This window comes from Streptomyces xiaopingdaonensis, from assembly GCF_000262345.1.
GTDB classification, from domain to species: Bacteria; Actinomycetota; Actinomycetes; order Streptomycetales; family Streptomycetaceae; genus Streptomyces; species Streptomyces xiaopingdaonensis.
The window spans coordinates 1-43,136 of record NZ_AJTQ01000120.1 but is presented as its reverse complement, the minus strand read 5'-3'; the positions used below and the strand labels follow the sequence as shown (position 1 = coordinate 43,136).

Below are 43,136 nucleotides of genomic sequence, written 5' to 3'. Positions count from 1 at the left end.
GCCCCTCCTCGTCCAGCCGGTCCTCCAAGGCGCCGCGCGGCCCGAGCCGCTCCGGCGGGTACGCCTCGCCCGCGCGCGGGCCGGGAAGCCCGGCGCAGGACGGCAGGAGGGAGGCCAACTGCGCGGCGCCGGACGGCTCTTCGCCGAGGTGCGGGAGTTCGTGGACCGGCACCCGGCCCTCCGCGCATCCGGCAGCGATCCGCTCCAGTGCGTCGCGCTGCCGCCCGGCCAGCAACGCCAGCCACTCGCCCCCGCCGGACGCCGCCTGCGAACCGGCCCCGGGCACGAGGCGGTTGACGAGGACGCCGTCGAGCCGCAGCCCTTGGAGCCCGGCGCCGGCGCGCGCCAGCCGGAGCGTCTCGGCGGCGGCCTCGCCCGGCTCGACGACGAACCGCAGCACGGTGCCGCTCGACTCCACCACGCGCTGTACCGCCGCGAGCCCCCGCTCCCACTCGGCGGCGGCCTCGTAGAGCCAGGGCCCGGGCATCGGCACCCCGGCGAGCTGCGCGAGAACCGGGCGCAGCGCGCGCGCCGCCTGCCGTTCCGGGGGGAGCAGCCGCCGCAGGTAGCGGCGCAACTGGCCGGGCAGCGCGAGGAGTTGGAGGGCCCTCGGCGCCTCGGGAAGGTCCACGACGACGGTGTCCCAGCGGCACCCGCTTGCCGGGGACTCTCCGCACCCCTCGGCGTGCACCGCGCGCAGCGCGTACAGCAGCGAGAGGGCGCCGGCGCCCGGCAGTTCCGTGAGTTCGTCCTCGTCCATCGGGGAGGCGCCGAGCATCTCCAGCGCCTGCCTGCCCCGCTGCTGCCAGTCGACGGCGCGGGAGCGGAACTCGGCGGCGGAGTCGATCCGCGCGCGCCACAGCCCTGGCGCCGCGGCGACCCGGTGGCAGGCGGGCCCCGCGTCGTCCTCCGCTTCGGAGGCGGGCTCGGGCTCCTCCGCGACGGGCCCGAGGAGGCGGGCGAGGAGCGCCTCGGGCTCGGGGCTCAGCAGGAGGGTGCGCTCGCCCTGCGCCGCCGCCGCGCACGCCGTGGCCGCGGCGGCCGTGGTGCGCCCGGCCCCGCCGGTGCCGGAGACGAGCACGGTGTGGGGCGCGTCCTCGCCGTACGCCCGCACCCCTGGGTCAGCCTTCCGCGCGCGGCTCGTCGCCGGCCGGATCGCCGGACTCCACCCGCTTCTTCAGGCCGTCGAGCGCGCGGTCGATGATGACCTTCTCCGCCTTCCGCTTGATCATGCCGAGCATGGGGATCTTGACGTCGACCGTGAGTTGGTAGGTGACGTCGGTGGCCCCGCCGGCGACCGGCGCGAGGCGGTAGACGCCGTCGAGCGAGCGGAGCATCTGGGACTTCACGAGGGACCAGCGCACCTCGTGCGGCCCGACCCAGTCGTAGGCGAGGGTGTGTTCGTCCTTGATGGCGCCGGCGTCGAGCAGCAGCCGGACCTGGAGCGCGCGGCCGTTCTCGTCCTCCTCGACGACCTCGGCCTCCTTCACCTCGCCCGTCCACTCCGGGTAGCGCCGGAAGTCGGAGATCACCTCCATGACGGCCTCGGGAGCCGCGTCGATGGTGATGTTCGAGCTGGTGTGTTCCGCCATCGCGATGGCCCTCCGATTGCCCCGACAAACCGCTGCGTGCTGCGCTGGAAGGCTACCGCGCCCGCCGGATGCACCAGGCATGCACCCGGCGGGCCCGGGACGTGCGGCTCACCACTCCAGGACCCACGGCGTCCCCGAGGCGTTGAAGTGGCCGACGTTGACGCACTCCGTCTCGCCTATCCGCATCCTCGGTGCCAACGGCTGGTGGACGTGCCCGAAGAGGTGGTAGCGCGGGCGCACCGTACGGATCGCCTCCAGCAGCGCGGTGCTGCCGCGCTCGAAGCGGCGGGCGACGGTGTCGTAGCAGAGGTCGGGCACCTCAGGGGGGATGTGCGTGCACAGCACATCGACCTCGCCGAGCGCCGCCACCTTCGCCGCGTAGGTCTCGTCGTCGATCTCGTACGGCGTCCGCATCCTCGTGCGCAGACCGCCGCCGACGAAGCCGAACCGCAGGCCGCCGATCTCCACCGCCTCGCCGTCGAGGACGGTGGTGCCCTCGTGGGCGTACTCGGGCCAGAGCGCGGGCACGTCGACGTTGCCGTAGGTGGCGTACGTGGGGGTCGGGAGGGCGGCGAAGAGCTGCGCGTACTGCCTGCGGACGGCCTGCTCGGTGACGGCGGCGCGGTCGACGCTCGCCCAGAGTTTCGCCGCCAGCTCGTGCGCCTCCGCGAACCGGCGCTCGGTGCGCAGGGCGACGTAGCGGTCCGTCGCCTCCTCGCCGAAGAGGTCGGGGAAGATGCCCCGGGTGTGGTCGGCGTAGTCGAGGAAGAGGATGAGGTCACCGAGGCACAGCAGCGCTTCGGCCCCCTCGCCCGCGTGCGCGAGCGCCTCGCTGTTTCCGTGCACGTCGCTGACGACGTGGACCCGGTGGTCTCGCATCCGGTCAGGGTAGACGGCCGGCGGGCACCCGTGTAGACCGCGGCCGGCGGCCAACCGGCAGGCTGCCACCAGAGGTTACTTTCCGGTCAAAGGCCGCGTCGACTACCCTGTGCGGCACTGGTCCTGCGTGTGTGACCCAAGAGACATCTCCAGGCCACCCCCTATGCCGTCGGCCATACCGATGGGTAACGTCCCGCCTGACCATTCACCAAGATCACACCGTGGATCTTGGATCGAGCCGAAGGAGGCCGCCCCCGCCGGCCCCCTGTCCGGTGCCGACGAGGAGCAGCAGTCTTGCGTGAGTCCAGCCTTCCGGCCTTGTACGAGGTCCCCGCCGACGGCAACCTGACGGATCTCATCCGCCGCAACGCGGCGCAGCATCCGGAAGTCGCCGTCCTTGCGCGCAAGCGCGCGGGGCGCTGGGAGGATGTCACCGCGACCGCCTTCCTCGCCGAGGTGCGGTCGGCGGCGAAGGGCCTGATGGCGGCGGGCGTTCAGCCGGGCGACCGCATCGGCCTGATGTCCCGCACCCGGTACGAGTGGACGCTGCTGGACTTCGCCGTCTGGAGCGCGGGCGCCGTCACCGTGCCCGTCTACGAGACGAGTTCGCCCGAGCAGATCAGCTGGATACTCGGCGACTCGGGCGCCGTCGGCATCCTCGTCGAGACGGAGGCGCACGCGCGCTCCGTCGAGTCCGTCCGCGACCGCCTCCCCGAGCTCGCCCACGTCTGGCGGATCGACGCCGAGGACGAGCAGCAGGGCGCGCTCGCCCGACTCGCCGCCGCGGGCGCGGAGTTCACCGACGAGCAGGTCGACGAGCGCAGCTCACTGGCGAACGCGGACTCCCCCGCCACCCTCGTCTACACCTCGGGGACCACCGGGCGCCCCAAAGGGTGCGTGCTGAGCCACCGCAGCTTCTTCGCCGAGTGCGGCAACGTCGTCGAGCGCCTCAAACCGATGTTCCGCACCGGGGAGTCCTCGGTGCTGCTCTTCCTCCCCGTGGCGCACGTCTTCGGCCGGCTCGTCGAGGTGGCCTCCGTGATGGCGCCGATCAAGCTCGGCCACGTCTCCGACCTCAGGTCGCTCACCGACGAACTCGGCTCCTTCAAGCCGACGATGGTGCTCGGCGTCCCCCGCGTCTTCGAGAAGGTCTACAACGCGGCGCGCGCCCAGGCCGCCGAGAGCGGCAAAGGCAAGATCTTCGACCGCGCCGCGGCCGTCGCCGCCGAGTACAGCCGCGCGCTCGACGAGCCCGCGGGGCCCTCGCTCAAACTCCGGCTCCAGCACCGGCTCTTCGACAAGCTCGTCTACGCCAAGCTGCGCTCCGTCCTCGGCGGTCGCGCCACCCACGCCATCTCGGGCGGCGCCCCGCTCGGCGCGCACCTCGGCCACTTCTTCCGCGGCATCGGCTTCACGGTGCTCGAGGGGTACGGCCTCACCGAGTCCTGCGCCGCCACCGCCTTCAACCCCTACGACCGCCAGAAGATCGGCACCGTCGGGCAGCCGCTCCCCGGCTCGGTCGTACGGATCGACGACGACGGCGAGGTGCTGCTCCACGGCGAGCACCTCTTCACCGAGTACTGGAACAACCCGCAGGCGTCCAAGGAGGCGCTCTCCGACGGCTGGTTCCACACCGGCGACCTCGGCACCCTCGACGCCGACGGCTACCTGTCGATCACGGGCCGGAAGAAGGAGATCCTCGTGACGGCGAGCGGCAAGAACGTCGCGCCCGCGGTGATCGAGGACCGCATCCGCTCGCACGCGCTCGTCGCGGAGTGCATGGTCGTCGGGGACGGCCGCCCGTTCGTCGGCGCGCTCCTCACCGTCGACGAGGAGTTCCTCCCCCGGTGGAGCGCCGAGCACGGCAAGGAGGGGCTGAGCCAGGAGCAGCTCCTCGACGACCCGGACCTCCGCGCGGAACTCCAACGCGCCATCGACGACGGCAACGAGGCGGTCTCGCGCGCCGAGTCGGTCCGCAAGTTCCGTGTGCTGCACACCCAGTTCAGCGAGGAGTCCGGGCACATCACCCCCTCGCTCAAGCTCAAGCGGGGCGTCGTCGCCAAGGACTTCGCCGACGACATCGAGGCGCTCTACACCTGAGCCCCGTACACCGAGCGGGTCCGCGCCCGGCCCGCTCGGTGCGCCGTGTCAGAGCAGTTCTTCGAGGCGCTCGGCGAGCAGGTCCCACCGCCAGCGCTCCTCGACCCACGCGCGGCCACGCGCGCCCATGCGCCGCCGCAGCTCCGGGTCTTCGAGGAGCGTCACGAGCCGCCCTGCCGTCTCGTCCGCGTCGCCGCCGGGCACCACCCAGCCGGTCTCCCCGTCGAGGACGGCGTCGGGCGCGCCGCCCGAGTCCCCCGCCACGACGGGCAGTCCGGTGGCCGACGCCTCCAGGTAGACGATGCCGAGGCCCTCGACGTCGAGCCCGCCGCGCCGTGTGCGGCACGGCATCGCGAAGACGTCGCCCGCTCCGAAGTGCGCGGGCAGCTCCTCCCAGGGGACGGCGCCCGTGAACCGCACGGACTCGCGCACTCCGAGCTCCGTCGCGAGCTTCTCCAACTCCCCCCGGTACGGGCCCCCTCCGACGACGAGCAGCACCGCGTCCGGCACCTCGGCGAGAACCCGCGGCAGCGCCCGGATCAACGTGTCCTGCCCCTTGCGCGGGACCAGGCGCGACACGCAGACCACGACGGGCCTGTCGCTGAGCCCCAGCCCCTCCCGGACCACGTCGCCCCCGGAGCCCGGGTGGAAGGTCTTCTCGTCGACCCCGGGCGGCAGTTGGACCATCCTGGAGGCGGCGTCGGGGGTGAGCGCGCGGGCGATCCGCGAGCGGGTGTACTCGCCGAGGTAGGTGAGGGTGTCGGTCCGCTCGCCGATCCGCCGCAACAGGGTGCGCGCGCCCGGGAGCTGCGCCCAGCCCGCCTCGTGGCCGTGCGTCGTCGCCACCAGGCGCTCGGCGCCGGCCCTCCGCAGCCGCGGCGCCATCAGTCCGAGCGGCGCCGCGGCGCCGAACCACACGGAGCGGCACCGGTGTCGGCGGAGCAGCTCCGCCGCCGTGCGCGTCACCCGCGGGGTGGGAAGCAACATCGTCGAGCGGTCCCGTACGACGGTGAACGGCTGCTCGGCGTCGAAGGCGGCCGTCGCCTCGGCGCCCTCGCGTCCGCGCTTCCAGGTGGACGCGTAGACGACCACGTCCGACGGGTCCAGGCGCACGGCCATGCTGTGCAGGAACGCCTGGATGCCGCCCGGCCTGGGCGGGAAGTCGTTGGTGACGATCAGGGTCTTCTCCATCGCGGCAGACAGTACCGTGCGCCCCCTCCCGCCGTTCGGGGCATCCGGCCCTCGGTCTCCGGCCACCGCAGGGGGGTCGATGGGCTCGCGGCGGTGGATGCGCGTCATGATGGCCCAGCGCCGCGCCTCGGGCGGCGGGTACGGGCTACGACCAGCGCGATCGACGGGACGACCATGGCGGAGGACGAGACGGCAACGGCCCCCGGAAGAGGCGGAGTCGACCGCTCCGCCGGGTGGGAGCTGCTCGTCTGGACCGGCACGCGCACGCTCCTGCTCGCCTGCGTCCTCGGGCTCGTCGCCTTCCCCGGGCTCGACGTCACCACCGACGTCTCGGTGATCTACCGGGACTGGGCGCACACCCTGCGCAGCGGCGTCTTCCCGCCCGAGGACGTGACCTGGCAGTACCCGCCGGCCGCCGCGCTCCCGATCCTCGCGCCCGGCCTGCTCGGCTTCCTCGACTACGCGGCGGGCTTCTTCGTCCTCGCCTGTGCCGCCGACGCGGCCGTACTGGCGATGCTGCTGCGCGCGTCGCGAGGCGGCGGGAGACGGGCCGGGGTGTGGGTCTGGGTGCTGGGCGTTCCGCTCCTCGGGCCCACCGCGTACGCGCGGTACGACCTCATGGTCACCGCCGTCGCCGTCGCCGCGCTGCTCGCCGCCGTGCGCCGGCCGGCCGTCGCGGGGGCGCTCGCGGGGTTCGGGGCGATGCTCAAGGTGTGGCCGGTGCTCGTGCTGCTGGGCACGCCGCGCGGGGGGCGGACGCGGACGGCGTGGGGGACGGCCGTCGCCGTCGCGGTCGCGCTCGCCGCGGGGTTCGCGGTGGCGATGCCGGGGGCGTTCGCTTTCCTCACGGCACAGGGGGAGCGCGGCACCGAGGTGGAGTCGCTGGGGGCGCTCGTCTTCCATGTGGCGAGGTTCTTCGGCTGGGAGGGGCGCGTCGAACTCCACTACGGGTCCATGGAGTTCCTCGGCCCTTACGTGCCGCTCGTGAGCACGGCCGCGCTCGTGCTGAGCGCCGCCGCCTGCGGATGGCTGCTGCTGTGGCGGCTGCGCGCCGCCGCCTGGACGCCGGCGACGCACGCGGACGCCGCCTTCGCGGCCGTGCTCCTCTTCACCACGACGAGCCGTGTGCTGAGCCCGCAGTACATGATCTGGCTCCTCGGAGCCGCCGCCGTCTGCGCCGGCTTCCGGACGGGCCGGATGCTGCTGCCGGCGTGGCTCGTCGTCGCCGCGACGGCGGTGACGGTACTGGAGTTCCCCCTCGGGTTCGCGTACGTGGTGGAGAGCGAACCCGCGGGCGTCGTGCTGCTGGCGGTGCGCAACGGGCTGCTCGTCGTCGCCTCCGTCGTCGCGGCGCGGAGGCTGTGGCACAGCACCGTCACCGAACCGCGGCGCGTGGCCCTGACGGAGGCGGACGGGCCCGGCCCGGCGGAGCACGCCGCCGAAGCCCCGGCGGCCGACCGCCGCGCGGAGGCCCCCTCTCCGACGGAGCCGTGAACCGCGGGCCTACCCGAGGACGCGCGCCACGTACGCCCGCCACTCGGCGGTGAACTCCGCGCGGGAAAGCCCGAGTTGGTCCTCCAGTGCCTGCCCCGCGCCGTGCCGGGACGCGGCGTGGACGGCGAGGAGGCGCTCCGCGCCGTACCGCTCGGCGAGCAGGCGGCAGGCGAGCCAGGCGCCCTCGTACGCGTGCGCGAGCGTCTCTGCGCCGGCGTCGAAACGGAAGTCGGCGTCGGTGGGCAGGCGGTGCGGGGCACGGCCCTCGCCGACGGCGCGGGCGAGTTCGGGGGCGGCCGCGCGGGGCAGGGTGCCGGCTGCGCGGTGGGCCACCCAGTCGGCGAGGCCCTCGGAGAGCCACATCGGCGTACCCGGGTGCGTATCGTCGCGCGCGGCGACGTGCACGGTCTCGTGCGCCACGACGAACTCCCTGCCCTCTTCACTGAGTTGCCCGTACTCCTCGGGGTTGACGACGATGCGTTCCGGCGGGTCCTCCGCGCCTCGTGTCCCGCCCGTCGTCACGGCCGCCACGCCGCGCAGGAGTTCGGGCTCGGAGCCGAGGAGGCGGCCCATCCCGTCCAGCCCGCGCGGCACTTCCAGGACGACCCGGCGCTGCCACCCGCGCGGCCAGTACCTCTCCGCCTCCGCGACAGCGCGGTCCGCCGCCGCGGCCAGCTCCCGCAGCTCTGCCGCGGGCCGCCCGACGCCGAGCACGAGACTGCGCGCGCCGCGCTCCTGGATCACCTCGCCCTGCGTCCAGATCCCGCTGCCCGCGCTCCCCGCGAGTGCCCAACCGCCCGCTGTGCGGCGGAACTCCAGCCGCTCCGCCGTACGCGAGGCGCCGCCGTCCCAGCCGCGCAGCCGCTGGTGGAGCACGGCACGGGCGGTGTACCCGCCCCGGCCCGAGGGCGCGGCGTCGACGAGCCGCAGCCGCCAGTCGGCGAGCGGCAGCCGCGTCAGGTTGCGGAAGGCCAGCCGGGGCGTGTTCTTCGCCCCGGGTGCGAAGGTGGCGAGGTAGGCGCGCTCGTCACCGGCGAGGAGGGCGTCCGACTGGCGGTCGAGCACGTGCTGGAGCTGCCGGAGCGCCGCCGTCGGCGGGGAGTCGGCGGCAGCGAACCCGAGGAGTACCGCGAGGACAGCGACGCCGCAGACCAGCCTGCGCACCCGCGCGTCCGCACCTCCGTCCACCCGGCGATCGTACGGGCCACCGGACGCATCCCCCGCGCCGCCCTTCCGGGCGTGGACCCGCCACGCCCGGGCGGCCCCCGGACGACGCGCCGTTGCCGCTCACGGCCGCGTCACCGAGGAGACCGGCATCATGCCGACCGGGTCGAAGCGGACGGGAGCTCCCGGATGGGGCGCGTGGATCACTTGGTCGTTGCCGACGTACATGCCGACGTGGCTCGCGTCGGAGCGGTAGAGCACCAGGTCGCCCGGCTTCGCCTGGGAGAGCGGCACCTGGCGGCCGGCCGAGCGCTGCGCCTGCGAGGTGCGCGGGATCGAGACGCCCGCCTGCGAGTACGCCCACTGCATGAGCCCTGAGCAGTCGAAGGAGTTCGGCCCCGTGGCGCCCCACGAATACGGCGAGCCCAGCGCGGACTTGACCGCGGAGACGGCCGACGCGGCGTGCGCCGAGGACGCCTTGCCGCCGCCCGCCTCGCCGGCCTGCGCCCGGTCGCCCGCGCGGGAGCCGCGCTCTCGCTCGGCCCGCTCCTTCGGGGTGAGCTTCTCGAGCAGCCGCCGCGCCTCGGCGAGCTTGTGCTGCACCCCGGCCTTGCGCTTCTTCAGCTCGCGCTGCTCCGAGCGGAGACGGTCCAACTTGCCCGTGGCCTCGGTGCGCTGCTGGTCGAGGGCGCGCTGGGCGCGCTGGAGCTGCCCGAGCCCCGTCGCCTGGCGGCTGCCGATGCGGTCGAGGACGGCGGCGCGGTCGAGGTAGGTGTCCGGATCGCTGCTGAGCATGAGCATCAGGGCCGGGTCGACGCCGCCCGAGCGGTACTGGGCGCCTGCCACGGCGGCGAGCCCCCCGCGCATCCTGTTCACCTTCGCCTGGCCGCGTGCGACCCGGTCCTGGGCGTGCTCGACCTGCTCGCGGAGCGAACCGGCGCGCTCGGCCACCGCGTTGTACCTCTCGGTCGCCTTCTCGGCCTGGGCGTAGAGACCGTCGACCCGGGAGGAGACGGAGGCGCGGGAAGCTTCGTCGGCCGGCTCCGCGCCTGCGGGCGTCTGGGCGAGCACGGCCGTGGCGCCGGCCGCCGCGGAGAGCACGGTGGCACGGAAGGCCGGACTCTGCCAGGGCCGGCCGCTGCTGCGTCGGGGAGACCTGTGGGATGCCACTTCGGGACGTGTCCCTTTCTGCTCGGCGAACTGCGCCAGCAGAATGTAGCCGCGTAGTGACATTCGGTCCAAGAAGCGCGGCGGGTGCAGGGATCGGGACATCTCGCACCCAACTGCCGCCTCCCGCAGGTCACCAGGGCACCGCCCGCGCCGACACCCCTCCCCCGCTTTCACCCGGAAGAACGAAAAAGGGGCCGATCTCCTGCGACACCAGGGCCTGTTGAGCAAGCCGAGGCGCCGGAGGGACCGGCCCTTGCACCGTGCGGGGGCGCCGGATCAGACGCGGGTGCCGAACATGAACGGCATGTTGTTGATCGACTCGAAGCGGACGTTGGCGCCGGGCTTCGGGGCGTGGAGGATCTGTCCGTTGCCGGCGTAGAGGCCGACGTGGTGCAGGTCGTCGTAGAAGAAGACGAGGTCGCCCGGGGCGAGTTCGCCCTGCCCGAGCCGGCTGCCCGCGTTGGCCTGGGCCTGCGAGGTGCGCGGCAGGGAGACGCCGGCCTGCTGGTACGCCCAGGAGGTGAGCCCGGAGCAGTCGAAGGAGCTGGGCCCGGTCGCGCCCCACACGTACGGCGAGCCGATCTTGCCCTTGGCGGCGCTCAGCGCGGCGGCGGCGCGCGAGGAGGACGAGGAGTCGTTGCCGAGGTCGACGCGATCGCTGGAGGCGCGGTCGGCGCGCTCCTGCTTCTTCGCCATCCGCTCCCGCTCCTCGGCGGTGAGGGTGTTGAGGAGCGACTGCGCCTTGGAGAGCTTGCCCTGGATCTTCTGCTTCTTGTCGCCGAGCTCCTTGCGGGTCTCGGCGAGGTCCTTGAGCTTGTCGGACGCCTCGGAGCGCTGCTGCGCGAGCGAACGCTGCTTGCCCTGGACCTTCTTGAGCGCCTCGGCCTGCTTGCTGGTGAGCTGGTCCATCGTGGCGGCCCGGTCGAGGTAGTTGTCCGGGTCGGAGGAGAGGAAGAGCTGCACGGACGGGTCGACGCCGCCGGAGCGGTACTGCGCCGTGGCCATCGAACCGAGGCCGTCCCGCATCTCGTTGAGCTCCTCCTGGCCGCGTGCGACGCCGTCCTGGAGGTTCTCGACCTGCTTCTGAAGCTTCTTCTGCTTGTCCTTGGCGCCGTTGTACTTCTCGGTGGCGCCCTCGGCCTCTTCGTAGAGCTTGTCGACCTTCGCCTTGACGTCCTTCTTCGACGCCTGCGGGTCTGCTTGTGCGGCCTGGGAGGTGAGAGCGGCCACGGCTGCTGCCGCGGACACGGTGAAGACGCTCATACGTGCGCGGCTCGGCTGCTTGGGACGACGGTGGGACGCCACTGGGGCGAGCTCCTTCTTCCTCAGCCGCCTGCCGGTCGGTCAACTCCGGCTCCGCGGCGCCCCGCTGGGCGGACCAGTGCGGCGTGCGGAACTAGGCGGGCCTCCGCTGTCACCCCGGATAGGTGATCAACCGAGCGAAGGTTCGAGGCCAGACACTAGCCACGCCAAACTGATCGGATCAAATCCCCTGGGAAAAAACCTGTGGCACCGCGGAATTCTTTACTCACATCCCACGCGCAGCGATGACCGCGTCACGCTCCGCCGACGAACTCGCCCGCCATGGCCGTATTTTCACCCCATGTGCATCCGACGGGGCCCCAATCCGCACACGCGCGGCCCGGGTCGGTCACACCGCCTCAGCTCCGCTCCAGCCGGTTGAGCAACAGCGCCGAGGCGACGGGACGCGCACCCGCGGCCGCGCACCCGTCGGCGACCTCCCGGTCGGAGGAGACGACCACCACCGGCCGCCCCGGCGGCTCGGCACGCACCAGTCGACGGATCAACTCGTCCGCCGTCTCCCGCGGTTTGGAGAAGAGCACCCGCACCCCGCGCGGCGGCGCCAGCAGCACGGGCGCGAGCAGCTCCGCACCGTCGAAGACGCACGTGACCTCGGCGCCCGACTGCGCCGCCAGCCCCGCGAGTCCGCCGAGGAGCCGCAACCGCTGCTTCTCCAGCGGCAGCGAGGGGTACCCCGACTTGGTGACGTTGTAGCCGTCGACGACGAGGTGCGCCTGCGGCAGCTCCAACAGCTGGTCGAGGAGGGCGGGATCGGTCGCGGCGAGTGCCCTCGCCGACACCTCCTTCGGGGAGAGCCGCCCGGGCTCGATCGCGTCGACCGTCTCGGCCGGCCTCGACTCGGCCGGCGGCAGGGCGAGTTCGCGCCGCAGACCCCGAGCGGCGTCGAGCACCGTGTCGAGGAGCAGCCGCACCCGCATGTCCTCGACGCTGCGTCCCTCGCGGGCCGCCCGCCGCCCGGACTCCAGCGCCGACTCCGCCTCGGCGAGCCTGGCCCGCAGCCTGCGTGCCTCGCTCTCGGCCGCCGCCTGCTCGCCGGCCGCCGACTCGCGCGCCGCCTCCAGCTCCTCGCGGAGCTTCCGCACGGCCGCCTCGCCGCGCTTGACGTCGCTCTGCGCCGAGCGGAGCTTCCTGCGCACCGCTTCGGTCTCCTTGCGCGCCGCCTCGACCTCGGTGCGCTGCCGCTCGGTCGCGGCCCGCGCGGCGGTACGCGCCTGCTCCAACTCCTCGCGCAGCCGTACGAGTTCGCGCTGCGTCCGGTCCTCCTCGTGTTCGGCCTGCGCCCGCTGCGCCTCCTCGCCCGCCGCGGTGACGAGCTTCGACCAGCCCGCCGGGCGGAGCACGTACGCCAGCGCCGCGACGTCGACCGGGTCGGCGGCCGGCGGCGGGGTGCCCTGCTCGACGGAGTCGGCCAGCTCTCCGAACCGCTCGCTGAGCCGGGCAGCGATCCGGGAGCGGAAGGCCGCGTCGCTCTCCAGCGACGCGGCCATCGCGTTGGCACCGAACTTGGTCCGGCGCTGCGGAGTGAACCGGGCGTACGGGCGCAGTGCGGCCGGGAGTTCGGCCGGGCGCAGCCCGCCGAGGACCTCGCCCGTCAGCGCGACGACTCTGCGCCGCACCCGCTCGGCGAGCGGCCGGTCCAGCCCCTCGGCCGCCGGCTGCTCATCCCCGGCCGACGGCTCGGCGCCGTCGCCCGTCGTGTCCACCACCGCTCAACACCGCCGTCCGTCAGCCGCCCGCACCTGGCCGGTCCACCAGCTCCACCTCGTCGACGGTGTTGCACCAGCGACAGCGGACCGACTCGATGTTCTCACTGAGGACGTCCTGCTCCTCGACGTTCGCCGCACCGGCGAGGTCCAGGTGGACGTACTCCACCACCTTGCTGGAGCGCGTGACGTCGAACCTCGTCAGATTGCCGCACAGGGTGCAGCGCCAGCGGGTTTCCGTCGTGGGCGTGGGAACCGCCATCGTCTCCCTCATTCCTCGGAACGTTCCGCGAAGCGACGCTGCCTCGCGGTCCCTACGGTCCGCCGGGCCGTTCGGCCCGCCGGCAAGCACGCCGGTTCCGTGCGGTCAGGAGGTACGGAGGCGCAGCAGCACCTTCCGTCAACCCTACGGCCTGCCGGTTGCGGCGTGTGTCGAGGAGCCTGCCCCGTAGTCGAGCCGCCATGATCCCGCCCATGGACGAGTCAGCGGACAACCACGGCACACCTCGCACATCCGACACGGCACGGCCGCCGGACGCACCCGCCGTGGAGTCCGGACCCCACCGCCCGCTGCTCACCTACGCGTTGCTCCTCGCCTGCTTCCTCCTCTTCCTCCTCGGCCCGGCCTCCGGCTTCCTCCACGTCTACGGGACGGGCGAGGCCGTACGCCACGCGCAGGCCGCGTACTTCCACCGCTGGGGCGTGGTGCCGGAAGCGCTCTGGCACGGCGGGCTCCGCCAGTTCCTCACGCCGCTCAGCGCACTCTTCCTCCACGGCAACTGGCTGCACCTGCTCGGCAACCTGCTCTTCCTCTACGTCTTCGGCGGGATGGTCGAACAACGGCTCGGCGCCCTGCCGTTCGCGCTCTTCTACCTGTGCGTCGGCTACGCGGCGATGCTCTGCTACGCCGCTGCGCACGCCGCCTCCGCCGAGTCCCTCGTCGGGGCCTCGGGCGCGATCTCGGGGCTCCTCGGCGCGTTCCTCTACCTCTTCCCGCGCGCCCGCGTCACCAGCATCTTCCCCTTCCTCCTCTTCCTGCCGCTGCGCTTCCCCGCCTGGCTGGTGCTGCCGTTCTGGGTGACGCTCCAGTGGCTCGCGGTGCGGCAGGACGCGGAGGGCCCGGGGGTCGCGTACCTCGCTCATGTGGCGGGGTTCACCCTGGGGTTCCTGGCCGCCTGGGCCTCGTGCCGGCGAGCTAGAGTGACCGGGCCAGCCCCGGCGTCCAAGGGAGAGACCCAGCCGTGATCACCTCGATCGTGCTCATCAAGACCAGCACCGAACGCATCCCCGAGATCGCCGAGCAGATCGCGGCGCTCGACGGCGTCAGCGAGGTCTTTTCGGTGACCGGTGCGCACGACCTGATCGCGATGGTCCGCGTCGCCCGCCACGACGACCTCGCCGACGTCATCCCCGGACGGATCAGCAAGGTGCCGGGCGTCGAGTCCACCGAGACGCACATCGCCTTCCGCACCTACTCGCAGCACGACCTGGAGGCCGCCTTCGCCATCGGCCTCGACTCCTGAGCCCTCCGCCGACTCAGCGCGCCAACTCCCCCACGGCACGCACCAACCGCTCGACGTGCTCGGCAGGCGTCCCCGCGCCGAAGCTCGCCCGCACGGCGCCGCCGCCGTCCCCGCACCCGGCGGGCCCCTCCTCCTCCAGCAGCGTCCGCACCAGCGGATGCGCGCAGAAGAACCCGTCGCGCACCCCGATGCCGTACCGCCCGGCGAGCTCCGCCGCGACGTGGGCGGCCGGCAGCCCGCGCACCGTGAAGGAGACGACGGCCACCCGGTCCGCCTCGGGCCCGAAGAGCGAGAGCACCGAGACACCCGGCACCGCCTCGAGTCCCGTGCGCAGCCGGTCGAGCAGCCGCTCCTCACGCGCCGCCAACCGCTCGCGTCCCGCCTCGGTGAGCGCCGTGCACGCCGAGGCGAGCGCCACCGCGCCGAGCACGTTGGGCGACCCGGCCTCGTGCCGGGCCGCACCCGAGCGCCAGGCGACGTCGAGCCGGCCGTCGGCCGTACGCTCCACGGCGCTGCTCGCGCCTCCCCCCGCGAGGTACGGCTCGGCCTCCTCCAGCCAGTCGGCCCGCCCCGCCAACACGCCTGCCCCGAACGGCGCGTAGAGCTTGTGCCCGGAGAGCGCCACCCAGTCGACGCCCCATCCGGCCACGTCCACCCGCCGGTGCGGCGCGAGCTGGGCCGCGTCGACGACGGTCCGCGCACCGTGCCTGCGTGCGACGGCGGCGAGGCGCTCCACGGGCCACACCTCCCCCGTCACGTTGGAGGCGCCCGTCACGCAGACGAGCCGCGGCCCTTCGGCTGCCTCGGCGAGCGCCCGCTCCAGCGAGGCGACGGCCTCGGCGGGCGAGCGCGGCGCCGGCAGGACGGTCGTGGGACGGTCGCGCCAGCACAGCAGTGCGGCGTGGTGCTCGCTCTCGAAGACGAACACCCTTGTGCCGCTCGGGAGTACGGCGGCGAGCAGGTTCATCGAGTCGGTGGTGGAGCGGGTGAGGACGAGTGCGTCGTCCGGACGGCAGCCGAGGAAGGCCGCGACGGTGGCGCGGCTGCGTTCGTACGTCTCGCTTGAGAGCTGCGAGAGGTGTCCGGCTCCCCGGTGGACGCTGCCGTAGTACGGCGCGAACGCCGCCACGTCGTCCCACACCTGCCGGAGTGCGGGGGCGCTCGCGGCGACGTCGAGCGCGGCGTACGGCACCGAGCCGCCGTCGCGCAGCGGTACGTGCACGTCGTCGCCGAGGACGGGCAGCGGTGCGTGCTCTTCGGACGAGCGGTCCTGGACACGGGTAGGTATGGGCATGGCTCAACTCCCCTGGTGGCAGGGCGGATCGGCTCGGCCGCGCGCTCCGGTGCGGCGAGCTGGGTGGGATGCGGCCCCGGCCGAGAGCGGCGGGGCGGGCGCGGCGAGGACCGCGCCGTGGGCCGAGGCGGCCCGTGGACGGTGACTCGGAGAAGGGGCGTGCGCCCTACCGCATTCGCCGGCTCATGGGAGGCTCCTCGAAGGACCAGGGACCCCTGGTGAGAGATCCGCGCTTGCCGACGACCCTGCTTGCCGACGGCCTGGTCATCACCCGGGGCACCCCGCCACGGAAGGAGGGTTGCCGGACAGCGGGCCGGGGCCCGTCGACGCTGTCACTCGTGACCTGCCGGGATTATGGCACACCCCGGTGCAGCGCGGCACCGCCCTCTCACCACGTGGACCGGGCCCGCGCAGAAGCCCGGTCCAGCGGCGTCGTCAGCGCGTGCTGGCGGCGATCCAGCGCTCCAGCGCGGCGCGTGCGGCGCCCGAGTCGATCGACTCGGCCGCTTTCGCCATCCCGGCCGTGATCCGCACCGTCAACGACTCCTCGGTCGGCTCCAACGCGGCGAGCGCGGCAGCGGAGTTGAGGAGGACGGCGTCGCGCACGGGACCGTGCTCGCCTTCGAGCAACCGCCGCGCGACGTCCGCGTTGTACGCGGCGTCGGCACCGCGGAGCGCCTCCACGGGGACGAGGGAGATACCCACGTCCCGCGGATCGAAGGACTCGCTCCGCACCTCTCCCCCACGGACGAGCCACACGGTCGACGTGGACGTCGTGGTGAGTTCGTCGAGCCCGTCGTCGCCGCGGAAGACGAGAGCGGACGAGCCGCGCTCCGCGAGCACGCCCGCGAGGATCGGCGCCATCCGCGCGTCGGCGACGCCCGTCGCCTGCGCGGTCACCCGCGCCGGGTTGGTGAGGGGACCGAGGAAGTTGAACGGCGTGGGCACGCCCAACTCTTTGCGCGCGCTCGCCACATGGCGCAACGACGGGTGGAAGCGCACCGCGAAGCAGAAGGTGATCCCCGCCTCCTCGGCGACCTCGGCCACCCTGCGCGGGCTCAACTCCAGGTTGACGCCGAGCTTCTCCAGGACGTCGGAGGCGCCGGAGGCGCTGGAGGCCGCACGGTTGCCGTGCTTGATGACGCGGGCACCGGTGCCGGCGACCACGATCGAGGACATCGTCGAGATGTTCACCGTGCGGGCCCGGTCGCCGCCCGTGCCCACGATGTCGAGCGCGGGCCCCGGCACGTCGATGCCGACCGCGTGCGCATACATGGCGCGGACCAGCCCCGAGATCTCCTCGACCGTCTCGCCCTTGGCCCGCAGCGCGACCGCGAAGCCGGCGATCTGCGCGTCGCTCGCCTCCCCGCGCATGATGCGGTCCATCGCCCACGCGGAGGCGTCAGAGGTGAGGTCGCCGCCGGCGAGGAGGGTGCCGAGGAGGTCCGGCCAGCCGTGCGCCGCCGCGGTGTCGCCTCCGGCGGGTGTGGCAGCGCACATGGGGATCACTCCTGGCGTTCGTCCGTGGTGGGCCCGCAGCTCGCGGGCGCCCCCACCTTATCGAGAGCCGGCGCCGCGCCCGCACTGCGGACCTGCCCGCACACGCGCGAGGGCCCCGGAGGCGAACTCCGGGGCCCTGCGCGGCGACAGCGGGAGATCTCAGTGGTGGCCGTGGCCGCTGGTGATCTCCTCGTACTCGGAAGCGGACGGCTTGGGGATCTGCGCCTGCTCGCCGTAGTACCCCTTGGAGAGCCGCGCCCGCAGCTTCTCCACCCTGCCCACCTTGCGCTCGACGCCGTTGTCGTCGGTCTGCGGGCCGATCTCGCGCGGCTGGTACTGCTCGTGCGCGGTGAGCGTGTGCAGCTCGTCCTGCGTGAGCGGCTCGTGCACCTCGACGAACTCGCCGTGCGGCAGCCGCTTGATGATGCCGGACTCGCGCCCGTGGAGCACCTTCTCCCGGTCCCTGCGCTGGAGCCCGAGACAGATGCGCCGGGTGCACCAGAACACGACGAGCGGGACGACGAAGAACCCGATGCGCACGAACCACGTGATCGCGTTGATCGAGAGGTGGAAGTGCGTCGCCCAGAGGTCGTTGCCGCCGCCGACGAGGAGGACGAAGTACCAGCTGATCCACGCCGCACCGAAGCCGGTACGGGTCGGCGCGTTCCGCGGACGCTGCGCGATGTGGTGCTCCCGCTTGTCCCCGGTGACCCAGGACTCGATGAACGGGTAGACCGCGATCGCCGCCAGCACCAGCGGGAAGATGATCAGCGGTACGAAGACCCCCAGTGCGAGCGTGTGCCCCCACAGGTTGATCTCCCAGCCGGGCATCGCCCGGATCAACCCCTCCGAGAAGCCCATATACCAGTCGGGTTGGGCGTTGGTGGAGACTTGATCGGGTCGATAAGGCCCCAGTACCCAGATCGGGTTGATCGTGAAGACCGCGGAGATCACCGCGATCACGCCGAAGACGAGGAAGAAGAACCCTCCCGCCTTCGCCATGTACACCGGCAGCAGCGGCATCCCGACGACGTTCCTGTTGTTCCGTCCGGGACCCGCGAACTGCGTGTGCTTGTGGTAGAAGACCAGGATCAGGTGGGCCACCAGGAGCGCCAGCATGATGCCCGGTAGCAGTAGCACGTGCACCGCGAAGAACCGTGGAATGACGTCGTGCCCCGGGAACTCCCCGCCGAAGAGGAACATCGACAGGTAGCTGCCGACGATCGGCACCGAGAGGATCGCGCCCTCCATGAACCGGACGCCGGTGCCGGAGAGCAGGTCGTCGGGGAGCGAGTAACCGGTGAATCCGGTGAACATGCCGAGCACGAACAGCAGGAAGCCGAAGAGCCAGTTGATCTCGCGCGGCTTGCGGAAGGCGCCCGTGAAGAAGACGCGCATCATGTGCACGAACATCGCCGCGAGGAAGAGCAGCGCCGCCCAGTGGTGGATCTGCCGCATCAGCAGGCCGCCGCGCACGTCGAAGCTGATGTCGAGCGTCGACGCGTACGCCTCCGACATCTTGATGCCCTGCATGGGCACGTAGCTGCCGTGGTACTCGATCTCGCCCATGCTCGGCGTGAAGAACAGCGTCAGGTAGACGCCGGTCAGGATGATGATGATGAAGCTGTAGAGCGCGACCTCACCCAGCATGAAGGACCAGTGGTCCGGGAAGATCTTGCGCATGTTGGCCTTGGCGAGGGTGTAGATCCCCAGCCGGCCGTCCGCCCAGTCGGCGACCCGCTCGCCCGCGGGTGCCTTCTTCTTCTGTGCGGTATCCGTTGCGTTACTCATCCGCGCTCCCAGAAGGACGGGCCGACGGGCTCCTGGAAGTCGTCCTGCGCTTCGAGGTAGCCGTCCTTGTTGACGCTGATCTTCAGCTGCGGGAGCGGGTGTCCCGCGGGCCCGAAGAGCACCCGCGCACCGTCGGTCAGGTCGAAGGTCGACTGGTGGCAGGGGCACAACACGTGGTGGGTCTGCTGCTCGTAGAGGCTCACGGGGCAGCCGACGTGCGTGCAGATCTTGGAGTAGGCGACGATCCCCTCGTGGGACCAGTCGAGCTCCCGCTTGTCCTTGATGTCGTTCGGCTCCAGCCGGACGAGCATCAGCGCGGCCTTGGCGATCTCGCTGTGGAAGTCGTGGTCGTCCTCCTCCAGGCCCTCCGGCTTGGCGAAGGTGAGCGAGCCGACCGAGATGTCCTCGGGGCGCAGCGGCTGGTTGGTGTTCTCGTTGACCAGCAACTTGCCCTTGGACCACAGCGTGTGGCGCAGCTTGTTCTCGGGCAGCGGGCCGAGGTCCCGCAGCAGTACGACGCCGGAGAGCGGCACGAGGGCCACCGCGCCGAACATCGTGTTCCGGATCAGCTTGCGCCGTCCGAAGCCGGACTCCTTGGCACCCTGGACGAAGTCGCCCTTGACCTTCGCCTCCATCTCGGGCTCGGCGGCGACCGGGTGCCGCTCGTCGACCATCTCCTGGTCGGACATGAGCGTGCGAGCCCAGTGCACCGCACCGGCGCCGATGCAGAAGAGCGCGATGCCCAGCGTCAGGCCGAGCGAAAGGTTGAGCGCGCTGACGCGGCCGATCGGCCACACGTAGACGATCTTGTCGATCGGGAAGATCACGAACGACGCGATGAACGCGACGGTGGCCAGCATCGAAAGAGTGAAGAGCAGCGCCACCGCCCGCTCGGACCGCTTGGCGGCCCCCTCGTCGATGTCCTGGATGCGGGGCTCGTGGGGCGGCAGCCCCGGGTCTGCGAACGGGTCGGGGGCGCCACCCCCGCCCACGCGCTCTACACCGGAGCGGTGCTCCTCCGGCTGCTTGTCTTCTGACACGTTCTCGTCCGGTCCCTGGCTACTCATGACTTCTTGGCCTTTGCTGTCCGCGCGGCGACCCAGACAGCCACACCCACCAGCACACCCATGCCGAAGACCCAGGCGAACATGCCCTCGCTGACGGGGCCGAAGCCGCCGAGCGCGAAGCCGCCCGGGCTCTCGGACTTCTCGCCGTTGGCTTCCTTCACGTAAGCGACGATGTCCTTCTTGTCCTTCTCCGGCAGCGCGCCGTCGGTGAAGGAGGGCATGTTCTGCGGGCCCGTCTGCATGGCCTCGTAGATGTGCTTCGGTTCGACGCCCTCGAGGTTCGGCGCGGTCTTGCCGTGGGTCAGGGCACCGCCCTGGCCCGTGAAGTTGTGGCACTGCGCGCAGTTGGTGCGGAAGAGCTCACCGCCGTTGGCGACGTCGGCACCGCTCGGGTCGTACTGCTCCTTGGTCGGCATGCTCGGGCCGCTGCCCAGCGAAGCGACGTACGAGGCGAGCTGGTCGATCTCGCTCTGCTCGTAGATCTTCGGCTTCGACGGTGCCTGCGCGCCCTGCTGCTGCATCGGCATACGACCGGTACCGACCTGGAAGTCGACGGCCGCCGCACCGACGCCGACGAGGCTGGGACCGTCGGTCGTGCCCTGGCCGCCGGTTCCGTGGCAGCTGGAGCAGCCGACGTCGTAGAGCTTCTTGCCCTCCTCGATGGCGAGGGACTGACTCGACTCCTGGTCGGCCTTGGCCTCGCCCGAGGGGGCGAACGCGGTGTACAGCCCCCCGGTGACCGCCAGCGCGAAGAGTAGGACGACGAACGCCGCCAGCGGATGGCGCCGTCGTGCGGAGAGCTTTTTCACGGATTACCCCGGTGTCAGGATCTTCTGCGTCGATGCTTGCTTAAAGTCCATCTGTCGTGCGACACCGCGGAGACGCTGCGGAGCCGCCGCCCGATCAACTACTGGATCAGGTAAATCGTGGCGAAGAGGCCGATCCAGACCACATCGACGAAGTGCCAGTAGTAGGACACGACGATGGCCGCGGTGGCCTGCTGATGCGTGAACCGCCTCGCCGCGTAGGTGCGCCCCAGTACGAACAGGAACGCGAACAGGCCGCACGCCACGTGGATTCCGTGGAAGCCGGTCGTGAGGTAGAACGCCGATCCGTACGGGTCGGAGGAGATCGTCGTCCCCTCCATCACGAGCTCGGTGTACTCGTAGACCTGGCCTCCGATGAAGATGGCACCCATCACGAAGGTGACGATGAACCACGTCCTGAGCTTCTTCACGTCACCGCGCTCGGCGGCGAAGACACCGAGCTGGCAGGCGAGCGAAGAGAGCACGAGGATCGTGGTGTTCGTCGCCGAGAAGGGAAGGTTCAGCTCACTCGCGTGCTCCTTCCAGAACTCGGCGCCGGTCACCGATCGCAGGGTGAAGTACATCGCGAAGAGGGCCGCGAAGAACATCAGCTCGGAACTCAGCCAGATGATGGTTCCGACACTGGTGAGGTTCGGCCGGTTGACCGACGGGTGCGCGTGCCCGGTTTCTACTGCTGTTGCTGTCGCCACGATCGACATTATGTCGGTCGCTTATCCCGCCCTCACTCCCGGGGTCCCGTTCGGTGTGTCCGTGGCTTGTGCGCTGCTCCGACAAGGGCCGCACGCCCGCGTCAACCGGGTGTGCTAACCGGTGTTGACGGGGCGTCGGAGGGAGTAGCATCCGGGCCAGCCGGAGTGAACTCCCGAGGGAAGCGGAGGAACGATGCAGCCGACCGCCACGGTGCTGGTCTACAGCGACGACGCCAACACCCGCGAGCAGGTGCGGCTTGCCGCCGGAAGGAAGCCGGCAGCCGACGCACCCACGGTCGAGTACGTGGAGTGCGCCACCTTGCCCGCGCTGCTGAGCGCACTGGAAGAAGGCGGCGTCGACGCCTGCGTCCTCGACGGCGAGACCTCTCCCGCCGGAGGCATGGGCGTCTGCCGCCAGATCAAGGACGAGATCTACGAGTGCCCGCCCGTGCTGCTGCTCATCGGCCGCCCGCAGGACGCCTGGCTGGCGACGTGGAGCCGCGCGGAGGCCGTCGTCTCGCACCCGCTCGACCCGGCCGCCGTCGCCTCGTCCCTCGCCGGGCTGCTCGGTCAGCCGCGGCCGGGAGGGGCCCTGACCGGCGTCTGAGCCGGACCCCTCGCCGCACGTACAGGGGCGCCGGGCCGTGTTACGGACGGCCCGGCGCCCCGTTGGTCTCCGCGGGCGGCAGCGCCCGCTCCGTCGTTCCCCGCGCCCTCACACCTGCGGCCGCAGCCTCGCGGTTCCGCCCCGGGCGCCGCCCTGTTGGGCCTCGTTCTGCACGGCGCTGCCCTTGACCCAGTCCTTCCACTCCATGTTCCAGTCACCGAAGCCGTTGCCGAACGGGGCCATGTCCTCCCCCTCGGTGTTGACGTGCTCGACGAGGTCGCCCTGGCGGACGTTGTCGAAGAACCACCGGGCGTCCTCGGTGCTCATCCCGGTGCAGCCGTGGCTGACGTTGGAGACGCCCTGATCACCCGTCGACCACGGGGCGCCGTGGATGTACTCGCCGCTGTTGGTGAGCCGGGTCGCCCAGTGCACCGGCAGGTCGTACGAGTCGGCGCTGCCCGCGGCTATGCCTATGCTGGCGCTCGTCATCCGTACGAAGGACTCGCGGCCGAGCACGACCTTGATCCCGTTCCTCGTCTCGAAGCCGGCCTTCCCTGTCGTTATCGGGAAGGACTTGACGACCTTGCCGTTCTTCTTGAACTTCATCTCCAGCGAGCCCGCGTCCGCGACCGCCTCGATACGGTCGCCCGTGCTCATCGAGAGCGGCTTGGAGGAGCCGCCGTAGAGACCCTCGCGGACCTTCAAGCCCTCCAGCGCGGAGTGCACGCGCACGGTGGCGTGCGCCGGCCAGTAGTCGCGGGGCCGGTAGTGCAGCTCCTTGCCGTCGACCCAGTGCCAGGCCCCCTCGGTCCACGGCTGCGTGCGCACCTTCAACGCCCGCTCCACCAGGTCGCGTTGGGCCGGGCTCTTCACCCGGTGGCTCAGCTCCGCCGTGATCGGCTGGCCGACCCCGTACGTCCCCTGCTTGGGTCCGAAGGTGACGGTGAGCTTCTTCCCCGCCGGCTTGGTCTCGAAGTGGAGGACGCGGCGCCCTGGCGCGCCCTCCTCGTTCTCCGTGCTGATGCTGACGGTGTACCGCACCCCGGCCGCCAGCGGGCTGGTGCTCCGCCAGCGCTGTCCGTCCGCGGAGAGCTCGCCCCGCAGCGCCCTGCCGGCCACGTCGGTGGCGAGGACGTCGGTGAGGGCGTCGCCGCCCTCCTTCGCCGTGACCTCCAGCGGCTTGTCCGGGTCGAGCGTGCCTCCGCTCCCCACCGCGTTGACGGCGACGCCGTCGCCCGCCTGGTAGGGACTCCCCGCGAGCGGGTCCTTGCCTCCGCCCGACGAGCAGGCGGCGAGCCCAGCGGCGGTGAGAGGGGCCATCAGCAGCGCGCAGCCGGTGGTTATCCGGCGCTTGGTTCTGTCCGAGCAGTGAGTCATACCGCCATGATGTGAGCGGTGGTCAGCTCCGGCCCGTCGGATACCTGCAAACGGGTCGGCCCCCGGAGTGTCCGGGGGCCGGCCCTTGCCAAACGCCCTGCGGGGCTGCTCTGCGTGCTACTGGGTGCGGTTCACGCCGTGGTAGTACTCGAAGACCCAGCCGAAGAGGCCGATCAGCAGCAGCGGCGCCGAGACGAAGACCAACCACCAGCCGATCGCGACGCCCAGGAAGGCGAAGGCGCCGCCGAGGCCGAGGGAGAGCGGCTGCCAGCTCTGCGGGCTGAAGAAGCCCAGCTCGCCGGCGTCGTCCGCGACGTCCGCCTCCTTGTTGTCCTGCGCTCCGGCGTCGACCCTGCGTGCGGTGAACACGAGGTAGAAGCCGATCATCAGCGCCAGGCCGAAGGAGAGGAAGAGAGCCGTCGTGCCGACGGGCTCCTTCGACCAGAGGCCGTAGGTGGCGGCTACCGCCAGGAGAAAGAGGGAGAGCCACAGGAAGAGCGTGCCCTGGATCTTCACTTCCCGGCCTCCTTGCTGCCGGCGAGGGCCTTGTCGTCCCCGTGCTCACCGAGCTCGTCGAGTGCGGCGATCTCGGGGTGGTGCAGGTCGAACGCCGGGGATTCGGAACGGATACGCGGCAGCGACGTGAAGTTGTGCCGCGGGGGCGGGCAGGAGGTCGCCCACTCCAGCGAACGCCCGTAGCCCCAGGGGTCGTCGACCTCGACCTTCTTCCCGTGCTTCGCTGTCTTCCAGACGTTGTAGAAGAACGGCAGCATCGAGAGGCCGAGCAGGAACGAACTGATCGTCGAGACGGTGTTGAGCGCGGTGAAGCCGTCGGCCGCGAGGTAGTCCGCGTAGCGGCGCGGCATGCCCTCGGCACCCAGCCAGTGCTGGACGAGGAAGGTGCCGTGGAAGCCGACGAAGAGCGTCCAGAAAGTGATCTTGCCGAGGCGCTCGTCGAGCATCTTCCCCGTGAACTTCGGCCACCAGAAGTGGAATCCGGCGAACATCGCGAAGACGACGGTGCCGAAGACCACGTAGTGGAAGTGCGCGACGACGAAGTACGAGTCCGAGACGTGGAAGTCGAGCGGGGGCGAGGCGAGGATGACGCCCGTGAGTCCGCCGAAGAGGAAGGTCACGAGGAAGCCGACCGTCCAGAGCATCGGCGTCTCGAAGCTCAGCGACCCCTTCCACATCGTGCCGACCCAGTTGAAGAACTTCACGCCCGTCGGCACCGCGATGAGGAACGTCATGAAGGAGAAGAACGGTAGGAGTACTCCGCCTGTGACGTACATGTGGTGCGCCCAGACCGTCACCGAGAGGCCCGCGATCGCGATCGTCGCCGCGATCAGCCCGATGTAGCCGAACATCGGCTTCCGGCTGAAGACCGGGATCACTTCGGAGACGATCCCGAAGAACGGCAGGGCGATGATGTAGACCTCGGGATGCCCGAAGAACCAGAAGAGGTGCTGCCACAACAAGGCGCCGCCGTTGGAGGCGTCGAAGATGTTCGCCCCGAATTTTCTGTCCGCTTCCAGCGCGAAGAGCGCCGCGGCGAGGACGGGGAAGGCGAGCAGCACGAGCACACCGGTGAGCAGGACGTTCCAGGTGAAGATCGGCATCCGGAACATCGTCATACCGGGAGCGCGCATGCAGATGATCGTGGTGATGAAGTTGACCGAACCGAGGATCGTGCCGAAGCCGGAGAGCGCGAGGCCCATGATCCACATGTCGGCGCCCATACCGGGCGAGCGCACCGCGTCCGAGAGCGGCGAGTAGGCGAACCAGCCGAAGTCAGCCGCGCCTTGGGGGGTGAGGAAGCCGCCGACCGCGATGACCGAACCGAAGAGGTACAGCCAGTACGCGAACATGTTGAGCCGCGGGAAGGCGACGTCGGGCGACCCGATCTGCAGCGGCATGATCCAGTTGGCGAAGCCGTTGAAGAGCGGGGTGGCGAACATCAGCAGCATGATCGTGCCGTGCATGGTGAACGCCTGGTTGAACTGCTCGTTCGACATGAGCTGCGTGCCGGGGCGCGCGAGTTCGGCGCGCATGAAGAGCGCCAGCACACCGCCGATGCAGAAGAAGATGAACGACGTGACCAGGTAGAGGGTCCCGATCGTCTTGTGGTCCGTGGTGGTCAGCCAGGAGACCACAATGTTGCCAGGCCGCTTACGGGGTTGGGCTGGCGCGCCCTCGTCCGTCGCTGCGGCGGCACCCTGGGGTTCGTTGAGGATGCTCACGGGTTATTCGTCTCCGCATTCTTGGCATCGCCCGTGGTGGCGGTGCCCGCCGGGATGTAGCCGGTCTGGCCCTTGTTCGCCAGATCCTCCAGATGCTTCTGGTAGCGCTCCGGGGAGACGACCTTCACGTTGAAGAGCATCCGGGAGTGGTCGGCGCCGCAGAGTTCGGCGCACTTGCCCTTGAAGGTGCCCTCCTTGTCGGGGGTGACCTCGAAGCGGTTGACGTGGCCCGGGATGACGTCCTGCTTCATGAGGAAAGGCACCACCCAGAAGGAGTGGATGACATCACGGGAGGTCAGGACGAACTGGACCTTCTCGCCCTTGGGCAGCCAGAGCGTGGGCCCCGGGTCGTTGTTCTGGGGGTTCCGCTCGCCGGGGGTGCCGACGTCGTAGACGCCCTCGGCGCCCTCGGGGAAGCTCTTCGCCATCCGGTCGGGGATGGCGTCGAGTTCCTTGTCCGAGGTGTTGTCCGACGACTTGTCGCCGTCCACGTCCGCGACGTAGTTGAAGCCCCAGCTCCACTGGTAGCCGACCACGTTGACGACATGGTCCGGCTTGTCGGAGGTCTCCATGAGCTTGGACTCGTCGCGTGCCGTGAAGTAGAAGAGAACACCGACGATGAGGATGGGGACCACGGTGTACAGCGCCTCGAGAGGCAGGTTGTACCGGGTCTGCGGAGGTACCTCCACCTTGGTGCGCGAGCGCCGGTGGAAGAAGGCGCTCCACAGGATCAGGCCCCAGACCAGCACGCCCACGGCGAGGGCCGCAAACCAGGAGCCCTGCCACAGCGAAAGGATGCGTGGCGCCTCCTCCGTGACCGGAGTGGGCATGCCGAGGCGGGGATAGTCCTTGTATGTGCAACCTGTCGCGGTCGCCAGGACCAGGCCCGCGGCCAACGCCAGGTGCAGCTTCCGCCGCATCGGGCGCCGCGACGAGCGGTCGGAGCCGTTGGGACTCACGTAGCGCCTTCCCGAGAGTCTCGCCCGCGTGGTTTGGGCTCGGTCCTCACAGGTGGTCGAGTGCCGGCCCAGGCGCAGGCAGGGGTTTGGATGTTTATGCGGACCAAACCCTACTGGACGAGTTTTGGGGCCGTGCGGGGAGGGTGCTCAACGCGCCGCCCGCCACCCCAATGGGGTGGAACGGCTGGGAGCTTGTGCGAACTGACGCCGCACCGGATGTCCGGCAAGGCCCCACCGGCCGGTCCCCGCAAGGTACTTGTGCGTCTTCGGCGACTCCATGCGCGCGCCGTGCCGCGCCGAATATCGTGCCGGCGTGCCCTACTTCGACGCCGCCTCGGCCCTCCCGCTCCACCCCGTCGCACGCCAGGCCCTGCTCGCCGCCCTCGACGAAGGGTGGGCCGACCCGGCCCGCCCGCACCGCGAAGGCCGAAGGGCCAGACTCCTCCTCGACACCGCCCGCGAGACGGCGGCCGAGGCGGTCGGCTGCCGGCCCGACGAACTCTCCTTCACCTCCTCGGGAACCCGCGCCGTCCACACGGGCGTCGCCGGCGTGCTCGCCGGGCGGCGCAGGACGGGTCGGCGGATGGTCGTATCCGCCGTCGAGCACTCCTCGGTCCTCCACGCCGGCGAGGCGCTCCAACAGGAGGGCGGGACCGTCGAGGAGGTGCGCGTGGATCGCGCGGGGCGGGTGGACGCGGGCGAGTTCGGCGCCGCGCTCCGTCCCGGTACGGCGCTGGCGTGCCTCCAGTCGGCCAACCACGAGGTGGGCACCGTGCAACCGGTGGCCGAGGTGGCCGAGGAGTGCGCGCGCACGGAGGTCCCGCTGCTGGTGGACGCTGCGCAGTCGCTGCCCTGGGGCCGTCCGCCCGGCGGCTGGTCGGTGCTGACGGGCAGCGCGCACAAGTGGGGCGGGCCGCCCGGCGTCGGGCTGCTCGCGGTGCGCAAGGGGGTGCGGTTCTCGCCGCCGGGGCCTGCCGACGAGCGGGAGCGGGGCAGGGCGCCCGGGTTCGAGGACCTGCCGGCCATCGTCGCGGCCGCCGCCTCGTTGCGTGCCGTCCGCGAGGAGGCCGCGGCGGAGGCGGACCGGCTCCGCGGGCTCGTCGAGCGGGTACGGGCGCGGGTTCCCCAACTCGTCCCGGACGCCGAGGTGGTGGGCGATCCGGACCACCGGCTTCCGCACATCGTCACCTTCTCCTGTCTCTACGTCGAGGGCGAGGCCCTGCTCCACGCGCTCGACCAACAGGACTTCAGCGTCTCCTCCGGTTCCTCCTGCACGTCGAGCACGCTCACCCCGAGCCACGTGCTCCGCGCGATGGGGGTGCTCTCGGAGGGCAACGTCCGCGTCTCGCTGCCGCCCGGTACCGAACCGGCCGAGGTCGAGCGCTTCCTCGACGTCCTCCCCTGCGCCGTGGGGAGCGTACGGGAGCAGCTCGGCGTCTCCGACGCCGCTGCCGCGCCCGCGCCTTCGGGGGCGCGGGGGGACGCGGTCACGGTGGACGCGCTGGGGACGTACTGCCCGGTGCCGGTGATCGAGCTGGCGAAGGTGATCGGCGGGGTGCCGACGGGCGGCGTCGTGACCGTGCTCGCCGACGACGAGGCCGCGCGGTTGGACATCCCCGCGTGGTGCGAGATGACGGGGCACGAGTACCTCGGTAGCGAGGGGAACGGCTTCCGCGTCAGGCGCGCGGGCCCGCGCGCGGGGTGAACTCCCCCGCGGCGCGGGCCTGTCGACGTGCGGGCCGCCGGGCCGCCGAGTGGCGGCGGCCCGGTGGCGTCACTTCAGCAGCGACTCGATCTCGGAGGCCGCGTCGTGGCCGTACGCCTTGGTGAAGCGGTCGAGGAAGTGGGCGCGGTGGAGTTCGTACTCCTGGGTGCCCACGGTCTCGATCACCAGGGTGGCGAGCATGCAGCCGAGCTGCGCCGAGCGCTCCAGGGGCAGGCCCCAGGAGAGGCCGGAGAGGAAGCCGGCGCGGAAGGCGTCGCCGACGCCCGTCGGGTCGGCCTTGCGCTCCTCCTTGGGCGTGCCGACGACGATCGGCTCCTCGCCCTTGCGTTCGATCCTGACGCCCTTGGCCCCGAGGGTGACGACCCGGGTGCCGACCTTTTCCAGGATCTCGGCGTCGGTCCAGCCGGTCTTCGACTCGATGAGGCCCTTCTCGTACTCGTTGGAGAAGAGGTAGGTCGCGCCGTCGGTGAGGTTGCGGATCTCCTCGCCGTCCATGCGCGCGATCTGCTGCGAGAAGTCGGCGGCGAAGGGGATGTCGCGAGTGCGGCACTCCTCCGTGTGGCGCGCCATCGCCTCGGGGTCGTCGGCGCTGATGCAGACGAGGTCGAAGCCGCCGTTGCGTTCGGCGACGCCGGAGAGTTCGATGAGTCGCGCTTCGCTCATCGCGCCGGTGTAGAAGGAGCCGATCTGGTTCTGCTCGGAGTCGGTTGTGCAGACGAACCGAGCGGTGTGCAGCACCTCGGAGATGTGCACCGAGCTGGTGTCGACACCGTGGCGGTCGAGCCAGGCGCGGTAGTCCTCGAAGTCCTCACCTGCGGCTCCGACGAGGATGGGGCGGGCGCCGAGTTGGCCCATACCGAAGGCGATGTTGGCTCCCACGCCGCCGCGCCGGATGTCGAGGCGGTCGACGAGGAAGGAGAGCGACACCGTGTGGAGCTGGTCGGCGACCAGCTGGTCGGAGAATCGCCCGGGGAAGGTCATCAGGTGGTCGTTAGCGATGGAACCTGTGACTGCAATGCGCACGAAATCTGCTCCTGAGAGACGGATGGCGGCCGCAAACAACGCTACCCCCTCCCCTCACAGATTCGAACAGGGCGTAACTACCAGATAGTAGGGCCTTCCGGACCGTGTCTGGTCTGCGTAACGTCTCCGCCATGGAGCAAAAAACCAAAACCGTACATCTGGCCGGAGGGTCGGAGTCGCTCGAGCAACTCCTCGGTGATTGCGCTCGGATGGCGAGGGAGTGGCCCCGCGGATCGGAGCCACCACGGCTCGCCGCCGGAGCCGGAGCCGCGGGAGCGCCCTGGAGCCGGGCCTCCGCCGGCTCGGCCCGGGTCGTCGACGGCCTCTCGGGGTACGGCGTCTGACGGCCCGGAAGGCGCGCCCCGTCGGCGTCGCCCCAACTGCCGGGAACCGCACGGCTTTCCGCTCCGTCCCACCTGCGTCACCCCTTCGGGGAGGACGGAAAGAGCAAGCGAGGCCGAAGGAGCACGGCGTGCCGACGACAGACCACTCCCCCCAGCCTGCCAGCGACGACGAGCCCCAACCGGCCGCCGAGAGCCGGCAGTCCGGGCGCAGGCGCGGCCTCGTCGCGACGGCGGCCGCCGCGGTGCTGCTCGCCGGCGGCGGCGGTTACTGGGCCGCCGCGGCGGACAACTCTTCCGAACCGCCGCAGGGCGCCTCCGGGCACCAGCAGCGGAACGGCGCCGACGTCGGCCCGGGTCCGGGCGAGGCAAGCGAGGCGGACGCGGACCGGAAGCCGGAGAAGGGGAAGCCGTGGCGGGCGGTCGACTCGTACCGCGTCGACGGTCGGACGCTCACGGTCACCTTCACCGGCGGCGTCTGCGAGGAGTACCGGGCACAGGCGAAGGAGACGGACGAGCGCGTCACCGTCGAAGTGAAGCCGGAGAAGCAGGACTCGGAGAAGGTCTGCATCAAGATGGCGAAGAAGCGCTCGGTGAAGGTCGCACTCGAAGGAGGGCTCGGCGAGCGCAAGGTGATCGACGCGCGCAGCGGGAAACCGCTGCCGCGGTCGGCCGCAGGCTGAGGGCCGCGGCCCGCCAGCTCCCCGGTGACTGGGGAAACCGGGGTGGAAAGACGGCGAGGGCGGCGGGCTCCTGGTGGGGGGAGCCCGCCGCCCTCGTCGATGACGGCTGCACCGGCCGGCTGCGCCGGGCGCTGCGCTCGCTCAGCTGAAGGAGTCGCCGCAGGCGCAGGAGCCGGTGGCGTTGGGGTTGTCGATGGTGAAGCCCTGCTTCTCGATGGTGTCGACGAAGTCGATGGAGGCGCCGCTGAGGTAGGGGGCGCTCATGCGGTCGGTGACGACCTTCACGCCGCCGAAGTCCTTGACCACGTCGCCGTCGAGCGAGCGCTCGTCGAAGAAGAGCTGGTACCTCAGGCCGGAGCAGCCGCCAGGCTGCACCGCGACGCGCAGCGCAAGGTCGTCGCGCCCCTCCTGGTCGAGCAGGCTCTTGACCTTCTCCGCGGCGGCGTCGGACAGGATGATGCCCTCGCTTACAGCGGTCTCGTCCGAAACGGACATGCACTCTCTCCCGGGTTGTACGGACTGCTCTTTACCGTCAGTCGTCAACCGACGGTGCCCCGGATTCATTCCAGGCACGGCACGAGTTTCCGACGTTTCCTCGGGGCCCACGGGGTCCTGAGACGTTCTGCTGTTCTGCCGCTTCTTCATGCTCGCACACGAGACGGTGGCGCGGGAACGCGTCACTTCGACGCTAGGGGCATCGTCAAGGTGACGTGAAGCAGCTATCATGGATCGCGTCACTTAGACGAAAAGGGGCCATGTCACACACGCCCCTCCCGAGCCCTCAGAGTTGGCCCGCGAGACCCGTGCGGCCAGCAGACCTCACAGAGAAAGGGTGGGTGCCGTGAACACCGCCCAGCCCATGGACGTGACCCCGACCCCGCTCGCGCTGCTGCTCCTCGGGCGCGAGGCCGACCCGGCGAGCGAGCGCGGCGTCGACTGCCCCGGCGAACTGCCGGCCCCCTCAGACCCGGACCTCGTCGCCAGGGCGCGCGCCGCCAAGGAGAAGCTCGGCGAGAAGGTCTTCATCCTCGGCCACCACTACCAGCGCGACGAGGTCATCGAGTTCGCCGACGTGACGGGCGACTCCTTCAAGCTCGCGCGGGAGGCGGCGGCGCGGCCGGACGCCGAGCACATCGTCTTCTGCGGCGTCCACTTCATGGCCGAGTCGGCCGACATCCTCACCTCCGACGCGCAGCAGGTGATCCTCCCCGACCTCGCGGCCGGCTGCTCGATGGCGGACATGGCCACCGCGGAGCAGGTCGCCGAGTGCTGGGACGCGCTCTCCGACGCGGGCGTCGACGAGGCGACGGTGCCCGTCTCGTACATGAACTCCTCGGCCGACATCAAGGCGTTCACCGGGCGCCACGGCGGCACGATCTGCACGTCCTCCAACGCGCGCCGCGCCCTGGAGTGGGCCTTCGCGCAGGTCCCCGAGGGCGGCGAGGTTCCCTCGAAGGTGCTCTTTCTCCCCGACCAGCACCTCGGCCGGAACACCGCCGTCCGGGACCTCGGCATGTCCCTCGAGGACTGCGTCGTCTACAACCCGCACAAGCCCAACGGCGGCCTCACACCGGAAGAGTTGCGCAACGCGCGGATGATCCTCTGGCGCGGCCACTGCTCGGTGCACGGACGCTTCTCGCTCGACTCCGTCGAGGACGTGCGCGCCCGCATCCCCGACGTCAACGTCCTCGTCCACCCGGAGTGCAAGCACGAGGTCGTGGCCGCCGCCGACCTCGTCGGCTCGACGGAGTACATCATCAAGGCGCTCGACGCGGCGCCCGCCGGCTCGAAGTGGGCGATCGGAACCGAGCTGAACCTCGTCCGCCGGCTCGCCAACCGGTACGCGGAACAGGACAAGGAGATCGTCTTCCTCGACCGCACCGTCTGCTTCTGCTCCACGATGAACAGGATCGATCTGCCGCACCTCGTCTGGGCGTTGGAGTCGCTCGTGGAGGGCCGGACGGTCAACCGGATCAGCGTGGACGAGCAGACCGAGCACTACGCCAAGCTCGCCCTGGAGCGGATGCTGGCGCTGCCCTAGCCTCGACGCATGCTGCTGCGCCCCGTCCAGGACAGCGAGGACGACGCGGAGTTGCTCCGCTCGCTCGCCGTCGCCGCCCTCTCGCCGGGCAACGCGCTCGACGGGCAGCCGCCCACCGAAGCGGCGGCTCGCCGCCGGGCCGGGCAGTGGCGCGAGAGGGCGCGGCACCTCGTGCGCACCGACCCGGCGGGGAGTTGGATCGCCGAGGTGCACGAGGGCGGGCGCAGCCGCCCCGTGGGGGCCGCGCAGTCGGCGGTCCGTGAGGGGACGTGGGGGCTGGCGCTCCTCGCCGTCGTGCCCCGGGCCCGGGGGCGGGGCGTCGGCAAGGCGCTGTTGGAGCGCACGGGGGAGTACGGGCGCGGGTGCCTGCGCGGGATGATCCGCTGTTCGTACCATCCGGCGGCGGCCCGCAGCTACGTGCGGGCCGGCTTCGCCCTCCACCCGACGGTGCGGCTGGAGGGGACGCTCACGGCGAGCGGACGCGCTGGGCTTCCCCCGCCGGACGGCGTCGTCGAGGGGAGCGGCGAGCACCGGGACCTGCGGGACTCCGTGGACCGGCTCGTGCGCGGCGGCGCGCACGGTGCGGACCACGAGCTGCTGCTGCGGCAGAGCGCGCTCTTCGTCGCCGACGACTTCGCGGGGAGCGGGTACTGCTACGTCGACCCCGAGCGCGGCAAGGTGGAGTTGCTCGCGGCGACGTCGCGCAGGCTCGCCGTGCGGCTGCTCTCGGCGGCGCTGCTCAGCCTGCCCGAGGGGTCCCGGGCGAGCGTCCACGGTCTCACCGCTGAGCAGCAGTGGGCCCTCGACGTCGGAGTCCGTGCCGAACTGCCGTTGGAGGCAACGGGGTTCGTCTGCGTGCGGGGGATGCGGCCGCCCTCCCCTTACGTTCCGTCGGACGCCTTCCTCTGAACGACGCGGCCCCGACCCGGCGCTGTGCCGGGACGGGGCCGCGTGGGCGTCCTGCGGACTAGGCCGAACCGGCGCCCGCGGGCTGGGGCTCGCGCGGCTGCTCGTCGGGGCCGCCCTCCGGGCCGCCGTCGGACGGGCCCTGACCCCCGCCGCCCTCGCCCGAGCCAGGCTCGGACCCGGCGCGCTTCGCGGCCTTCTTCGCCGCCCTGCGCTCCTTGCGGAGCTCGACCATCGCGTAGAGCGTCGGCACGAGGAGCAGCGTGAGCAGCGTCGAGGTGATCAGGCCGCCGATCACCACCACGGCGAGCGGCTGCGAGATGAAGCCTCCGTCGCCCGTGACGGCGAGCGCCATCGGCGTCAGCGCGCAGATCGTGGCGAGCGCCGTCATGAGGATCGGCCGCAGCCGGTGCCTGCCGCCCTCGATCACGGCCTCGATCACGCCGTAGCCGCGGTCACGGTACTGGTTGACGAGGTCGATCAGCACGATGGCGTTGGTGACGACGATGCCGATGAGCATCAGCATGCCGATCATCGCCGGCACACCCATCGGCGTCCCGGTGGCGACCAGCAGCCCCACCGCACCCGTCGCCGCGAACGGGATCGACACCAGCAGGATCAACGGCTGGATCAGCGACCGGAACGTGGCGACGAGCAGCATGAAGACGATCGCGATCGCCGCGAGCATCGCGAGGCCGAGCGAGGCGAACGCCTCGTCCTGGTCCTGCGAGAGGCCGCCGATCTCCGCCGAGGCGCCGTTCGGAAGGTCCAACCCGTCGACGGCGGACTGGAGTTCCGTCGCGACCTGCCCGGTGTTCTCCGCCGTCGGCTTGGCGGTGATCGTCGCCGCGCGGGCGCCGTCGATCCGCGTCATCTGGACGGGGCCCTCGACCGTGCGCACCTCGGCGACGTCGCCGAGCTTCGCCTTGCCTACGGGCAGCTTCTTCAACTCGGCGACGGTCGTGGCCGGTTCGGAGGAGCGGACCATGATGTCCCGCTCGGTGTCCTCCAGCACGGCGGTGCCGGACTTGGTGCCGCCGATCGCCTGCGCCACGGCCTGGCCGAGCGCCGCGTCGTTGAGGCCGAACCGGGCGGCCGAGTCCTTCGCCGTGACCGAGACGCGCGGCACCGACTGCGCGAGGTCGCTGGTGACGTCGGTGACGCCGTCGAGGCCCGCGACCTCCTTGCGCACCTGCTCGGACGCCTTCGTGAGCGCGTCCCGCTCGCCCGCCTTGACGACGACGCTGAGGTCCTGGCCGCTGAAGCCGTCCCCGGCGGCGACCTTCGTCTCACCGGCCGAGGAGCCCAACCCGTCGAGTCCGTCGCGGATTCCGTCCTGGAGCGCGTCGGCGTCCGCGTCCTCGTCGAGCTTGACCTGGTAGGAGGCGTGGTTGGTGTCCGTGCCGCCGCCGAACGCCGCCATGATGCCGGAGGAGCCGACGGTGACCTGGTACTCCTCCACGCCGTCGAGGCCCTTGAGGAGCTTCTCGATCTTCTTCGCCTGGCGGTCGGCCGCGCTGAGGCTGGTGCCGGGCGCGAGCTCCTGGTCGACGGTGAGCTGCTGCTGCTCGCCCTGGTCGAAGAAGTTGGTCTTCAGCAGCGGAGCCATGCCGAAGGTGCCGAGGAGCACGGCGACGGCGATCACCAGGCTCGTGACCCGGCGCCTGGTCGCGAAGCGCAGCACGGGTACGTAGATCCGCTGAAGCCTGCTCCTCGCCTCCTGCTCCTCCGCCTTGACCTGCTGCTCCTCGGGGCTGAGCCCGCGGTGCGACGCCGGCACCCGCAGGAACCAGTACGAGAGCACGGGCACGACGGTGAGCGAGACCACCAGCGACGCGAGAAGCGCGACGGTGATGGTGAGCGAGAACCCGCCGAAGAGGGCGCCGACCATCCCGCCGACGAACGCCATCGGCAGGAAGACGGCGACGGTGGTGAGCGTCGAGGAGGTGATCGCGCCCGAGACCTCCTTGACGGCGTCGAGGATGGCGCGCTGCCGTTCCTTGCCGTAGCCGAGGTGCCGCTTGATGTTCTCCAGGACGACGATCGAGTCGTCGACGACGCGGCCGATGGCGATCGTCAGCGCGCCCAGCGTCAGCATGTTGAGCGAGAGGTCCTGCGTCCACAGCACGATGAGCGTGAGCAGCACGGAGAGCGGGATCGAGACCGCCGTCACCAGTGTCGACCGCAGCGAGAGAAGGAAGATCAGGATCACCACGACGGCGAAGACGAGGCCGAGGAGCCCCTCCGTCGTCAGCGACTCGATCGACGTCGAGACCTGCGGGCCCTGGTCGGCGACGACCGAGAGGTGCGCGCCCGCCCCCAACGCCTGCTGGAGCTCGGGGAGTTTCTCCTCGACGGACTCGGAGATGCCGACCGCGCTGGCGTCGTTGTCCATCGTCATCGCGACGGAGAGGCTGCGCTCGCCGTTGGTGCGGGTGAGCGACGTGGCGGTGTCGGAGACCTGGCGGACCGAGGCGACGTCGCCGACCGCGACCGTGTCGCCGTCCTCGCCCGGGACCTGGAGCTGCTCGATCTCCTTGAGCGAGCCGAAGCCGGAACCGACCTGCACCGTACGGTTCTTGCCGTCCTCGTTGAAGGCGCCGGCCGGCATCGAGGCGCCGCCGGCCTCCAGAGCCTTGGAGAGGTCGGCGGGGGTGAGCTGCGCCCGCGCGAGCTCGGCGTCGTCGGGCGTGACGGCGACGACCTGGTCCTGCACGCCGTCGACGGTGACCTGCCCGACGCCGTCGATCTCCTTCAACTCCGGTACCACGGCGGTGTCCAGGGCCTTGCCGAGCGCCTGCTGGTCCTTGGTCTCGGAGGTGGCGGCGAGCACGACCGTCGGGATGTCGTCGGTGCCGCCCGAGACGACCTGCGGGTCGACGCCCTCGGGGAGCTGCGCACGCGCCCGGTTGACGGCCTTCTCGATGTCGGAGGCGACCTGTTCCGAGCGGTCGCCGTAGTCGAACTGGGCCATCACGACGGCCGAGCCCTCGCTCGCCGTCGCGGTGACGCCCGTGACGCCGTCGACGCCCTGGATGCCGTCCTCGAGCGGTTCGACGACCTGCTTCTCGACGACGTCGGGCGAGGCGCCCTGGTACGGCGCGATCACCGACACCATGGGCAGGTCGATGGACGGCAGAAGCTGCTGCTTGAGCTGCGGGATGGCGATGGCGCCGAAGGCGACGGCGACCACGGCCATCAGCGCTATCAGCCCCCGCTGCACGAGGCTGATTCTGGACAGCCAGGTCATGTGCGGCTGGCCCTCTCTCGGGGTTCGGGTTCGGTCTCGCGCGGCAACGACGCCGCACGCGGGCGCAGTTGAGCGCCCCCTACACCCTCCACCATCGCCGCGGCGGGACAGTCCGCCCTCGGTGCCCTTCTTGCAGCGGCCATGTACTACCAGCGCAGTACCGCGCTCCGCCCTACCGCCGCGGGCTGACGAGTCCGCTCTCGTACGCGGCGACGACGAGCTGCGCGCGGTCGCGCACGCCCAACTTGGCCATGGCGCGGTTGACATGGGTCTTCACCGTCAGCGGCGAGACCGTGAGGCGGGCGGCGATCTCGTCGTTGGAGAGGCCGCCCGCGACGAGGACGAGCACCTCCCTCTCCCGCACCGTCAGTGCCTGGAGCGACGCCGCGTTCCAGCGCTCCTCCCCTCCCGCCTCGACGTGCGGCACCGACGGGTGGGGGCTCTGCGAAAGGAAGCGCTCGATGAGCCCCTTCGTCGCCGACGGCGAGAGCAGCGCCTCGCCGCGCGCCGCCGTGCGTACGGCGGCGAGGAGTTCGGCGGGCTCGGCCCCTTTGCCGAGGAACCCCGAGGCGCCGGCGCGCAGCGCCTGCACGACGTAGTCGTCCGCCTCGAAGGTGGTGAGGACGACGACCTTGACCTCGGCCAGGTCCGGATCCGCGCTGATCTCCCGCGTCGCCGCGAAGCCGTCGGTGCCCGGCATGCGGATGTCCATCAGGACGACGTCAGCGCCGCGCTCGCGCACCAGCGCCACCGCCTCGGCGCCGTCGGCCGCCTCTCCGACGACCTCCATGTCCTCCTCCGAATCGACGAGGACGCGGAAGGCGCTGCGCAGCAGCGCCTGGTCGTCGGCGAGTACGACGCGGATCATCGTCAGTGCACCTCCGGTGCGTGCGCGGCGCCTTCGAGCGGCAGCCGGACGTGGACGCGGAACCCGGTGTGCGGCAGCGGTCCCGTCTCGCAGCTCCCACCGAGCGCGGCCGCGCGCTCCCGCATCCCGACGAGCCCGTGCCCGCCGCCCTCCTCGCCCGCGACCGCGGTGGCCGGCGCGCCCGCGCCGTCGTCCTCGACGGTGACCTCGACGGCTCCGTCGGCGGCCGCTATGCGGACCTCGGCGCGGGCGCCGCTGCCCGCGTGCTTCTGCACGTTGGTGAGCGCCTCCTGCGCGACGCGGTACGCGGTGAGGTCGACGGCCGAGGGCAGGGGGCCGCTCTCGCCGCGGGACGCGGGGGCCTCCGTAAGGTCGATCTCGACGTCGACGTGGAGACCGGCGCGGCGGAACCCGTCGACGAGGTCGTCGAGGACGTCGAGCCCCGGCGTCGGCTCCGTCGGTGCGCGGCTCTCGCCTGACTGGCGCAACAGGCCCACCGTCGCCTGGAGTTCGCCGAGCGCGTGCCGGCTCGCCTCGCGTACCTGGGAGAGCGCCTGCTTCGCCTGGTCCGGGCGGCTCTCCATGACGTGCGAGGCGACGCCCGCCTGCACGTTGACGAGCGCGATGTGGTGCGCGACGACGTCGTGGAGCTCCCTGGCTATCCGCATCCGCTCCTCCGCGACCCGGTGCCGCGCCTCCTCCTCCCGCGTCCGCTCGGCCCGCTCGGCCCGCTCCCTGATCGCGTCGACGAACGCCCGGCGGCTGCGCACCGCGTCGCCCGCCGCGACCGCCAGCCCCGTCCAGGCGAGCATGCCGAGGTTCTCCTGCATGTACCAGGGACGCGGCCCGAAGAGCAGCGTCCCGACCGTGAGCACGCCGACCGTCCAGGCGCCGACGCGCAGACTCGTCGCGCGGTCCGTGCGGTTGGCGACCGTGTACAGCGAGACGGCGGCGGCGAGGAAGACCGGCGCGAGGTGCTCGGCGCCCGCATCGCTCCGCGCGTCGAGGACGAGCGCGAGAGTGGCGACGAGCGTGGTGACGCAGAGCACCCGGAGCGGGGCACGGCGCCGCAGCAGCAGGGCGGCCGAGGCGAACGCCGCGAGCACGACCGAGGCGGCGCCCACCTCGCGCTCGCCGAACCGGGGCTTGCCGTCCGGGCCGTGGGGCTCCGTCGCCGCGCCGAGCAGGATCGCGACGAAGACCACCGTCGCGAGGAGCGCGTCCACGGCGAGCGGATGCGCCCGCAGCCACCGGCGCACGGACGCAAGCGGTGCGCCTGCGTTCTGCGGAGTGGTCACGGAAGAGGCGTACGGCGGGCGGCGGTCAGCCGGGGATGAGTCCGTCGTCGCTGAGCAGCTCGCGCACCTCGTCGAGGCTCGCCTCGGGGGACGGGAGGATCAGCTCGGACGGTTCGAGGGCGTCGTCGGGGAGCGGGGCGCCGAGGCGGCGCACGGCGTCGAGCAGCGCCTGGAGGGTACGGCGGAACCCCGGGCCGTCGCCCGTCTCCATCTCCTCCAGGAGTTCGTCGTCCAGCTTGTTGAGCTCGGCGAAGTGGCTGTCGTCCAGCTTCACCTGGCCCTCCCCCATGATCCGTACGATCACGTCGGGTCTCCTTCTCGCGCGGGGCCCTCGGGGCCTTGCCGGGTCGGTCCGCTGCGGCCTGCTCCGGCCGCGCGGGAGGTGGGCGGGGTGCGGCCCGGGAGGCGGGCCGCCCGGTGCCTCACTGCTTGTCGAACTTCGGGCTCTCCTGCTGGCCGCCCTCGATCGCCTGCTGACCGCCGCCGCTGTCGCCGCCGGCGAGCTCCGACTTCATCCGCTGGAGTTCGAGTTCGACGTCCGAGCCGCCGGAGATGCGGTCGAGCTCGGCGGTGAGGTCGTCCTTCGCCGTGCCCGTCTGGTCGTCGAGGGCGCCGGAGGCGAGGAGCTCGTCGATGGCTCCCGAACGGGCCTGCATCTGTGCCGTCTTGTCCTCGGCGCGCTGGACGGCCATGCCGACGTCGCCCATCTCCTCGGAGATGCCGGAGAACGCCTCGCCGATCTGCGTCTGCGCCTGGGCCGCCGTGTAAGTGGCCTTGATCGTCTCCTTCTTGGTGCGGAAGGCGTCGACCTTCGCCTGGAGGCGCTGCGCGGCGAGGGTGAGCTTCTGCTCCTCGCCCTGGAGCGTCTCGTGCTGGGTCTGGAGGTCGGTCACCTGCTGCTGGAGGGCCGCACGACGGGAGAGCGCCTCCCGTGCCAGGTCCTCGCGGCCGAGCGAGAGCGCCTTCTTCCCCTGCTCCTCCAGCTTCCCCGACTGCTGCTCCAGCTGGCTCAGTTGGAGCTCGAGGCGCTTGCGCGAGGTGGCGACGTCGGCGACGCCGCGGCGGACCTTCTGGAGCAGCTCGAGCTGCTTCTGGTACGAGTAATCGAGCGTCTCGCGAGGGTCCTCGGCCCGATCCAGGGCCTTGTTGGCCTTCGAACGGAAGATCATCCCCATACGCTTCATGACACCGCTCATGGGCCTCTAGCGCCCCCTTCGTAACGACTCGACTGACCGACTCGACGCCTCAGCACATCTACTGGGACCCAAGGGTACGGGTCCCCTTTCCATTACCGCACCGTCCGGGCCCTGATCGGCTCCTCCTTGAGGACGATCAACCGCGTGCACGTCAGGCGCGGGGAGTAGCCGCACCGCGCAGCGTCGGCCGCTGCACACGGTGTTGCCGGATCGTGCCCTTATGCAGTCGGGAGGCGTCGCGCGGCACACCGTACCCTTGTCGTGTGTTCCGAAGCCGTACGAAAGAAGGGCAGGTCTCGACGCCCGTCGACGCCGAGCCCACGCAGCCCCGTGACCCGGAGGCCCCGAAGGGTCGCCCCACGCCGAAGCGCAACGAGGCCCAGCCGCAGCGCAGGTCGCTGACGAAGGCGCCGGCCAACCGCAAGGACGCCGCACGCCGCCAGAAGGAGGCGCGCAGGGTGGCCCTCGCCAAGCAGCGGGAGGCGCTCGCCAACGGTGACGAGCGGTACCTGCCCGCCCGCGACAAGGGCCCCGTGCGCCGGTTCGCGCGGGACTTCGTCGACTCCCGCTGGACGGTCGCCGAGCTCTTCCTGCCGATCGCCGTGGTCATCCTCGTCCTGAGCATGATGCCGTCGATGCAGTTGAGGAACATCTCGCTGCTGCTGTGGCTCTTCGTGATCGTGCTGATCGTGATCGACTCGGTCGGCATCGCGATCCGCCTCAAGCGCCGGCTGCGCGAGAAGTACCCCGACGAGCCGAAGCGCGGCGCCGTCGCCTACGCGCTGATGCGGACCCTCCAGCTCCGCCGGATGCGCCTGCCCAAGCCGCAGGTCGCTCGCGGCGAACGGCCCTGATCCGGCAGGAGCTGGTCGCCCGGCAGCTCGACGCGCAGATCGCGGCCCACTTCGAGGTGGGTCGCAGGCTGCGGGTGCTAGACGTCGGGCTCGGCCACGGGACGCAGGCGCTCCGCCTTGCCCGTGCCGGACACCGGGTGACCGGCCTGGAGAGCGATCCGGAGCGGCTCGCGCAGGTGGAGAGCGCCGTGTCGGCGGAACCCGAGGGGATACGCGAGCGGTTCCGCACGCTCGCGGCCGGCGGTCAGGACACGGGCGCCCACTTCCTGCCCGGCACCTTCGACCTCGTCCTCTGCCACGACGCGCTGCCGCTGGAGACCGACCCGTCGACCACGCTCGCGGGTCTGGCCCGCGTCCTCGACTCGGGCGGCCTGCTGTCGCTGGTGGTGGCGAACTCCCTCGCCGCGCCGATCCCGCACGCACGCGCCGGCCGGTGGGACGCCGCGCTCGCCGAATTCGACGGCCGGGACCGGCCGCTCCTCGGCGCCGCGGAGCTGGAGTCGCTGCTGGAGAGGATCGGCACGCCGGTGGAGAACTGGTTCGGTGTGCAGATCTTCGCAGCGGAGGACGACCCGGCCGACGACGAGCGGCTGCTCGCCGTCGAGGAACGCGCCGGGCGCACGGAGCCGTACCGCAGGCTCGCGGGACGGCTCCACCTCTGCGCCGTACGCGGATGACGCACGGCTCGTGCCCGCGCACGGGCACGGGCCGTGCGGTCAGCCCTCGGCCGCCTGCTCGGCGTGGAGGCTCATCGGTCCGTAGACGGTCGTGCCGTCCTCCGCGAGCACCACTTGGTCGGCACCGCCCTCGAGGAGATCGCGCCATGCCTCACCGAGCCACGACTCGGCGTCGCCCTGGGTAGTGAACTCCTCGGGCTCCACGGCCGGTTCGACCTCGGTGCCGTCGGTCTTCTCGAACCGCCACGTCCATGCCATCGGTGCCTCCCCGCACTCTGCGATACGTGCTGCCCGCAGCCTAAGCGCTCCCCGGGGTGCGGCGCCGGTACCCCGAGCGCACAGCGAAAGAGGGGCCCGGCGCGCACGGGCCCGGCCGGCAGGGGACGATCGGAGCGTGGAACTCACACTCCTCGGCACCGCGGCTCCCGAGGGCCTGCCCCGCGCCGACTGCCCCTGCGCCAACTGCTCGACGGCCGTGGGGGCGGAGACGAGGGCGGCGACCTCGCTGCTCGTCGACGGCACGCTGCTGCTGGACCTCACACCGGGACCTGCGTTCGCCGCCGCGCGGGCCGGCCACTCGCTCACCGGCGTACGGCAGGTGCTGCTCTCGCACCCGCACGAAGGGCCCGCGCTCGGAGTGCCCGCCGGGCTGCCGGCGCCGGTACGCGTGCCGGACGGGCAGGACCTCGCGCTGATCAGCGGCCACCGGGTGCGCGCCGTCGCGCTCGACTCGCCCGGCACCGGCTACCTGGTGACGGGGCCCGAGGGCGCCCGGCTGCTCTACCTCCCGCCGGGTGCGGCTCCGGCCGCGCCGGCGGAGCAGGAGGTCGGCGAGTGCGAGGCCGCGGTGCTCGACGTCGTGGGGCGGCCCGACGCGCTGGCGCGGTTGCGGGAGGCGGGCCTCGTCGGCGCCTCGACGGACGTGCTCGCCGTCCACCTCGACGACACGGTGCCGCCCGGGCGCGAACTCCACCGGCGCCTCGTCGCCGCGGGGGCGCGCGCGGTGCCCGACGGCACGACCGTCACCGTCGGCGCGTATCCCTGGGACCCCGAAGCGCCCGGGGTGCCGCGGCGGACGCTGGTCCTCGGCGGGGCGCGCTCCGGCAAGTCGGTCGAGGCCGAGCGACGGCTCGCGGCGTGGCCGGACGTCGTCTACGTCGCCACCGCGGGGAGCAGGTCCGACGACACGGACTGGGCGAGCCGCATCGCCGCGCACCGCGAGCGCCGCCCTTCGAGTTGGCGCACGGAGGAGACGTACGACCTGGTGCCGCTGCTGGAGGCCGAGGGGCCGCCGCTGCTCGTCGACTGCCTCTCGCTGTGGCTGACGCGCACGATGGACGAGATCGGCGCCTGGGACGACTCGCTCTGGGCCAAGCGCGGCAAGGCCGAACTCGGCGCGCGCCGCGAGGAGTTGGTCGCCGCGCTGCGCGGGACGCGGCGCACCGTCGTCAACGTCAGCAACGAGACGGGGCAGGGCGTCGTGCCCGCGAGCCCCTCGGGGCGGCGGTTCCGCGACGAGCTGGGGCGGCTCAACGCCGCCGTGGCGGGTGAGTCGGAGCACGTGCTGCTGGTGGTGGCCGGGCTCCCCACGGTCCTGCGCTGACGCGCCAACACCCGCACCGGTGCCGGTGGTTGGCCGCAGCGCACGGCGAGCGGCGGCGGGGCGGAACACGGGAGGCGTGCAGCGGCTACGCTCACTCCCCATGAGCGACGGCACCAGTGACCACGGACTCCACCTCGACGAGTTCTCCGACCTCATCGAGCGCCCGGGCGGCGGCCTGCG

39 protein-coding genes and 1 riboswitch are annotated in these 43,136 nt (G+C 71.7%); of the genes, 12 read left to right on the top strand and 27 right to left on the bottom strand.

What is annotated here, in order from left to right; all coding sequences use genetic code 11:
* From UWG_RS0109355 to UWG_RS0109345, 3 genes are all read right to left on the bottom strand, one after another.
* Positions 1–1,114 (bottom strand): ArsA family ATPase (locus UWG_RS0109355; RefSeq protein WP_016906942.1); only part of this gene is annotated, 1,114 nt, incomplete at its 3' end.
* Positions 1,115–1,121: 7 nt separating this feature from the next.
* Positions 1,122–1,592 carry an SRPBCC family protein gene (locus tag UWG_RS0109350; protein WP_016906941.1) on the bottom strand — a complete coding sequence of 157 codons (471 nt, stop codon included), beginning with the start codon at positions 1,590–1,592 and terminating at the stop codon, positions 1,122–1,124.
* Between the two features lie 108 nt (positions 1,593–1,700).
* Positions 1,701–2,471, bottom strand: coding sequence for a metallophosphoesterase family protein (locus tag UWG_RS0109345; protein ID WP_016906940.1), 771 nt, complete (start codon positions 2,469–2,471; stop codon positions 1,701–1,703).
* Positions 2,472–2,765: 294 nt separating this feature from the next.
* On the opposite strand from UWG_RS0109345, the gene UWG_RS0109340 reads away from it, so the two are divergent.
* Positions 2,766–4,571 carry an AMP-dependent synthetase/ligase gene (locus UWG_RS0109340; protein WP_029391300.1) on the top strand — a complete coding sequence of 602 codons (1,806 nt, stop codon included), beginning with the start codon at positions 2,766–2,768 and terminating at the stop codon, positions 4,569–4,571.
* Positions 4,572–4,619: 48 nt separating this feature from the next.
* On the opposite strand, the gene UWG_RS0109335 is transcribed toward UWG_RS0109340, so the two are convergent.
* Positions 4,620–5,762, bottom strand: a complete 1,143-nt coding sequence (locus tag UWG_RS0109335; RefSeq protein WP_016906938.1) for a glycosyltransferase family 4 protein — start codon at positions 5,760–5,762, stop codon at positions 4,620–4,622.
* 174 nt (positions 5,763–5,936) lie between these two features.
* On the opposite strand from UWG_RS0109335, the gene UWG_RS0109330 reads away from it, so the two are divergent.
* Positions 5,937–7,256, top strand: a complete 1,320-nt coding sequence (locus tag UWG_RS0109330) for a glycosyltransferase 87 family protein (RefSeq protein WP_016906937.1) — start codon at positions 5,937–5,939, stop codon at positions 7,254–7,256.
* Between the two features lie 9 nt (positions 7,257–7,265).
* Here the strand turns inward: UWG_RS0109330 and UWG_RS0109325 are convergent, their stop codons facing one another.
* The 5 genes from UWG_RS0109325 to UWG_RS0109305 all read right to left on the bottom strand — a co-directional run bounded on the left by UWG_RS0109325 (position 7,266) and on the right by UWG_RS0109305 (position 12,878).
* The gene (locus tag UWG_RS0109325) at positions 7,266–8,444 is read right to left on the bottom strand and encodes a hypothetical protein (protein WP_016906936.1); all 1,179 of its coding nucleotides are present in this window, start codon (positions 8,442–8,444) and stop codon (positions 7,266–7,268) included.
* Positions 8,445–8,543: 99 nt separating this feature from the next.
* Positions 8,544–9,590 (bottom strand): C40 family peptidase, encoded by a 1,047-nt coding sequence (locus UWG_RS0109320; protein ID WP_029391299.1) that lies wholly within the window; start codon positions 9,588–9,590, stop codon positions 8,544–8,546.
* A 276-nt stretch (positions 9,591–9,866) separates the two neighbouring features.
* Positions 9,867–10,895 (bottom strand): C40 family peptidase, encoded by a 1,029-nt coding sequence (locus UWG_RS0109315; protein WP_029391298.1) that lies wholly within the window; start codon positions 10,893–10,895, stop codon positions 9,867–9,869.
* A gap of 356 nt (positions 10,896–11,251) precedes the next feature.
* Positions 11,252–12,619, bottom strand: coding sequence for an NYN domain-containing protein (locus tag UWG_RS0109310; protein WP_016906933.1), 1,368 nt, complete (start codon positions 12,617–12,619; stop codon positions 11,252–11,254).
* A gap of 19 nt (positions 12,620–12,638) precedes the next feature.
* A complete protein-coding gene (locus UWG_RS0109305; RefSeq protein WP_019545837.1) occupies positions 12,639–12,878 on the bottom strand; it encodes a hypothetical protein in 240 nt (79 codons plus the stop codon).
* 200 nt (positions 12,879–13,078) lie between these two features.
* Between UWG_RS0109305 and UWG_RS0109300 the strand changes: the two genes are divergently transcribed.
* Together UWG_RS0109300 and UWG_RS0109295 are read left to right on the top strand one after the other, a co-directional pair.
* Entirely contained in the window at positions 13,079–13,861 is a 783-nt protein-coding gene (locus UWG_RS0109300; protein ID WP_016906931.1) for a rhomboid family intramembrane serine protease, read from the top strand.
* Complete coding sequence (locus UWG_RS0109295) at positions 13,858–14,139, top strand: Lrp/AsnC family transcriptional regulator (RefSeq protein ID WP_016906930.1); 282 nt, start codon at positions 13,858–13,860, stop codon at positions 14,137–14,139. Before UWG_RS0109300 ends, UWG_RS0109295 begins: the two co-directional genes overlap by 4 nt.
* 13 nt (positions 14,140–14,152) lie before the next feature.
* Here the strand turns inward: UWG_RS0109295 and UWG_RS0109290 are convergent, their stop codons facing one another.
* The 6 genes from UWG_RS0109290 to ctaE form a co-directional block, all read right to left on the bottom strand.
* The gene (locus tag UWG_RS0109290) at positions 14,153–15,433 is read right to left on the bottom strand and encodes an aminotransferase class V-fold PLP-dependent enzyme (RefSeq protein WP_016906929.1); all 1,281 of its coding nucleotides are present in this window, start codon (positions 15,431–15,433) and stop codon (positions 14,153–14,155) included.
* A 224-nt stretch (positions 15,434–15,657) separates the two neighbouring features.
* Positions 15,658–15,777: riboswitch (SAM riboswitch) on the bottom strand.
* 91 nt (positions 15,778–15,868) lie between these two features.
* The gene (trpD, locus tag UWG_RS0109285; protein WP_016906928.1) at positions 15,869–16,933 is read right to left on the bottom strand and encodes an anthranilate phosphoribosyltransferase; all 1,065 of its coding nucleotides are present in this window, start codon (positions 16,931–16,933) and stop codon (positions 15,869–15,871) included.
* Positions 16,934–17,092: 159 nt separating this feature from the next.
* The gene (qcrB, locus tag UWG_RS0109280; RefSeq protein ID WP_016906927.1) at positions 17,093–18,724 is read right to left on the bottom strand and encodes a cytochrome bc1 complex cytochrome b subunit; all 1,632 of its coding nucleotides are present in this window, start codon (positions 18,722–18,724) and stop codon (positions 17,093–17,095) included.
* A complete protein-coding gene (gene qcrA, locus UWG_RS0109275; RefSeq protein ID WP_078495624.1) occupies positions 18,721–19,791 on the bottom strand; it encodes a cytochrome bc1 complex Rieske iron-sulfur subunit in 1,071 nt (356 codons plus the stop codon). The genes qcrB and qcrA overlap by 4 nt, the downstream gene beginning before the upstream one ends.
* Entirely contained in the window at positions 19,788–20,600 is an 813-nt protein-coding gene (gene qcrC / locus UWG_RS0109270) for a cytochrome bc1 complex diheme cytochrome c subunit (RefSeq protein ID WP_016906925.1), read from the bottom strand. The genes qcrA and qcrC overlap by 4 nt, the downstream gene beginning before the upstream one ends.
* 98 nt (positions 20,601–20,698) lie before the next feature.
* Positions 20,699–21,316 (bottom strand): aa3-type cytochrome oxidase subunit III, encoded by a 618-nt coding sequence (gene ctaE, locus UWG_RS0109265; protein ID WP_029391297.1) that lies wholly within the window; start codon positions 21,314–21,316, stop codon positions 20,699–20,701.
* 184 nt (positions 21,317–21,500) lie between these two features.
* On the opposite strand from ctaE, the gene UWG_RS0109260 reads away from it, so the two are divergent.
* Positions 21,501–21,914 carry a response regulator transcription factor gene (locus tag UWG_RS0109260; protein WP_016906923.1) on the top strand — a complete coding sequence of 138 codons (414 nt, stop codon included), beginning with the start codon at positions 21,501–21,503 and terminating at the stop codon, positions 21,912–21,914.
* A gap of 108 nt (positions 21,915–22,022) precedes the next feature.
* On the opposite strand, the gene UWG_RS0109255 is transcribed toward UWG_RS0109260, so the two are convergent.
* From UWG_RS0109255 to ctaC, 4 genes are all read right to left on the bottom strand, one after another.
* On the bottom strand, positions 22,023–23,234 hold the full coding sequence (locus tag UWG_RS0109255) for an Ig-like domain-containing protein (protein WP_016906922.1): 1,212 nt from the start codon (positions 23,232–23,234) through the stop codon (positions 22,023–22,025).
* 174 nt (positions 23,235–23,408) lie between these two features.
* The gene (locus UWG_RS0109250; RefSeq protein ID WP_016906921.1) at positions 23,409–23,807 is read right to left on the bottom strand and encodes a cytochrome c oxidase subunit 4; all 399 of its coding nucleotides are present in this window, start codon (positions 23,805–23,807) and stop codon (positions 23,409–23,411) included.
* The gene (ctaD, locus tag UWG_RS0109245; RefSeq protein ID WP_016906920.1) at positions 23,804–25,531 is read right to left on the bottom strand and encodes an aa3-type cytochrome oxidase subunit I; all 1,728 of its coding nucleotides are present in this window, start codon (positions 25,529–25,531) and stop codon (positions 23,804–23,806) included. The genes UWG_RS0109250 and ctaD overlap by 4 nt, the downstream gene beginning before the upstream one ends.
* Positions 25,528–26,490: an aa3-type cytochrome oxidase subunit II gene (ctaC, locus tag UWG_RS0109240; protein ID WP_016906919.1), complete on the bottom strand. Its 963-nt coding sequence runs from the start codon at positions 26,488–26,490 to the stop codon at positions 25,528–25,530. The genes ctaD and ctaC overlap by 4 nt, the downstream gene beginning before the upstream one ends.
* Positions 26,491–26,803: 313 nt before the next feature.
* On the opposite strand from ctaC, the gene UWG_RS0109235 reads away from it, so the two are divergent.
* Entirely contained in the window at positions 26,804–28,195 is a 1,392-nt protein-coding gene (locus UWG_RS0109235; RefSeq protein WP_033196052.1) for a cysteine desulfurase/sulfurtransferase TusA family protein, read from the top strand.
* 69 nt (positions 28,196–28,264) lie between these two features.
* Here UWG_RS0109235 and UWG_RS0109230 read toward each other — a convergent pair whose 3' ends face one another.
* Positions 28,265–29,239, bottom strand: a complete 975-nt coding sequence (locus UWG_RS0109230; protein WP_029391296.1) for a carbohydrate kinase family protein — start codon at positions 29,237–29,239, stop codon at positions 28,265–28,267.
* Positions 29,240–29,711: 472 nt separating this feature from the next.
* Between UWG_RS0109230 and UWG_RS0109225 the strand changes: the two genes are divergently transcribed.
* On the top strand, positions 29,712–30,263 hold the full coding sequence (locus tag UWG_RS0109225; RefSeq protein WP_016906916.1) for a hypothetical protein: 552 nt from the start codon (positions 29,712–29,714) through the stop codon (positions 30,261–30,263).
* A 141-nt stretch (positions 30,264–30,404) separates the two neighbouring features.
* Here UWG_RS0109225 and erpA read toward each other — a convergent pair whose 3' ends face one another.
* Complete coding sequence (gene erpA, locus UWG_RS0109220) at positions 30,405–30,758, bottom strand: iron-sulfur cluster insertion protein ErpA (RefSeq protein ID WP_016906915.1); 354 nt, start codon at positions 30,756–30,758, stop codon at positions 30,405–30,407.
* Positions 30,759–31,122: 364 nt separating this feature from the next.
* Here erpA and nadA point away from each other — a divergent pair, with 364 nt between their 5' ends.
* The gene (gene nadA / locus UWG_RS0109215) at positions 31,123–32,304 is read left to right on the top strand and encodes a quinolinate synthase NadA (RefSeq protein WP_033196051.1); all 1,182 of its coding nucleotides are present in this window, start codon (positions 31,123–31,125) and stop codon (positions 32,302–32,304) included.
* A gap of 9 nt (positions 32,305–32,313) precedes the next feature.
* Positions 32,314–33,213 (top strand): GNAT family N-acetyltransferase, encoded by a 900-nt coding sequence (locus UWG_RS0109210; RefSeq protein ID WP_016906913.1) that lies wholly within the window; start codon positions 32,314–32,316, stop codon positions 33,211–33,213.
* Between the two features lie 58 nt (positions 33,214–33,271).
* Here UWG_RS0109210 and UWG_RS0109205 read toward each other — a convergent pair whose 3' ends face one another.
* From UWG_RS0109205 to UWG_RS0109185, 5 genes are all read right to left on the bottom strand, one after another.
* Positions 33,272–36,460: an efflux RND transporter permease subunit gene (locus UWG_RS0109205; RefSeq protein ID WP_016906912.1), complete on the bottom strand. Its 3,189-nt coding sequence runs from the start codon at positions 36,458–36,460 to the stop codon at positions 33,272–33,274.
* A 172-nt stretch (positions 36,461–36,632) separates the two neighbouring features.
* Positions 36,633–37,328: a response regulator transcription factor gene (locus UWG_RS0109200; RefSeq protein WP_016906911.1), complete on the bottom strand. Its 696-nt coding sequence runs from the start codon at positions 37,326–37,328 to the stop codon at positions 36,633–36,635.
* A gap of 2 nt (positions 37,329–37,330) precedes the next feature.
* Positions 37,331–38,587: a sensor histidine kinase gene (locus UWG_RS0109195; protein WP_016906910.1), complete on the bottom strand. Its 1,257-nt coding sequence runs from the start codon at positions 38,585–38,587 to the stop codon at positions 37,331–37,333.
* 64 nt (positions 38,588–38,651) lie between these two features.
* Positions 38,652–38,930 carry a PspA-associated protein PspAA gene (pspAA, locus tag UWG_RS0109190; RefSeq protein ID WP_016906909.1) on the bottom strand — a complete coding sequence of 93 codons (279 nt, stop codon included), beginning with the start codon at positions 38,928–38,930 and terminating at the stop codon, positions 38,652–38,654.
* A 118-nt stretch (positions 38,931–39,048) separates the two neighbouring features.
* Entirely contained in the window at positions 39,049–39,822 is a 774-nt protein-coding gene (locus UWG_RS0109185; protein WP_029391294.1) for a PspA/IM30 family protein, read from the bottom strand.
* 263 nt (positions 39,823–40,085) lie between these two features.
* Between UWG_RS0109185 and UWG_RS0109180 the strand changes: the two genes are divergently transcribed.
* Together UWG_RS0109180 and UWG_RS0109175 are read left to right on the top strand one after the other, a co-directional pair.
* Complete coding sequence (locus UWG_RS0109180) at positions 40,086–40,676, top strand: DUF3043 domain-containing protein (RefSeq protein ID WP_016906907.1); 591 nt, start codon at positions 40,086–40,088, stop codon at positions 40,674–40,676.
* 11 nt (positions 40,677–40,687) lie between these two features.
* A complete protein-coding gene (locus UWG_RS0109175) occupies positions 40,688–41,353 on the top strand; it encodes a methyltransferase domain-containing protein (RefSeq protein WP_033196049.1) in 666 nt (221 codons plus the stop codon).
* 39 nt (positions 41,354–41,392) lie between these two features.
* On the opposite strand, the gene UWG_RS0109170 is transcribed toward UWG_RS0109175, so the two are convergent.
* On the bottom strand, positions 41,393–41,611 hold the full coding sequence (locus tag UWG_RS0109170; RefSeq protein WP_016906905.1) for a hypothetical protein: 219 nt from the start codon (positions 41,609–41,611) through the stop codon (positions 41,393–41,395).
* Between the two features lie 136 nt (positions 41,612–41,747).
* On the opposite strand from UWG_RS0109170, the gene UWG_RS0109165 reads away from it, so the two are divergent.
* Entirely contained in the window at positions 41,748–42,956 is a 1,209-nt protein-coding gene (locus tag UWG_RS0109165; RefSeq protein WP_016906904.1) for a bifunctional adenosylcobinamide kinase/adenosylcobinamide-phosphate guanylyltransferase, read from the top strand.
* Positions 42,957–43,136 lie beyond the last annotated feature (180 nt).

Bases quoted from the DNA above. Each gene is read 5' to 3' on its own strand.
- UWG_RS0109305 (WP_019545837.1), bottom strand. From the start codon at position 12,878: ATGGCGGTTCCCACGCCCACGACGGAAACCCGCTGGCGCTGCACCCTG.
- nadA (WP_033196051.1), top strand. From the start codon at position 31,123: ATGGACGTGACCCCGACCCCGCTCGCGCTGCTGCTCCTCGGGCGCGAG.
- UWG_RS0109210 (WP_016906913.1), top strand. From the start codon at position 32,314: ATGCTGCTGCGCCCCGTCCAGGACAGCGAGGACGACGCGGAGTTGCTC.
- erpA (WP_016906915.1), bottom strand. From the start codon at position 30,758: ATGTCCGTTTCGGACGAGACCGCTGTAAGCGAGGGCATCATCCTGTCC.
- qcrB (WP_016906927.1), bottom strand. From the start codon at position 18,724: ATGAGTAACGCAACGGATACCGCACAGAAGAAGAAGGCACCCGCGGGC.
- qcrA (WP_078495624.1), bottom strand. From the start codon at position 19,791: ATGAGTAGCCAGGGACCGGACGAGAACGTGTCAGAAGACAAGCAGCCG.
- UWG_RS0109335 (WP_016906938.1), bottom strand. From the start codon at position 5,762: ATGGAGAAGACCCTGATCGTCACCAACGACTTCCCGCCCAGGCCGGGC.
- UWG_RS0109185 (WP_029391294.1), bottom strand. From the start codon at position 39,822: ATGAGCGGTGTCATGAAGCGTATGGGGATGATCTTCCGTTCGAAGGCC.
- UWG_RS0109330 (WP_016906937.1), top strand. From the start codon at position 5,937: ATGGCGGAGGACGAGACGGCAACGGCCCCCGGAAGAGGCGGAGTCGAC.
- UWG_RS0109290 (WP_016906929.1), bottom strand. From the start codon at position 15,433: ATGCCCATACCTACCCGTGTCCAGGACCGCTCGTCCGAAGAGCACGCA.
- UWG_RS0109200 (WP_016906911.1), bottom strand. From the start codon at position 37,328: ATGATCCGCGTCGTACTCGCCGACGACCAGGCGCTGCTGCGCAGCGCC.
- UWG_RS0109170 (WP_016906905.1), bottom strand. From the start codon at position 41,611: ATGGCATGGACGTGGCGGTTCGAGAAGACCGACGGCACCGAGGTCGAA.
- UWG_RS0109345 (WP_016906940.1), bottom strand. From the start codon at position 2,471: ATGCGAGACCACCGGGTCCACGTCGTCAGCGACGTGCACGGAAACAGC.
- ctaE (WP_029391297.1), bottom strand. From the start codon at position 21,316: ATGTCGATCGTGGCGACAGCAACAGCAGTAGAAACCGGGCACGCGCAC.
- UWG_RS0109205 (WP_016906912.1), bottom strand. From the start codon at position 36,460: ATGACCTGGCTGTCCAGAATCAGCCTCGTGCAGCGGGGGCTGATAGCG.
- UWG_RS0109350 (WP_016906941.1), bottom strand. From the start codon at position 1,592: ATGGCGGAACACACCAGCTCGAACATCACCATCGACGCGGCTCCCGAG.
- UWG_RS0109255 (WP_016906922.1), bottom strand. From the start codon at position 23,234: ATGGCCCCTCTCACCGCCGCTGGGCTCGCCGCCTGCTCGTCGGGCGGA.
- trpD (WP_016906928.1), bottom strand. From the start codon at position 16,933: ATGTGCGCTGCCACACCCGCCGGAGGCGACACCGCGGCGGCGCACGGC.
- UWG_RS0109300 (WP_016906931.1), top strand. From the start codon at position 13,079: ATGATCCCGCCCATGGACGAGTCAGCGGACAACCACGGCACACCTCGC.
- UWG_RS0109260 (WP_016906923.1), top strand. From the start codon at position 21,501: ATGCAGCCGACCGCCACGGTGCTGGTCTACAGCGACGACGCCAACACC.